Here is a 57,671-nt window from a genome sequence, read left to right as displayed (position 1 = left end):
CGTAGAGAGTGAAGCGTATAGCGGAAAGTACTGGAAAACCAAAGGAGGACTTATGGCTGACGAAATAAATCTGTTAGTACCTCCCCCTCAGGCTAAGGTCTTTGCCTGTTACGGTCATGCCTGGAGACGTTTATGGAAAACATTTCTCATGCTCCTTTTGGTGAATTTCATCCTCTTCCTCCTGACTACCCCAAACTTCATGCCTTTTTGCCTGGGTTATATCTATGGCATTATGGTCGGCTGGCCGTTATCATACGGCACGATGCTGGTCAATCTCAAAGCCGCCCGGGGCGAGCAAATACAGGTGGAAGACCTTTTTGCCGGATTTAAGAACTACGGCAATGTGCTCTTGGCCTCTCTGTTGACCACAATTATAATCACGACCGGATTTATCATGTTGATTGTGCCCGGCATCATCTTCGCCTGCAAGCTGGCCTTTGTGCCCTATCTGGTGATGGAAGGCAAGGCAGACGCGGGTGACGCCATTGCGCAGAGCTGGATTATGACCCGCGGCTATACCTTAAAGATATTCCTGATCGGGCTATTGTCAATCCCGATTATTATCGGCGGAATTATTTGCCTGTGTGTTGGTGTTATCCCGACCTTTTTCTGGATCAGCTTAGCCTCGGCATCGATGTATTATGCGGTTTCCGCCGCTAAACCCGGTTAGAGGAGCTCGCGCCACTTGAGGTGGTTGCAGATAGGAGGATTTATGACTGAAGAAACCAGACCGCTGAGACACTCCGGATTCGGGATTGCCTCATTTATCATATCCCTGGTAATGGGCGTGGCAGACTTTCTTCTTCTGGCGGCTGCCGGTATCATGGAAGTCAGCACGCCGGGAGGCATAGACGACAAATCCGCCAGCGCCGTCATCCTGGGATTAATCATGATTGGCGGATTTGTCCTTAATCTGGCCGGCCTGGCCTTTGGCATAGTCGGCCTTCTGGCCCGGGATAGAAAGAAGGTCTTGGCTATCCTCGGCCTCATCTTCAATCTGATAATCCTTATCGGTATGGTCGGGATAATGGCCCTCGGACTGCTGATGGGTGGGTAATACGAATATGATATCGCAACGGACACACATCAGGATTGTAAACTGGACAGGTGTCTTCTTCTGTCTGGTTACCGTATTGTGCGTGATAGTCGTGATTATCGGCAAGTGGCAGATGAGCGGCTGGGGCAACGGTAATTTCCCGCCATTGATAGGCCATTTATTTGTCATCGGACTGGGTGGCTTGATGCTGGCTGGAATCGCATCCTCGGCTGTTGCAACCCTGTTGGCGCTCTTTAATGTCATGCTCACATTATCTACAAGACACTCCGGCCGGATACTATTCCCCGGCGTTCTGTCCCTGCTCAACATCGCCTCATTTATTTATCTGGTCATTATTATCAACCATAGTTAAATATGAGTAATCCAAAGGTAAAAGGCATTCTTATCTGCGCCGCGGTATTTATTGCCGTGCTCCTGCCGGCATTATACCTCGGTATCACCTTTGTCCTGGGCCACGGCAGGATTATCCCCTATGTCTCGGTCTGGCTGGACCGGCTACTCTTCCTGGCAGTGGTGCTTGGACTGCCCTCCGGGGCGGCCTGGATTACATACCGACTGGCCGCGAAAAGACATGATAATAATGACCTATAATATCTCAGATTGACTCTCAACCACCTACACCCAGATACCTATCTATCACACGCCGTACCCTACCGTACCCTACCCCCTCCCCCACCCCCCCTACCCACATACCTGACCGTAAGGAATGACGGTTTATACTGTAGGGTATATCAGTTCTTACCATAACCTACGTCATATTATACGGTTAGGTAGCTTATACCTTGCGGTAGAATACGCACTTATGTATGCTATGGCATATCAGTCCATACGGTATGGATACCAATACCATATCATACACTACCTAATAGGATAAGGTAAGCAAAGCCGGCCCAGAAGATATGCGATGGGCTATTGGGTGGTCAGGTAGCGCATGCCAGACCATATGATACCGCCATCAGCAATGTAGGGAACCATATCCCTAACCTTAGCATACACCGTCCCTGATGGTGCGGCAGGGCGTGCGATATAATAAGGCCGGCCAGGCCATATCATCCGAACCGCCATATACGGGATAGGTATCTACCAGCCCTACTCTAGTTTAATAATCGGGATGCAAAATATTTACGGATATTTTTCAGATTCCACTTGTTTTCCGGTAAGAGATGGGTATATTATCTGTGGGAACGAATGATGGTTACATAAGGTTACAAGAAGTTACGATAAGTTACAAGAGGTTACTGCAACCGCTTGTAACATCCTGTAACCCCGTGTAACCCCTTCCACGAAGGGGGGTGAGAAATATGGAGTTCATAAAAGAGTTAGAGATGTTTCTCTATGTGCCGGAGCGCTGGACGGTGCCTGAGGATATGTCCAAGCGCTACCAGGAGAACACCAAGAACGCGGCCATCTACGCCTATCAGCGCCTGATTAAGAAGGTCGGGTTTGACGAGCGGTTCATATCTATGATGGCCATTCCGGCCAACCGGGCATATAAGGAGATGATTAACCCGGCCTTTATCTCCAAGCACGGCAAGACGGCCCAGGAAATCATCAATGCCCAGGGCCAGAATATGGTCACCAAATACAAAAAATGGCTCAAGAACCTGAACAAGCAGTACGCGGACAACGCCAAACTCTACAAGGAGAAGATTGATTCCTCGGTCGAGGACTGGATAAAGGAGGCGTCTAATACGGTCTATCGGCTGACCGGAAGCAAGAAGGCCCGTTCGGTGGTGCCGGTGGCGGTGCATTTCCTGGCCGGGGAAAAGAGCGCGGTGGGCTGGATAGCCCCGTCCTGGACAGTGGACGGCGCGCCCTATTGCATCGTGACTACCCGGGAGCGCTCGGCATTAAAGGCCGCGCTCCAGCAACGGCTGGTCCAGGGCGGCATGGCGGTGATTAAGTCCGAATACGGCCAAGGCATTATGGACGCGGAGAATGCCATCAATGCTATGTTGCTCAACCATATGCGCGACCCGGCCCTGTGCGCGGAATTCGCGCCCACCCTGACGGACGGCAAGAGCTTCTGCGGCTGGGAGATGGACATGAACATGTTCCTGCTGCATGTGGTAATCGGACGGAATGCGTAGGGACAGACCCGGTGAGTAGATACCCCGCTCCGAAAGCATTCGGGGCGGGGTGGGCTACAGATTTTACTTGACTCCTTACATCATTATAGATATAATATCATATAGATAGTAGGAGATTCAATTATGAAATTGTATGTCAAGATTGAACAGGACGAAAAAGGATATTTTGTGGCTGAGGTGCCGGCGTTACCTGGCTGTCTGTCCCAAGGCAAAACCAAACAGGATGCCATAAAGAATATCAGGGAAGCCGTCGCGGGCTGGCTGGAGGTAATGGAGGAAAAGGCCCGGTTTAACCATAAAAAGGCCATTGCGGTTAATCTATAAATGTCCGAGAAGATAAAAACCTGTTCCGGAGCCGAGGCCGTCAAGAAGTTCCAACGCATCGGCTGGACAATCGCCCGGCAAAAAGGTTCACATCTGATGCTGACCAGAGCCGGTTATTTTTACACCCTATCCATCCCGCAACACCATGAATTGGGACCGGGTATTTTGAGGAAGCTAATCAAACAAGCCGGCATAACCGCTGAGGAATTCAATGCGCTCTAACAAATAATTAGGCCAGGCGTCCCCGGAATAATCGACTCCTATTTCCCGCCCCGGGCATTATAATCCCTGAGTAAATTGACCAGCAATTTCACCAATGCCAGGTCGGTATTCTGTAGCCCCTGTCCGGTTAGATGCCCCATCAGATGCACTACCCGGCCGTATTTCTCCGGACTGGAGTAATATTTAAATGTTACGGCCACAATGCCATCAGCATCATTATCATCACCCGACACATCCGGACTCATCAACAAAACCGTAACAGTATCCTTGTCCAATATTTTTATATCAGTACTATAATTATGGATTTTTATGGTAATGTCAGACTCTTCAGTCTGACTCCCGTCAAATATACCATCTAACAGTACGTAAGACGAATTGGTTATAACCGGAAGTACCTTAACCGTTTCCTCCTCCCATTTCAGGCTATTGTCGATATACACCCCTGTATAAGTCAGCAAATTCTTAAATGTCCTACTGATTATTTCATCAAATTGTCGATCCTCAGTAAAAAGGCAGCCACCGTTTCCTACAAATTGGCGTATCTTTTCAATGCTTTTATCGCTAAGTTTAGTATTGTGCCTCAGACAATCTCCAGCACCCTGGCATTTAAGCGCCGTTCCGTCTTCTTTAGAGATGATAGTATGATTAGGATTACAGCAATGATTCCCATGGCGGTTACAATTGAAGATAACCATTATCTTGTCATCCAGCAGATAAGAATCCTTGTCAAACTCTGACTTGCCCACCACGGTATGGGGAAAACGCCATCGCTTCAGAACGTCTTCTATCCGGTCATAATTACCATCGAACCTTTTACTCCCATCGCATATGTCGTTCCGAACCACGATAATCCTTTGGGATATATCTTTAGTCGTGATTGATACCTCGTTGGAATAGTCACTATAACCACCGACATTATCGGCCCGGATACGGTAATAATAAGTGGTGGAAACGGCGAGGTTTGGCTTCAGGTAGGTAGTTACATTGGCGGCAACTAAACCAAACGGCCTAAAGCTGGATTGTTCAGTGCGCTGTTCGATTATAAAGCCCGCCTCATTGTCTGAATTATCATTCCAGGTCAGATAAACCCGGTCTAAACCAAAATACTCGGCCCTAAGATTAGACGGCGCATTAGGCGGCGATATTCTAATAGAGACCTTGCCGGGTTCCCGGGTCTCCCTGACCGGCTCTTCTCCGGCATCACGGCAGTAAAATATCTCGCGGCAGACCTTGGGGAAGAAGTCATAATCAATCCAGGCATAGCCATTCTCACCCCAGTCCGTGCCCCAGGAATTCAGGAACCGGTAGGCGGATTTTTCATCGTTGTAACCGACCAGTATAGCGGCGTGCCAATCCCACTTTTCTTCCCCCAAGCTCCGATAGATATAATTTGCCTTAATCAGGTTTTCCTGACCCAGGTTACTGCCGGTCATTATGCCAATAATCAGGGGATATCCGCTTACCAGGAACTGCTTAATGGTATCCTGATTCTTATTAATCCGCGCCCAAGAGGCAATCTTATAACTCCTGGCTTCATCCTTAGCCCGGTCAGATGGCTTAGTTGACGAGTCGTAGGAATTATAAGGCATAGCCGCTAAAGTAGCGCATCCTTGTGCGGACAATAAATTCAGGGCCCCTTTTATGGATATTCCCCTATCACGGCCACGGTTCAGCTGGTTATAAACATAAGCCGGGCTGAACAGGTGTCCGGGGTGGTCCAGCCCCCAGTTCCGTTCCACCTCCTCCTGATAACTCTTTAAGGCATAGGCCACGGCCCAGGCAGTGCAGGAACCCTGGTGCCCCTGCGCTCCGGCTGGAGGCATCTTATGGGCCAATGACCAAACAGCAGGTAGCAACCTCGGCGCATCAGATGGAACCACGGCCTCAGGTATGGCCTGGTATTCATCGTCGGATAACGGCTCCAGCCCAAAGGAATACACTATTTGGGCAGCCGGGCTATTGCTTATAGGAACATCAGGAACTGATGTGCCTGTTAGTGCCGGCGTATCTTTAGGCGATTGAAAATGCCAGCTTCCGAGGATATAGAAGACAAGCAGCAGGCATAATGCTATTCCGATTAGCCCAAGACATATCCACTTGATGGCGTTAGCTGACATAGGTTAGAATTCTATCACACTACTTTGGACTATCCGGTTCTCTGGATTTATCGGGCGTATCTTCCTTAGGCTTTTCTTTCTTGTGCTCCGGCAGAACCATAAACGCGCCCTGGGCAATGCGGGTTAATATATCGGTGCTGAAGAGTTCCACCAGATATTCCCCGGCTGGCCAGCCGTCCTTCTTCTCACGCCAGATGAAGTTATCGGAAACACCGGGATTTAGGGCCTTGGTATCTAATCCGATAACCTCATTAGTTGTTTTATTCATCCATCGGGTAATCACTTTAGCCAGCCCCTCAAGCACGCCCTGATTCTTAAAGCAGGCATAGATGCGCCGGTCGCCTGACTTGAAGATGGCGGTGGGCGAAATAGGACTGTTATCAGGGCTAACCCGAAGTGCAAACGATATATCCTCAATAGTTTGACCTGGATTAGGTTTAAGTTCCGAGCCCTTTGTCAAATCTAACATCTTCGTAAAGTACTCATCCACATAAGGCATATCCGCTTCGGGAAGGCCAATCATCTTGACCAGCAGTTTTCTCATCTCTATTCGCAATTCCCTAATGTTTTCGCCTCTCTTCTCTATTTCGATGCTCTGCGCCTTGATTGAATTTACTAAGAAGGCCTCATTCCTGGACGCCTCGGCCAGTTGCTCATTCAGGGTCTTTATTTCCCTGTTCTTGGCATCCATTTCCGACTGTTTTATGCCGGTGCAACCGAGGCCGGCGAACATCAAACCAGCCAGCACCAGAAGAACAATAGCGGTGGTTTTCGCTGGACGCGGTCTCTCTGAGTTCATATCTACTCCTATCTTAATCAGTTTAAACCGTTTAATCCTGTTGTGCAAATTATTACATCCTCAGCGTTAATTGACACATTGCCTCTTCACCCGCCCTCAGAAAGCATCACGTGGTACCCGATAATTGCCCCTGGTATGATGCCCATAATCAGGCCCTTAAGCAACGTGATTCCAATCCACAGGCCGAATACATTCAAGGTAAGATTGCCGCTCAAAACTGACGGCGCCGATACGACCAGCAATAACAGGGCAAAGAATCCCCAGGAAATAAGAACACCCCTGCCAATGCCGCCGCCCCAGCGGCTTATCAGATAGCCGACCGGGAAACCGAAGATGGCGCTTAAGACCGCATTCAGTACTAAATTCCATGGGAGCAAACTGCCAGGCAACCCGGCCAGCGTATTTAATATAAAAAATGTGATGATGCCGGTAATCCCGTGGTCTCTCATCTTATAGCGACGGCGTTCTTTTGCCTGGCGCGCCTGTTCCTCGGTTCTGGCCTCGTACTCCCGTCTCAGTTGGGCCAGTTTGTCGTCCTGTCCGCCGGGCTCAGGCCCCTGCTGAACGTCTGGGCTTGGCGTTTCCTTTAATATCTTGCCGCAGAGATTGCATGACTTCGACATATCACCATTGTCAGAACCGCAGGAAGGGCATTTCATATGGAATTCTCCTGTTTTAATCTATAACATCCTCAGTGTAAATTGATACATGGCTTTATTCATTCTCCAAATAAGCGAAAGAAATCTTAACGGATAAAGTATTGTCAGTAACACACCCCTGCCCCTCTTATTAGAGGGGATTTCGTCATTCAGGTCATAGCTCTGCTTTACAAAACGTAAAGACGGGAAGAAGGAGTTCAGGAATACCTCCCAGCGGGCAGCCGGACGGGTGAGGAAGCGGAGGATTCGAGAAAGGTCGTCGCTTAACACACCCTTATCTTCTAATCCCCCTCGCTCCCCCTTTGCAAAAGGGGGATGGGGGGATTTAGACATGCCCAGTAATATTGTATAAAGATAATATTCCAAGGAACGCTTACGGGGATGGAGAGAATGCATCACTTCATCAGGGATAGGAACGCCCTCTTTCCGACAGCGGTCAAAGAGGATGTGTAAAGGCGTTTCCAGGCGGTAGGATTTGAGGAGTTGGATGACCAGATGCCAGTCAAGCCCACTCACCCCTACCCGCACAACCCCCTGTCCCCCTTTACTAAGGGGGAGTTCAGAAGAAATAGAGTAATGTTTTATAATCAGTTCAATATCCTTAAGGACGGTCGGGGTGATGCGTCCGTGATAGACGGCAGAATCCACGGCGGTGTAGATGAGGGTGTCCTCCGGAGATAATACAAAGGAATTACACACCCCTAAATCCCCTCTTAATAGAGGGGACTTTACGGCGCGGGCCCAAACGCCGGCCAATGCCTTATCGTCCAGATAGTGCCTAAGGTCAGTATGACAGTCAATGTGCAGGGTGAATTCTCCAATGGTCTTGGAATAATGCGCCTCATCAGAACGGGCCGTGTCCAATACATACCCTAAATCACCCAATAACTCCCCTATCCTCTGCGTATCCCGATGCCGGATTAACAGGTCAATATCGCCCATCTGGCGCTGGCCGATATTGTCATAGACCGTGGCGCCCAGGGCCGCGCCGGCCAGGAGGATGGTTTTAATGCCGGCAGAATGAAAGGCGGGGAGGATTCTACTTAATTCATCGTAGATAATAATATTACGCGCCAAGGCATAATTCATTACACACCCCTAAATCCCCTCTTGATAGAGGGGATTTTATTCTTTGTGACCTTTGTGGTGAAGTATAATACTCCTGCTAACAAGATGAAAAACCCTAATACTGTAAAATGATATTTCATGGCATACACCACCGGTGTCAGGGCCAGACGTACAACACCCGCCTTAACAGGGGATTGTTTCAGATACTCCGCGATCGGCGGACTGACCTTATAATATAAACTAACAAAGCGCCGGCCCGGGGCATTAGTAATCAGATGCCTGTCCCGGAAGTTGCGCAGGACCATGACATTGGGATGGTTATAACTGCCATAGACGGCCGTGGCAATGAAACAGCCATTGTTCATTCCCTTGTATGCAGCGCTACTTCCGGCACTCTGGGAAATCGTGGCATAAGGCGTATTGCCGAATGCGCCCATATTAATCCGGCCGCCATTGGGTGACGGCTCCAATGCATACGTGTCGGACGGACTTCCCGTATCCACTGTTTTGGAACCAACCACCTCGCGGTAATCATTAGCTGCCTCGTTCCTGAATGCCACATTCTCCGAGATGTTTCCATTCCCGATCGTGCAATCAAGATAGTCCGTGGCATTGCCATAGACGTCGTTGTAGGTAATGGATAACTTGGGCAGGTCGGCCTCAATGCCGGACCACCAGATGCCGATGGCATTGCGGACGATGATATTGTTGCGAATCGCGGTCTGGCCGGCCACATTTATGGCCGCGTCGGTATGAGAAATAAAGGTATTGTTGACGATAATGAGGTCGGATGTATCGTTGCCGAAGATTCCGGTGCCCATCTGCCGGAGGATGACGTTCCTGACCTCCAGGCCGTAGGATGAGGCGTCAATACCGATGCCGGCGCCGGTCAGGGTAAGATTAGAAATCACGCCCTTGGTAACGACCGTGGGACCAGTCAACTCAAACAGGGTGGCCATACTCGGGCCTTGCAGTATGGTCAGGTGCGGGGCATAACCAGAGATGCTGACGCCCGGCTTGAGATATAAAGTTCCCGGAACAACAAAGGTTATCGGACTCAAGGTAATCGTGTCGCCAGACTGGGCAATGCTGACGGCATCTGATAGCGTCTCATACGGCGCGCCGTTCAGGAAGATATGATAGTCCGGCGCGGCGGTTGCCTCAACCGGACTGCTCTGCAGGCCGACCATATCCTCAGCCACGACACTGAAGACATATGTGATTCCGTTGGTCAGGCCGGTGACCTGATAATTGGTCACATTACCGATAGCCAGATAGGAGCCGAATGTGCCGGATATTTCCCCGTAGGCCACCAGATATCCGGCCGTATCCGTGCTGGGCGAGGCAGTCCAAAACAGATTGACATAACCGTTGCTGGGCGTGGCCATCAGGTTGCCCGGCGCATCAGGCGCAGTGGTATCAAGGAATACAGAATAGGTCTGCCGGTCAGACCAGGCAGAATATGCGTTGGACGGGTCTATGGTCCGGATGGAATAGGTCAGTTGGAGTGTGCTGGTTATCGGAATCGGCGCAAAGGTGATAGAGGTAATCCCGGCTGAGGTGGTGGTTATGGAGTCGTAACTTTCTATGACCTCACCATCATCATCAATTCTGACCTGATATTGCAGTGTCACGGACGCGTCATTGGTGTCAGTGGCCGAAGACCAGGTAAGCGTGGGCGTAAAGGTAGCGGTGCCGACGGTGATGGTGGTTCCGGTAGCCGGTGAGAAGCCGCTTGATACCGGCTGCGGGCTGCTGTTTGTTGACTGGAAAGCGTAGAGCGAGCCGTTCTTAGTGGCGACAAGCAGCCGGCCGTTGGCGGCAACGGGCGATGACTGGGTGGCTGAATCCAGGGTATAATTCCAGAGTATGGCGCCGTTGCTTGCGCCGAGGACCCGCAACTCGGATGAGAGCGATGAGGCAACTGCCAGCACGGTCTGTCCGGACTGGTTCTGCATAGCCAGCGGGGTCGGACACAGGCCATAAGGCGGGATGTTGTTCTGGTTGGCGGTAATGAGGGTGCCTAACGCCACCTGCCATTTAACTGAGGCAGTCGGCGTAACCGGGTCAATGGCAAAGGCGTATTCGTTGAGCACATACTGGTCGGCAATGGTGTCGGAATCAGTATCCACCGAGTAATCAAACCGAACCGTGAATCCGACATAGTCCCCTGCCTTTATGGGCGATGAGGTGGCCAGTTTGGTAGCGATAATATCACCGACAATCGTTCCTGATGCCGGGTCAGCCAGGGCAATCTGGTAATTTGATACAGGCCAATTAGCGTCGTCAATGTCTATTGAGTAGAAATTAAGGTCATTGCCGCCGGGCAGGAGATAGACACTGGTGTTGCTGATGAGCGGCGATGAGAGCAGGACTGCCCCGCCGGTCGGATATGACCAGGTTTCCGAGCCGGTATTCGTGTTCAGGGCGTAATACCGGCCGCTGTCACAGCCGATGATTAATGTTGCGCCTGATATAGCCGGAGACGAATAGACAATCTGTTCGGTCGGCGCCTGCCAGGCCGGCGTGGCCGTCGCTGTAATATCAATGGCAATGACCTTCTGGTTGGGGAAACCTAAACCCAGATAAATCCGGTTATTCAGGACCAGCGGTGAGGAAATGTCGGTGCTGGTGGTCTGATAGTTCCAGAGCGGAACGCCATCAAGAAGCCGCAGACAATGCACCTTGTTGTCCGACGGAATATAGATCCGGCCCTGATAAATGGCCGGCGAGGCGATGATATCGCCGCTGATAGCCGAGGTCCAGAGCAGGGAGCCGTCGGTTTCCTTCAGCGCCCGGACTGCGCCATCACGGCAGGCAAAGACCACGCATCCGTCTGCGACTGCCGGAGACGAAGTTATGCTGTCAGTAACCGTATGTTGCCAGTCCGGAATAAAGGTGTCGGAGAGTTTTTCCTCGGTGCTTCTGGCGCGAGTGGCGTCGTTGCCCAGCGAGGTCCAATCATCGGCGTGAATAAGATTCACCGCCGAGACGCAAAGAACAAGAATAATCGTTATTAGTCTCATATTATTGTAAATAGTAAATCCGGCCGGTGCTGGTCGGTATCAGATACCGGCTGTTCTCTCCGTCGTAGCTGATATCGCCGATTTTTACGCCAGCACCGAATGAATAGGTTTTTATTACGGCCTTTGCGGACTCGTTAACAATAAACACCTTGCCGTTATTATTACCCAGGTAAATCAGGCCGGTATTATCCGGCAGCGGGGATGATTCTATAGCCACGCCCCCGCCCAGCTGAATCGGATAGGCACCACTGCCCGGATTATAGGCAACCGCCGTGCCGGTAATTCCGAGAATATGCAAATTACCGCCCATATCCGCATAGAGCAGTTTGGTTTCGCCATTCCCGGAAAAATATTCAACGGACGCCATGGTGGTAATAGAAAAGGCTCCGGAATCAAAAGAGAACCCGGACAAATTAGTAAATTCAGTCGACCAGGCGTTTACTCCGTGCATCCGGCCCGAATAATCACCCACATAGATCCCCTGTGTCCAGGGCCAGTAAGCAGTCGGGGCGCGGACACTGCCAAACGGGCTCATATTCTGTTTATCAATGGCATGGGCGGTAACATTCACCCGGTATAATACCGGGGTGGGATTATCAGAACCGGCGAAGAGGTAAGTCAATCCTTCCGTATTCTTGTCCCAAGACGGCGTGGCCCTAATGGGCGAGGTTACCGTGGCGCTTAACGGAACCGCACGGGTGGTTATTTCAACCCCGTAAATTTTAGGCGTACCGCCGGTTATTCCGCCGAAATAGATATTAGTACCGTCCGGAACTACGGCTGAGGTTATCTCATCGCAGACCCTAACCGGCCAGCCGGTGCTCAGATTTAAGGCAGCGCCCGTGTCAAGTAGGCGGAAGAGGTAGCCGCCACTCGTACCAAAATAGACCGTGTGCGCCGTTCCTTCGGTATAATACCACGGGAATAAGATAATGTCGCCGTAGGACTGGCTGACGTCGTAGGCATATTGTTGGAAGCCGTTGCCGTTAAGCACGGCCAGGCGGTCGGTGGTGCCGGCAATGTCCCGGGAAACCACATAGGTGCCGTAGTAGGCATAGGTATTCAGGTCATAGGCCACAACCGGGAATCCCTGGGTGCCGCCGGTTGAGGCGGTCTCAAAAACCGACCTTTCCGACCAGTTAACCAAGGCGCCGCCGCTGTCCGGCACGCCGTCATCATCCGCATCGTCGTCATAATCCCTGATGTCGCCGGCGCCCGGACCGGCATTATAATTCTCAAACCTGAGCACGGATGCCGAGCCGCTGGCCGAGACATTGTAGCCGGTGATAATGGTATCAAAGTAACAGCCCGGGAAATCAGTATCCAGATCATTCAGGGGAATAGTGATAAAGCGGCCTGAAGCTACGCCAGGATGATTATAGAAAGCGATGTTCTTCAGATTCTGGATAGCAGCGCCCGGCTGGATGTCCAGCCCGTTGGTCATCATACTGCGTATGGTCACACCATCAAGGTCAATATTACCAGAGGCAAGAAAATAGAACCGGTCTGTGCCTGGCGCCGGCGTAGCCAGATTAGAGGAATTAGATGCCTTAAAAGTGCTGTTGGCGTTGACATTAAGAGTCGAGCCATTAGCCATATTGAACGTAGCATTATTCAGAATCAGGGTGGCCTGTGGTTTTACAGTCAGGGTGCCGTTGGAGGCAATAGCTGAGGTTTTGCCAGCCGGCACGGTAATGGTGATGGCCGAAGTGCCATCCCCAATTTCCAGCGTCTTGACGGTCCGGGCATAGAAGACGTTATTACTGCCGGTCAGGATGATTTTACCTGCGGTTTGGTTGATGCCGCCGGTCGAGGTGTTGTCCAGCAGATCTGATTTGGCTCGTAAGACCGCGCCGGCATTGGTAATATTTATCCGGCCGCCGATGGCACCGCTGTTTATGGTGATATTGCCGTTGACGGTTAGTTGGTAGGCGCCGCCCATATTGAGCACACCGTTGTCCTGGATGACCAAAGATGCCACGGTTACCGCTTCATTGAAACCGGGATCATAGGCCCGGTCCTGGATGACCACGTTGCTGCCTTCGCCCGGCTTGCTGCCCGTTGACCAGTTGGCGCCACTATTCCAGTTAGTTTCCGCGCCTGATGCGCCGCCCAGCCAGAGGACATCGCCAATCCAGATAATGTTGGTATTGGTGCCCTGCCACTCGTAGGAATCACCGGCTCCGGCGCCGGACCAGTTGGTGAAATTGATTGTTGTAGAATCGGAGGTATTGACGGCCACGATATTGTTGCCGGTGGTTGCGCCGAACGAGGTGTCAAACGTGCAGTTATCAAAGTTGAGCGCCACGGTTCCTGACGCGAATCCAATGTATATATGCCGGGCGCCATTGCCCTGGCCGGTGCCGGCCGGGTCTTCCTCAACATACTGGAAAGCAACATCGTCAATATCCATGTTGGTTGCAGAAGCCGTGGGCTGGACGGTCAGGCCGCCCTTCTTGGCGTATTCAAATATAAGACCGTTCAGGTCAATCCCGCCGCCGGACTGCACGATAAAATCATATCTGGCGCCGGTAGCCGCGCGGGTAACCTTGGGCTTGTAGGTGAAACTGCCGGACGGATTGGACTGGAAGAATCCCTGGATGTAGACCGTGGTGTTATTGGCCATCCTCAATTCACCGACCTGGGCCGCGGCATTGGAGCCGCTGACTTGGAGCGTGGAATTCGGATAAACCGTCAGATTACCGTTAAGCGTGAGTTTAGAATTGTTAATATTAAAAGCGCCGGCCGTAGAGGCATCGCCGACCTCAAAGATAGAGGCGATATCATTGACAAATCCGGCGCCCAAGTCCAACGAACCGTTGGTATTTATCTTCAACGCGCCGTCAATGTCCAGTCCGTTAGCCGAACTGCTGTCAATCGAGGCGCTACCGACAACGGTCAGGTTATAGAAATCACCGGTTGAGCGGTTTGCCTTGATGGTCCTGCCTGCGCCCATAATCTTTATCGTAGAATTGCCTAAGGTAAAGCTGCCGGTATCAGACCAGTTGCCGTCGCATTCTATCATCCCGGCGCCTGAGACACCGAAATTAAGCGTGCCGGTATTGATCAAACCATTTGACCTAAGGCCTTGGACAATTGAGTTGGACGAACTCAGGTCTATCACGCCGCTGTTGGTGATCGGACCGCTGATGGTAATCTTACCGGTGGAGGTATTCAAGGTGGCGGTAACGCTAAGTGATGCGCCGACTGTATGAACAGTATTTGAGTTCAGGGTCAGTTGCCCGCTGCGGATAACCAGATTATTTGAAACCTCAAGGTCTTTGCCTGCTACAACAGAAACCGATGGAGTGGCAATACCGTCGCCGATAGTCAGGTTGTAGAACCGGTTATTGCCTGTACCGACATCAGTATTGATTGACTGGGTGGTGCCAACCAGAATAACCGTCGAGGTACCGCCGGTAAAGACGCCCGAAGAGTCGTTCCAGTTACCTGCAACGCGATGGGTGAAGCTACCGGCATTAAAACCAATCCCCGTATTGATATTTATGTTGCCGGCTATGTCCAGTCCATTATAGGCCGTGTAACTACCATTAATATTAAGGTGATAGAAATCGGTGGACGAACCGGTGGTGATGGTATTGGAATTACCTGTCAGATTCACTGTAGAATTCCCCGGATTGACCGTGCCGGAGTCAGTCCAGTTGCCCGAGACGGTTATCTGGCTGGCCGTATTCGCACCGCAATCCAGGACGCCGGTGGCAGTATTCGTAAAAGCATTGCAGCTTAAGATTGACACCTGGTCCATATCCACCGCGCCGCTGTTGTTAATCCCGCCGGTTATGACCAATGTGCCTGTACCCAGGTCCAATCTGCCGGTATTCTCTATACTTACACTTCCCCCTATTGTATGCCCGGTATTGCTATTTAAAGCCAGCGTCCCGCCGCTCTTTACTGTAAGGTTATTATCTGATTTCAGATTATATCCCGATGATATCTGCGCTGAACCGGTTACGACCAATCTATAGAAATTATTATTCGGCGTGATTACCTGCGATACTCCGGTTAAGGTTATCGTACCCTGCCCGGCCTTGAATTCGCCATTCGCCATCCCAAATTCGCAATTACCGGCTATACTATGGCTCCATCCGCTACTCGCCGGGTCTGCCTTGAATATCCCTGTCGTCACTTTAAATCTGCCCAGGATATTTATCCCGCTATTCGCTGCATTGGCGGTATAACTCGTTACGCCAGAGTATTTGTCTATCTCCAGATTATTATAAGTTATTGCCGGTATGTTCTGGTCCGCTGACTTATTGTCAAATATGGCGGTTGACGATGACGCAGCGAACGTCGTCGGCGCAAAGGTTGTGCCGGCAAACCTGATGGTCCCGGTTCCGCCGTCTAATATGCCTCCGGTTACGTTCCCGTTCAGGTCCAATATTCCTCCTGATACCTGGATAGTCCCGTTGTTGGTCGTAGCCCCATTTATGGTCACGGTCTTGTTACCACTGCTTAATGTGCCGGTCAGGAACAGATTATTGTCTATGGTCAAATTCCTTAAGACCGTGACTGTCCCAGAGGTCTTGTTTATCTCCAGATTATAGAGTTTATTGCCTATTGCCGTTCCCAAATCAATGGTCTGGCTGCCGGCCCCGTTTAGGATCACCTTGCCGTTTAATGCGGTGAATGCCCCGGTTCCTTCTATTGAAATATCGCCCTTGACCTCTAAATTATAGGTGTTGCTTAAGGTGATGCTCGCCCCGTTCTCTATCTTCAACCCAATACAACTGCCGGTCGTATCCAGGGTCGGGAAATTGCCCCCTAATGGCGCTGTTGGTATCAATACATCCTTTGTCCCATCAGGTATCCCGTTCGTCCAGTTTATCCCTAAATCCCAATTCGAGGTATTGCCCACCCAGGTATTTAATTGTATCCAATTCACCACCACATTACCACTGTCCCAATCCCAATCCTCCTTACCCGGTAACACATCTTCTGCGTTGGACATGGTGATTACCACATTGACACTATTATTAGCTACTACCACATTGCCTATTGTAGCAGATGGCCCTGGTGCTGTACCTTTGTATGTCCCATCAAAACTCATATCCGAAAAAGTAAATGACTGCGGCGTGGCATACCCGACTGTTACCTGCAGGTTTAGGGCCGCGCCACCGGTCGGAGCTACCTGTGTTACAAACGCCACGTCGTCTATATCCACTATGCTTGCCCCGCTGTTTATCCTTAAGCCATCTGCGTCTATGCTTTCTACAGTCAATCCGCTGATGTCTACGCTGCTGCCCGAATTGCCATTGAATGAATAGGCATTTGTCCCAATTACCCCGGCTGTGGTTATCTTTGGTTTGGTTTGCCCGGTTGTCCAATAGGTTTCAAAGTTGCCATTTACGGCTATGGCCTTGGCGTCTGCCATCCTTAAAACACCGCTGTTTCTCATTATTAACTTGCCTGATGCGTTTATGGTCAGATTGTCCCGGCAGGTAAGCGTGCTTCCATTGATGTCTATGGTCCCGCTGGCTGCGGACGTGCCGGTTATGGTGTAATTAAGTCCGTTCCCTAGGTCCAACTTGCCGCCGGCAACATCAAGTGTCCCATTGCAGGAAAATCCACTCTCGGGTTGTAATACCGTATTCGCTCCTATGTTGACCTTGAGATTATTGAATATAATAGCATCTCCGTTTGTCCCCTGGCTTATGGATACACCTCCTGAAGGTGCATTGAATTCCACCGTCCCGCTTCCGGCAGTAAATGAGCCATTGAATACGGCATTGCCTGTAATAGTAATACCATAGTTATTGGTGTTTAGCGTTGATTTGGTCGCATCGTCTATCTCGTCTATGGTCATGTCTCCTTTGACTATAATAACCCCGCCCAAGGTATAGGTCGTGTTGATACTACCGGTCTTGAGATGATAATAGGTTTCGGCCGGTATGGTCTGGGATGTTCCCTTAAATACTATTGTCCCTTGGTCTTCATTTAAGGTAGCCGGCGCAAATGCCCCGCCTATCCGCAACGTCCCGGTGCTGTTATTGAAGTCCAGCGTTCCGTTGCTTAGGTTACCAGTGATATCAAGTAATCCGTTGCTTATGTTAACTGTTCCTGAAGTGTTATTCAGATTGCCTGCAATTCGCAATTCGCTATTCGCAATTCCCAATTGGATTGTCCCGGTATTAGTGGTTGCTCCAGTTACAGTTATGGTTGAAGCCAGATCTAATTTGACCGTCCCGCTGTTAGAGATAGAACTAATGTTATGCTGTCTTACAGATGTATCATCTCCATCAAACGTACCATTCGCAATTCGCAATTCGCCATTCGCAATTATGTTACCTGTGGCTGTGCCTATCTGGCCGGCCTTGGATATGGTCAGGTTGTTGTAAGTGTATGACGGTATATTCTGCCCGGCCGCGGTATTATCAAATACTATTGTCCCGCCTCCGGCATTAAGCGTGGCTGGGCTAAAGCTCCCGGCTATCTGCATCTGACAACTTCCACTCCCAAATCCCAATATCCCGCCGGCAATATTGCCCTCTAAATCCAATAACCCGGAGTTGTTGACCGTCAACGTGCCGTTGTTAGCGATGTTCCCGCTGACGGCAATTGTCTTGCTGGATGTATAGAATTGCCCGGTAATAACCAAGTTATTGGTGATGCCGCAATTGGTTGAGGCCGTGATAACGCTGCCGCTGTTTATGTGCAGAGCATAGAAATCACTGGCGCCGGTTGTGGTGATATAATTGTTGCTCCCGATTAGCGTCACCTTTGACTGGCCCAGGTTAAAGGCGCCGGCCTTTGTCCAGTTGCCGCCGGCTGAAACTGATGCCGATGAGCCGGTCATGTCCAGCGTGCCGGTCGTGGTAATATTTACACCGCCCGTGACTGCCAAATCCGAGTCGTCCGTGGAATTCCCGGTCATATCTACAATCCCGCTGCTTGTCCCGTCTCCGACTCTTAATAATCCGGTTATAGACATAGACGAGGTGTTGAGTTTCAACTTACCGTTATTTACATAACAATAACCGCCTACCGTATGTTTGCTTACGCCGGTAAAATTGATGCCCAAGTCCAGTGTGCCGCTGCTAATCACCAGATTGCCGGTCACCCCGATCTTGCCAAGGGCTGATACATTCACCGCTACCCCGGTATTGGATATGGCCAGGTTATTAAAGGTCTCGCCGGCTATATTCTGCCCGACTGCGCCGTTAAACCGCACCTCGCCGGCTCCTTCCGTGAAATTATCCTCGCTGCCGTTATCCACCCAGTGCCGGCCGACAGAAAGCGCAAATCCTCCGCTGTTGAGTATACCGTTCTCATTAAAGGTGATATCATTCTTGACGGTGGTATCAGCAGGCAGGGTGTAGGTGGTATCAACGCTCGGAGCTCCAACTGATAGGTTATACCAGGTTTCATTGGGGATAGTCGAACTCGTGCCATAGAAATAGGCCGTGCCGGTGTCTTCGCTCAGATTGTCTCCGGCATCCGCATCGTTCCAGAGTCCGGTTATGGTTAACTGATATCCTGATAACTTGATAATACCGTGCGGCGAGGCCAGACCAGAGTTGATATTGGTAACTCTGACATTCCCCTGAAGTGAAAGTATAGTTGTCGTGCCTGAAACACTGACATTATTTAATATGAATGGCGGCTGGGCCGTTCCGGCTATAGTCTGTGTGGTGTCGCCATTAAATATGATACCGCTGCCGGATGGCTTAAAGACATTATCGCTGGTCGTGGTACCATCAATGGTCAAATTACCGCCTATTTTGATTGCAGCATTCTGGGCATCCGCATAATTCGGCGCAACCATTCGTATCGTAAGATTCTTGGTGATATTATAAGTAGCGTTAACAAAGGTTGTTGCAAAGGCGGCGGAGCCGTCTCCGACCTGGAGATGATAGTAGTTCTCTACCGGCACGGATGCGGTACCCAACCAAATAAAGGTACCGGTATTAGCGTTAAAAGTTCCTGTCTTGGTCCAGTTAGACGTATAAAATGTGGCGTTATTCAATGAGAAACTCCCGCCCTGGATGGTAAATCCAGTTGATACCTTTACTGACGCACCGGTTGCCAGAAAGGCCGTGCCAGTTACGCTCACGGAACGGAAATTCTGCTCTGAAGAAATAACTGAATTGGAGCCGTTAAATACAATCAACCCGGCGGTCTGGTTTAAGGCTCCGCCCGTGTTAGTCCAATTGCCGGCAACACGCACCTCGCTATTCGCAGTCGTCATCTGAAACGAGCCGGTTACCGCCAAGGTAAAGTTACCAGTGATGGTCAACACCTTTCCATTTATTTCCAAACTCCCGTTATTCCTGACTTCCAGGGATGCGCAGGAACCGTTCTGGTCCATTACTGGCAAACGTCCGGACGCCGGATAAAGGATAACGGCGGAATTCTCAGTGCCTGGCGCGCCGTTTGACCAGTTCCCGTTATCGCTCCAGGCCGTCGAATTATTGCCCTCCCAAGTGGTCGCACCCAACCAGCCGATAGAAACGTTGGCATTACCTTCCCATTCATAGACCGGCCCAGAGCCGCTGCCTCCGTAATTAGAGAAGGATGACTGAGTAGAGCCGCCGGTTGATGCGCCCACTACATTGTTGCCGGTGGTTGTCCCAAACGAAGTATCAAAGGTGCAGCCATCAAAGGTCTGGGCAAAACTGCCGGAAGTAAATCCGATATAAAGATGCCTGGCCCCATTACCCTGCCGTGTACCGGCCGGATTTTCCTGGACGTAACGGAATACGCAGTCATCAATATCAATGTTAGCCGAATTGGCAGTAGATGCGACAGACAAACCGTTGCTGTTTGCATACTCAAGAATGAGCCCGTTGACATCCAATCCACCGCCGTTCTCCACCAAGAATGAATATCTTGCGCCACTCACGGAACGTGTAATGATAGGCTTATAGGTGAAACTGCCGGACGGATTGGACTGGAATAATCCCTGGATACTAACCGTCTTGGTATTTGCCACCTTGAGTTGGCCTTCCTGCCCACTGGTATTAGAACCTGATATCTGCAAAACACCTCCGCCATTTACCGTCAGATTCCCGTTTGATACCAGTAGGGAATTATTGCCATTGAGCGTTCCGGAAACAGATATATTTCCTGTAACGGTCGTGCTTAATGATGTGCCGAGATTAAAGCTGCAGACCGCATTAACCGACAGGTTATTATCAATCAGCAATGATGAAGCGGCGCTGATTGTCCCGCTAATGGTTAGGTTGTAGAAAGCTCCTCTTGCCAGAGGCAAATTGATATTGCTGGTGGCGCCACTAACCTCTACGGTTGAAACGCCTTTAGCAAAGGTTCCCGCACTGCTGATGAATGACCCATTGCAAGTAATCTTACCGCCTCCACTCGTGCCAAAGGTGATGGAATTATTATTCGTAACTAAACCGGCAATAAGTTTACCATTTGACGCCGTGGTTTCGGATAAGTCAATCGTGCCGTTATTAGTAATAGCACCAGTGGTTAGTTGCCCTGTCTTAATAAATAAACCTGATGCGCTATCTATAGTAACAGAACCGGTAATGTTATGACCGGTATTGCTGTTTAAGGTCAGGAAACTACCAGTATTAATAGCCAAGACTCCAGCAACCCGCAAGTCGCCCCCTGTGGAAATCACTACTGAAGGCGCACTCGCATCATCGCCAATATTCAAATTGTAGAATTTATTATCACCGGTTGCCACTTTAGTCGTGATGGTTCTTGCTCCGACCCCGTCAAAGGTTACTGTTCCACCCGTAGCGGCAAAGACCCCGGTAGAATCATCCCAATTTCCCGCTATCTTATGCGAATAAACATCCGGATTAAACGTACCGGTGATTTTCACGTCACCCTCTATATCCAATCCGTTCACACTAGTATAATTACCGCTAACGTTAAGGTTATAAATATCGGTGGAAGCAGCCGTGGCGATTGTACTGCCTGCCCCACCGGTCAGCGTTATGGTGGAATTCCCTGGATTGACCGTGCCAGAGTCGTTCCAATTGCCGGACACCGTTATCTGGCTGGTTGTATTTGTCCCGCAATCCAATATGCCGCTGGCTGTGTTGGTAAAGGCATTGCAACTCAGGTTAGATACCTGGTCCATATCTATGGTGCCAGAGTTGTTAAGCCCTCCGGTTATTGCCAATGCCCCGGTGTTCAGGTCTAATCTGCCGGTGTTTTCTACTGTTACACTCCCGCCTATTGTATGTCCGGTATTGCCGTTTAGAATAAGCGTTGCTCCACTCTTAATTACCAGGTTGTTATCTGCCTTGAGATTATATCCAGATGTTACCTGCGCTGAACCGGTTATTGCTAATCTATAGAAATTATTATTGGGCGTGATTACCTGCGATACTCCGGTTAAGGTTATCGTGCCCTGCCCGGCCTTGAATTCGCCATTCGCCATCCCAAATTCGCAATTACCGGCTATGCTGTGGCTCCATCCGCTACTCGCCGGGTCTGCCTTGAATATCCCGGACGTCACCTTAAACCGACCCTGGATATTGATACCAGTATTTGCGGCATTGGCCGTATAACTTACGCTGCCTAAGTATTTATCTATCTCTAAATTATTATATGTCATAGTCGGGATATTCTGGTCTGCGGCCTTGTTGTCAAAGATAATGGTTGATACTGACGCGGTGAATGTGGCCGGCGCAAAGGTCGTACCGGCAAACCTGATTGTCCCAGTCCCGCCGTCTACTACGCCTCCGGTCAGGTTCCCGTTTAGGTCCAATATCCCTCCTGATACCTGGATAGTCCCGTTGTTAGTCGCGGCTCCGTTTATGGTTACGGTCTTATTGCCGCTGTTTAACGTCCCGGTCAGGACCAGGTTATTGTCTATGGTTAAGTCCCTTAATACCGTGACTGTCCCTGAGGCCTTATTTATATCCAGATTATAGAATCTGTTGGCTACGGCCGTGCCCAAGTCAATGGTCTGGCTGCCGGTCCCGTTCAGTATCACCTTGCCGTTTAATGCCGTAAATGCCCCGGTGCCTTCTATTGAGATATCACCCTTTATCTCAAAGTTATATGTCGCGCTTAAGGTTATGCTTGCCCCGTTTTCCACCTTCAATCCAATGCAATTACCGGTCGTATCCAGTGTCGGATAATTACTTAGACCCGTTGGTATCAGAATATCCTTGCTGCCGTCCGGTATGCCGTTGGTCCAGTTCCCGGCTAAATTCCAGCTCGTGGTATTGCCCAGCCAGGTGTTTAACTGTATCCAATCCACCGTTACATTGCCGCTGTCCCAATCCCATTCCTCCTTGCCGGGCGGCGGCGCCACATTGTCTATGGCATTGGACATCGTGATAACCACGCTGACAGCGTTATTGGCCACCACCACATTGCCAACCGTGGCTGTGGCGGTTATTGCACTGCCCTTGTAACTGCCGTCAAAACTCATATCCGAGAAGGTAAACGACTGCGAAGTGGCATACCCGGCGGTTGCCTGCAGGTTTAATGCCGCCCCGCCGGTCGGCGCTACCTGGGTGGCAAACGCCACGTCGTCTATGTCCACTATGGTCGCCCCGCTGTTTATCCTTATACCACTGGCATCTATGCTCTCTACGGTCAATCCGCTGATGTCTACGTCGCTGCCTGCATTGCCATTGAATGAATAGGCATTCGTCCCGACTGTCCCTGAGGTGGTTATTTTTGGCTTTGTTTGCCCTGTGGTCCAATAGGTCTCAAATCCGCCATTAATGGCTATGGCCTTGCTGTCTGCCATTTTCAATATGCCGCTGTTCCTCATTATCAACTTGCCTGATGCCTGAATGGTTAGATTATCCTTGCAGGTAAGTGTGCTTCCGTTTATGTCTATAATGCCGTTATTAGCCGTGCTTGTGCCGGTAATGATGTAACCTAAAGCAGTGCCTAAATCCAATTTACCGCTGGAAACCAATAGATTTCCGCTGCAATCGAAACCGATTGATGGTTGTAATACTGCGTTTGTCCCGACATTGACCTTGAAATTACTGAATATTATCGCATCACCGTTTGTCCCCTTGCTTATGGAGACGCTGCCTGTCGCGGCATTGAATTCCACTGTTCCGCTTCCGGCAGTAAACGAACCATTGAATATGGCATTGCCGGTGATGCTTATCCCGTAACTGCCGGTGCTTAATGTTGATTTGGTCCCATCATCCGTCTCATCTATAGTCATGTCTCCTTTAACAGATATGTCCCCGCCTAAGGTATATGTCGCATTGATGCTCCCGGTCTTTAGGTGATAATAGGTCTCGGCCGGTATGGTCTGCCCTGACCCCTTAAATACTATTGTCCCCTGGTCTTCGTTTAATGTGCTCGGTGCAAATACCCCGCCAATCCGTAGTGTACCACTGCTGTTATTGAAATCCAGCGTCCCGTTGCTTAGGTTACCATTGATATCAAGTAATCCGTTGCTTATATTAACTATTCCTGAAGTGTTATTCAAATTGCCTGCAATTCGCAATTCGCTATTCGCAATTCCCAATTGGATTGTCCCGGTATTAGTGGTTGCTCCAGTTACAGTTATAGTCGAAGCCAGGTCCATCCTGACTGTCCCGCTGTTGGAAAAACTCCCTATGTTATGCACCTTGACAGATGTGTCATCAACATCAAACGTGCCATTCGCTATTCGCAATTCGCCATTCACAATTATATTGCCTGTAGCTGTGCCTATCTGGCCGGCCTTGGACATGGTCAGGTTGTTGTAAGTGTATGACGGTATATTCTGCCCGGCCGCGGTATTATCAAAGACAATCGTCCCGCCTCCGGCATTAAGCGTGGCTGGGCTAAAGCTCCCGGCTATCTGCATCTGACAACTTCCACTCCCAAATCCCAATATCCCACCGGCAATATTGCCCTCTAAATCCAATAGCCCGGAGTTATTGACCGTCAACGTGCCGCTGTTAGCGATGTTCCCGCTGACGGCAATCGTCTTGCTGGATGTATAGAATTGCCCGGTAATAACCAAGTTATTGGTGATGCCGCAATTGGTCGAGGCCGTAATGGTACTGCCGCTATTTATGTACAAGGCATAGAAATCACTGCTCCCGCTGGCGGTAATATAATTGCCGGCCCCGCTTAAGGTCACCTTGGATTGGCCGATATTGAAACTGCCAGCTTTTGTCCAGTTGCCGCCGGCTGAAATTGATGCGGATGAACCGGTCATATCCAGTATCCCACTGGCGGTTATATCCACCCCGCCGGTTGAGGTCAAATCCGGGTCATCCGCGGAATTTCCGGTCATATCCACAATACCGCTGCTTGTCCCGTCTCCGATTCTTAATAATCCTGTTATAGACATGGACGAGGTGTTAAGTTTCAACTTACCGTTATTTATATAACAATAACCGCCTACCGTATGCTTGTTTACTCCGGTAAAGCCGCTGCCTAAATCCAATGTGCCGCTGCTAATGACCAGATTTCCGTTCACCCCTATCTTGCCAAGGGCTATTACGTTTACCGCCACCCCGGTATTGGATATTGTCAGGTTATTAAAGGTGTCGCTACTGATGTTTTGGCCGACAGAGCCGTTGAATACCACGGCCCCGGCCCCTTCCACAAAGTTATCTTCTGTCCCGTTGTCCACCCAGTGCCGGCCAACATAGAGTATAAAACCACCGCTGTTAAGTATCCCATTCTCATTAAAGGTGATATCATTCTTTACCGTACTATTAGTTGGTAGGATGTATGTCGTATCAGCGCTGGCTGCGCCGACGGCCAGATTATACCAGGTCTCATTGGGTATCGTAGCACTCGTGCCATAGAAATATACCGTTCCGGTGTCTTCCGAGAGATTATCGCCACTATCCGCATCATTCCAGAAACCGGTTATCGTTAGTTGATATGCATTGAGCTTGATAATGCCATGCGGCGAGGCCAGACCGGAATTGATATTGGTAACCGCAATCGGCATATTGAGTTCTGCCGTAGTTGTAGTAGTCACCTGAATGTTATTAAGCGTCAGGGACGGCGGGGTTATTGTGCTCCTTATCTTCTGGACCACACCGCCGCCAAATATCAGTGTAGATGCGCCCATATTAATAGTCCCATCCACAATCAAATCACCTTCCAGCCGAACCGTGGCATTATTAAGATTAAGTATTCCGCCCTGCTTAACCCAGATATTACCTTTAACGGTGAGCGTTCCGCCGGTTTGGTTAAGCGTCAGGGTTGAGCCCAAATCCACTATAAGATGACGGTTGATTGTCTGGTTCACCCCATAAGTATATGTGGTCGCAATATTATAGCTGTCTATGTTACTCCCAATCTGCAGGTCGTAATATGTTTCTAATGGGACATCAGACGTGCTCATCCAGGTAAACTTGGAATTTCCGGCTCCAAACCTGCCCAGATTAGTTGTCCAGACCGATGCCTTAAGAGTTGCCTGGTTGGTGTTATTCCCGCCAGAAAGCCAGGCCGCGGTATTGATAAAGTATGAAGCAGACGTCCCGCTGATAGCAACCACAGCGCCGTCGGTCAAGGTATAACTGGCGGTCGCAGTATCTAAAGACAAATTCCTGAATCCGTTCTCGGTGGATATAGTATTATTTGTCCCTCTCAGATAAATGATACCGCCGGTTGATTGTTGGTCTAATACCCCGCCCTGATTATCCCAATTACCGGAGACATATAACAATGCGCCGGTGGTATCCTTCATCGTAATACCGCCACCTGCTTCTATAACCACATCGCCGGCCACAGTCAGGTCATAGCCTGTGGTATCATCTATGAAGACCGTATTGCTGTTCTTAATAACGAGATTCCTGATGCTATAACTCGCGGTTCTTACCCTGGGATTATAACCGCTGGGTAAAACCCGGTTGATAATGGCGTTTTCTCCTGTAGTATTTGCAATGTTGGTGTTATCCCAATTAGAACCCATGCTCCAGTTGGCTGACAGGCCGCCGTTCCAGACGCAATTGGTGGTCCAGTTTATTGTCCCGACTACCGGCTCGTCATAATTACCGCCGCCCCGGGCGCCGCCCCAATTGGTAAAGTTAAGCGCCGGCGCTCCGTTGTCCATCCGGACATTGACCGTGCAGGAGGCGTCAAAGGTGCAGCCGTCAAAGTTATAGGTGCCGCTGGCAATCCGGAAATGAAGCCCGCGCGGCCCGCTCCCGCCCTGGACATTCTGATAAGCTACATTGTCCAGGTCTGAACAGATAGCACCGGCCTCTAACAGGAGCGCCGAATAAAATGCCCCGACACTATCATAGGTGTAGGCCGAATCAATAACCAATCCGGCTACATCAATCGCCCCGCCGGACTGAACCACAAAGCCATAGAACGGCCCGGGCGCAATCGGGTTATACGCCTGAATTATCGGCTTGGTACCGCTTGACCAGAGGCATTGCATTAAACCGCCTGATTGAACCGTAATGTCCGACCGGCTTATGGCATTCGTGTAGTTAACCGTTGCCGAATCGCCTTGCATCTTCAGGGTCGGTGCGGCCGTAGCCGCGCCGGACATTACAAACGTTCCGCTTATGGATAAATCGCCAAAGACCGAACTACTGCCTATGGCCAATTGACTAATGCCCATATCCAGCACCGCGCCAGCCGAGATAGTCACATCGTCTAACACCGTATGCGCCAGGGCCGCTCCGATATCAAGTTTGAACTGCCCATCGCTGACATTAAGATTATTATAAATAGTCAGGTTGCCTTCGGCGCTTACATAACCTGAACCGGTATTGGTAATGACAAGCGTATTAAACGATGAGTTGGTCTTAATGGATTGGGCCGCCGAGGCGTTGAAGTTCACGGTTGAACCGGAATAGGTGAAGGTTCCGTTCACGGTCCAGTTCCCGCCGCAGTTAATTATGTCATTCGTGGCATCCAATGTTGTGCCGCTGCCGATATTGATATTACCCAGGTTGGTGTTGCCGGCATTGTCCCTGGTAGTAACCATAATACTATCACCTGTTGGACCGCCGGACTGCTGGACTAATCTCAGAATAGTTCCAGTATTCAACAGTTTAAGATTGTTTAAGACGACCGCTCCACCTGTAGGCCGTACCAATTCCTGCGTTGTTGCGCCGTTGAATATTACAGTTGAAAGCCCGGCTGAAAACGTCCCGCTGAGGATGAAATGACCGCCTAGCTTGATATCAATAGCTGATTCGTTGGTCGCGGAGACCGTTGCCCCGACTGTAATCGTGATACCGCCCAGCGCCTCAATATTACCGTTCAACACCTTTGGCTCCAGTCCGCTGAATTCCAGATACTTGAATTGTCCGCCGGTGATGTTCTGTTCCTGCCCGCCGCTGTTGCCGTTAAACTTAAGCAGGCAGTTGCCCGGAGAGAAAGTCCCATAATTATTCCAGTTACCGCCTACCCGGACGTCCGTGGTCGTGGCGATAAAGTTGACCCCTTCCAGAATCGTCACATCATTATAAACCACTATCGGCTCAAAGACCATCTGCAGCCCGGAGGTATTGGAAAGTTTGAGGTTATAATAAGTGGTGGCCACCACGCCCTGGCCTGATGAACCGGCATAGTCGACCGTGGACGTCCCGGGGTCAAAGTTGGCATTGGTATTTACGGTCCAGGAGCCGTAGATGGTCAGGGTCCAGGAGCCGGAAACGGCCAGCATAGTCGTGGCGCTACCGCTAAATGGCGACTCCATCGTGATATTCTTGATTGCGGCATTGCCGGATATTACCGGCCAGCGGTCCGGGCTGCTGTCCGGATTGGCCGGAATGGTCAGCGAGTCAGAACCCTGGGGCGGGTCGGCCGGAGAACCGTCCGGATACTTCCAGTTTCCAACGCCGCTCCAGGCCGAACTGGCCAGTCCGGTCCAGATTTTCTCCACCGGCCACTGGATAGAACCCGGGTCAGGGTCATCACCCGGATTTACCGAATCGTCCCGCATATCATATGGCTCGCCGTTGCCGCCGCCCTTATTGCCTAAAGAGATGGTCTGCAAAATCGTGGAGCCGGTGGAACCTCGGTTGAGATAGACATTGACATCGGCATTACTATCCACTGTCCCTTCATCATAGGTATGATTATTAAAATCCATCTCCAACTGCGGTGAGGAGGCATTCCTGAAAATCCTTAGGTAGGTATCGCGCGTGCCGGAATTCTGGATATCGTCAAAGATAGCCCGATCAAAATATGTATCACCGGCCGCATAAACACTGGCCGTAGTCAGGATGGTGAATCCGTGATTAGCGGCCGGGTCGCTAAACAGACCGGCCGAGCCCAATGACTTCACCTGCAACCCGTTAATCTTGGTCTTGCCTGCAACCCGAACATAATAGAAGTTAATACCCGGATTGGTTGAGGTAATCAGAGGCACAGAGCCGCTCTGGGCACTCTCTATGATTCCATCCGGCGTCTTGACCTCCAGTATCGTTCCGTTCCCCATCTGCAATGTCACGCCGCCCAGGAGTTTCAGGGTCGCATCATCTGTGCCTGAACCATTGCCTACCGTAAGATTACCGGTTGAAACAAAGGTGTCCAAGGTTGAGCCGAAGTCCAGGATACCGGCCAGGATATCGGTAGTCCCGTTGGCGGTCAGGTCTGTTCCGGCTAATCCAAAGGCCATTTCCACGGTTTTAGCCGCAGTATCACCGCTGGTCTTATTTATCTCCAGGTTATTCAGAATGAGCGCCGCCGAACCTTTCAGGGTCTGCTTGGTCGTGCCGTTCAGGAGTAGTTTGGAATTCCCGGCTGTAAATGTGCCGTTATTCTCAAAATCCTTCTTGACCTCAATGGTGTAACCGCCTGTAGAGGCATTAAGAGAACCGGTAGCGGAAACCTTCAGGTTTCCACTAACCGTAAATATCTTATCAGAATTAGTCCCATCAAGAGCGCCTGCGCCGTTTATGGTCAGAGAATAAAAATCCTCGTGCGCCGTACCGCCTGACTGTTCAGGTATAGTCGTCCCATTCCAGATAAACTCTGAAGTGCCGGACTGGAATACCCCGCTATTGGTCCAACTGCCGGTGGTAAAGACCGTGGCAGTGCCGGCATTAAACGTCCCGGCGGTGATATTGAATGTGCCGGTTACGGTTACCGACTTGCCATACTCAATCTTAGTCAAATTGGTGGAAGAAACCGTCAGGTTATTAAAGGTGATAGTCCCTGCCACGGAAGGCGATTTGAGTATTTCGCAATCACTGCCTGTGAACCGCACCGTAGACGTCCCGGCCGAGAAGGAGCCGTCCTGGCTCCAATCACCGCCGATGCTATGCGTCAACCCGCTTCCGCCGCTGAAGGTCCCGGACTTGATATAAAGATTGTTGTCGATATTAAGGGAATTGTTAGACGAGGCCGTGCCCGGAGATTCAATGGTCAGGTTATAATAACCGTTGTTAAAGGCAATGAGTTGTTGTTCTGCATCCTGTTTGCGCCAGATAAAGGTGCCTTGTTGGGGATTCCAGCCGACCACAGAGCCGGACAACGTGCAACCAGCCGGCACAATCAATGTGGCATCCGGACCGCCCACCGGACTGCCATTAAGTGTATGCCCGGCCTGCAGGTCTATCGTATTTATTCCTGATACCTGGCTCCCGCCTTGCAGAGTAGTCGTACCCGTGCCGCCAAAACGTACGATATTAAACTGGGTCGTGCCGGTAATCGCATGCGCGCCGGTCCCAATAAACTGCACCTCGCCGGTCCCGGCATTAAACGCCCCGTTATTCACCCAGTTGCCATAAATATTTAACTGGTTGGCGCCGGTGGACAAATCACCTGCTGATGTAATCTCCAAGTGGTTATAAATATTCCTCGGCGTTGAAGCCAGGGAAAACGTCCCGTCTATAGTAAGATTATGAAAATCCTTGGGCGGAATATTCCCGCTGCCCCGTAAAACAACGGTCGAAGACACTCCCCTGTTAAATGTGCCAGTCGTATCGCCCCAGGAGTTATAAGTAATAAGCGCTGCATTATTCCCCATGTTTAGCGTGCCGGTCAGATAAAACATCCCTGCGCCACTGGCTTCAACGTTTACGTTATCGGCGATGTTTAGCTGCGCTCCAGTTGGGATACGCAACGACTTTATGGTCTTACCTGTGCCGATGCAGTCCGTTTCTATCCTGCAGGCGCTGGTTGTGCCATAGAAAGTCAAATCGCCCTCGGTAATCGTAAGCGTGCCGTAATTAGTCCAACTGCCCGCGACCCTTAATTGGCTGGTGGCGGTCAGAATCTTAATCTCGCCGCCGTTCTTAATCAGGACATTACCGGTCGTGCCGTTGACGCTCAGGGTTCTTGTCCCGGAAAACTGGATGGTCAGCGAGGCGCCGTTGCGCACGGTTAAACTTCCGCAGACGCGGTTGGTCGTGCCGCCAATCGCCGGATATAATCCGCTTCCCACTATGGGAATATCCACATCCTGTAAGTTTGTCGGAATTCCGTTTGTCCAGTTACCGGCCGTTGCCCAGTTGGTCGTGCCCGAGCCGGATGTCCAGTAATTGGTATTCCCGCTGTCCCACCTGATTGAACCGGGTATAACTATCCCGCTGCCGCCGTCGTTCTCGTAATCGTCCCCGGCGCCCGCGCCGGTCGCATTGGGCAGGGTAATAATCCCACCGGCCGTCACGAATGCCGAGACGGTTTCTATGTTATATCCCGGCGGGTTCGGTCCGGCCCCGAAGATGGAGTCATCAAAGGTCAAATTACTAAAATTATAGGTTACGGCTGAGGTCTCCAGTACCCTCAAACACGTGCCGTCCGCAGTCATAGACACGAAATCCAGATCATTCATATCGCTGGTGGTATCAGCCGCATCAGAGATAGTCAAGCCGTTACCATCAACCTTGCCCACAATTAACCCGTTGAGCGTCACCTTGCCATTGACCGTAAAACTATAGTAAGCGCCGGAGGCGGTAGCGGTAATAACCGGCTTCAGATTGGGTGAGGACCAGGTGGTATTTAGAGTTCCGTCTATCAGCAGAGCCCTGCCGTTGGCCATCTTCAGTTGTGGTTGCTGGCTTAGTGATGTGCCGTTCATATTCAATATGCCGCCGGCGGCAACCGTCAGGTCGCCATTGGATTGCAACTCGCTCAGGCCCAAATTCAACGTTCCTGAGACAGTAGTATTCAGCGCCACACTATACGCCAGACCATTACCAAGATTTAATGATGCAGATGCGTTAATCGTCAGACCCTGGGTTATTGCCAGGCCAACTGCTGACGAATTGCTCACGTTTGCGCTGCCGCTGACGACCAGATTATAAAAGGTATTATTGGCGCTGGTAGCGGTGATGACGCTGCTCCCGTTAAAATAGACCGTGGAGTTAGCCGGTGTGAAATTGGCAATACCCCAGTCGCCCGAGACATAGACCTTATTGGAACCGGTAGAGGCCAGGGTGCCGGCGCCGGTGATAGTGCCCGAAATGGTGAACTCGGCTGATGATTCAATGGTAATCACGGCCGAAGGACTATCAATAATTACATCCGCAGCCCGGGCGCTGAGCGGCATTAGCACCGCAAAGACGCAAAGGATGCAAAGATAATATATAAAACTGATAAATCTCATATAAATACGGCTTATATCCTTATCGCTACGCCTTATAGCGTTAACGCTACGAGTTATAGGAACATCCCCCCACCGATTTATCTCGTGCTTTTGTAACGAGCGCCAGTGTTTACTTAATAAATGCTTATCGTTTCCGAGCCCGCAGTTACACCAGTGACGCGACAGGTTACGACCCTAGAACCAGTGGTACTGCTAATGGTATTGGTGTTGACAATAGTGCCGCCAGCTCCAGCGACCAAGGTTACGGCAAAAGTGCCAGTATTGAAGACCACAAAAGTAAACGTATCTCCAACGGCCGGGGTTCCAGGCAGGGCTTGCACCAATCCGGTAGCTCCCTGAGCAGTAGGAAATGTTAAGGTGCGAGCTGCAGAAGCCGCAAAGCCAATTACACCAGCGTCAAGAATTTGAGCTACTGTCGCAGTTGTATTCGCGTTTAATCCGATAGTTGGTGCTACCGACTTATTCACGGTGAACTTGCCAATGCCTATGCGCACGCCATTTCCGGCGGCGACTGTTCCTCCACCAATAGTTATGTCGTTGTTACCTGCACCAGTGGCAATCCTTACTATTGAAGCGCCGGCGCCGGTTCCAAGATTCAACGTTTGCGTTCCAGAAGATGAACCAAGGGTAATAGCGCCGGTTTGAGCGGTTCCCCCTATAGTCATCGTTCCTGTAGTGGTTGAAGCGCCAATGGTATAATTTGAAGCGGTAGTACCATTAAGAGTATAGTTGCCTGTGCCGACTTGTTCGGAAATACCAGTCGCTGACGCGTTCCCTATGGAAACCGCGCCGGTAGAGGTCCCGGTATTGATATTAGTGGCAAAATTGGAACTTGCGTTTAAATTAATGATTGCACCGGAAACACTAGTTCCCCAGGAGGTATTAGTCGCATCTGTGGTAAGGAATTTACCTGCGTTACCAGTTTGTGTCGGCGCTAAAGCATTAAAAGCCGCATTGGCCGTTGCCTGTCCGGTGCCGCCATTGGCGACCGCGATATTAGTCCCCTGCCAGGCGCCTAAGGTGACATTGCCGTCCGAGTTTACCCGGAAGACGGATGCGCCGGTGGAATCCTGGACCGCGAATTCGGACACGCCGGCGCTGTCGGTCAGTTTCATCTTGACATCATCCGCCGCATAAAGCAATAAAGAAATACCGAGAATCGGTATCACCCTCCAGGTTAACCACCATTGCCACTTTTTATTATGCATAGTAAAACTCCTTTTCTTCTGGTTCCGAATGCTTTCGGGACCATTAGCTCCCGCTTTAGTAGGCATGATTGATTTATATTTATTATATAGTAATATACCCCATATACCAGGGTTTGTCAAGTGGAATTAGGTATTTTCTTACTGCCCCTTTGAGCGAAGCGAATTAGGGGCAGTTAGACCCCGCGAATCGCGGGGTATTCCTTTTAATCATTTTATCCTTGAGTTATTTCACGCCATCTGATACAATAAAACTATGCCTTATCCGCATCAATTTATCAGATTAACCGACCAGGAACGTAAGATAGTCAGCGACGAGTTGCGAAATCTGAATATTGCAGGTAAATATAAAAAACGCCGGCGTCTCCAGATTCTTTACCTCTCTGACCAGAAAATAGAGTTTGAGCGGATTGCCCAACGGCTTAAATGCTCTTATAATACGGTCAGATGGAATATCTACCGATACAAAAAACATGGTCTAAAGCCGTTTATCCAGAAATAGCCATTGGCACCTTCAGTCCATTATTTTGCCTGCTTTATGCTTGAAATCTGCCTTACCCCCCTCCTATACCCCTCCCCCCCACATCCCTGCTCCCTACCCCTGGCATCCATACTTTAGTGCTACTGCCTCCCGTAGGGATACCCCTGCCGTTATGCCATAACTCTACTCGCCGATATATTCTATACCGCTGTTGGGCCGTTATAATTCCCTACACCTATCGTGCCTTTCCCTACCGTATAAATACTCCTTATCTCCGGCAAATTGACTCTATGCAAATGCCGCAGATAATGTGTATATCCGTCCGTCAGGTATTATATCGATGCCGGAAATAAAATATATCTCCGGCAGTAGTTAATAAGGCCGCGCTCCGATAGACCAGATATCTCCAACCACGATGCTTTATATCTCTGCCGGAACTCTATAAATCCCATAACCCCCATTATCTGCATCTCCGGCCGGGATACTCTTTATCTCTGGGCGGGATATATTGCATCTCTCATGCCCGGCTATTATACAAATACCAGTAGTTAATAAAATAGTCCCCCACTATATTTCACACACCTACCGGAGATGCATTATACGGATAACAAAGATAGAGAGTATCTTACACCGGTATAAATGTGCGCAGGTCAGAGAGGGATATTCTGCCCATGAGTGATTATGTATTTTCTTGACTCGGTCAGAGAGCCATAATATAATCTAATCCATGCTCAAGGGTTATTTATCTATTGTCCTGCACGCCCATCTGCCCTATGTCCGGCATCCGAATTTTACCGACTTTATGGAAGAGGACTGGCTGTATGAGGCCATCACCGAGACCTATCTGCCGCTCCTGGCCGCATTTGAGGAACTGTACCGCGATAACGTGCCTTTCCGGATGACCATCTCGCTGTCGCCGCCATTGTGCGAGATGCTCACGGATGAACTCTTACAGAACCGCTATTCACAGCATCTGTCCCGTCTGGTGGAGTTAGCCGAAAAGGAAATAGTCAATACCGCAGGTGATGGCTTATTCCGTGATACCGCCCGGATGTATCACGAGCGATTCAGGAAATTACAGGATTTATACCATAACAATTATAACCGCAACCTGGTCCAGGCATTTGGCAGGTTTCAACAATTGGGTTATCTGGAAATCATCACCTGCGCCGGCACGCACGGATTCCTGCCCTTGATGAAACATCCGGAATCGGTCCGGGCACAGGTAATGACCTCGGTCCGAAATTATCAGAAACATTTTGCCCGGAAGCCCGCCGGCATCTGGCTGCCGGAATGCGGCTATTATCCAGGATTGGAAGCCATCCTGGCACAGGCCGGCATCAAGTATTTTATCATTGATACCCACGGCATTACCAACGGCTCACCGACACCGATAATGAACACCTATCTGCCGGTATACGCGGACCGGCAGTATAAGGTAGCGGCCTTTGGCCGGGATGCCGAGACCTCGCGCCAGGTCTGGAGCGCCAAGGAGGGCTATCCGGGCGATGCCAACTACCGCGAATTCTACCGCGACCTGGGCTATGACGCTGATTACCAGTATATCAAACCATATCTTCATTCGGACGGCGTCCGGCGTAATGTCGGCATCAAATACTACCGGATTACCGGCGATGTGCCTCTGCACCTAAAGCAACCATATAACCGCCGCAATGCCCTGGCCAAGATACAGAACCACGTGGATAACTTTATCTTCAACCGCCAGCAGCAGATTAATTATATTTCTGGTAAATTCGCTATTCGCAATTCGCAATTCCCAATTATTATCGCCCCTTATGACGCGGAATTATTCGGGCACTGGTGGTTTGAGGGACCGGATTTTATTGAGGCGCTGGTCCGAAAGCTAAACACACAGGAAGAATTAAAACTAATCACACCCAATGAATACCTTAAGCAACAACCCAAATTACAGGTCTCCCAACCGTCATTCTCCACCTGGGGCGACGGCGGCTATTGCAAGGTCTGGCTCAACGGCAAGAACGACTGGTTCTACCGGCATCTGCATAAGGCCGAAGAGCGGATGCTGGAACTCACCAGAGACCGCGCCAGCGAACCGGTAAATCAGTATCCGTCCGTAAACGGGTTGCATCAAAAGGCGCTGAACCAGATGGCCCGGGAACTGCTCCTGGCCCAGAGCAGCGACTGGACATTCCTGATTACCACCCAGCATTCCGAATGCTATGCCCAGAATAGATTCAAGACCCACCTCAGCCGCTTTAACCGGCTTTATGATGATATAAAGAACGACACGATTGACGAAGCCTATATTGACGAAATACAGGCCGAGGATAATCTCTTTGAGGAAATGGATTATCGGGTTTATGCCTGATTACCCACAGAGGAATAAAAGAGAACACGAATCAGACGAATACGGCGAATAAGACGAATAATAATTACTTATAGTGAGTAAAACGAATCTATTCGTGTGATTCGTTTAATTCGTGCGATTCGTGTTCCTCTTAGTGTCCTTTGTGGTGATATAATTTATCCCAGCCCGAAGAGTCCTTTTACCTTTGACCAGACCAGCTTCATCTTCATCTGCGATATGGCGCCGGCCGGGTCAAGGTTCTTGGGGCAGACCACTTGGCAATTGAATATGGAATGGCAACGGAAGAGTCCGTGATTATTTCCGATAATGGAGAGACGCTCTTTACTGGCCGCATCCCGGCTGTCGTTATAAAACCTGGCTGCCTTGAGAATCGCATGCGGCCCAAGGTATTCCGGATTGGTCCCGGCCACCGGGCAGGAGCCGTAACAAGCACCGCAGAGTATGCAATCTATGGCGCCGTCTATCTTTTTACGGTCCTTGGGCGACTGGATAAATTCCCTTGTGGTGAGCGCCGCCGAACCATTCTCAGGCACTGACTTATCCGGTATCAGATACGGCCTAATGGCCTCATAGTTCCTGAAGAAATTATCCATATTCACCACCAAGTCCTTATAGACCGGCAGGTGGGCCAGCGGCTGGATGGTAATCGTGCCATTGCCCTCTTTGAGTAATGTCTCAATCAGGGTATTGCAGGCCAGCCGGTATTTGCCGTTGATGTGCATGGCGCAGGAACCGCAGACCGCGGCCCGGCAGGAATACCTGAAGGACGGCGAATCCTGGAAATAGTCGGAAATATAAAGCAAGCCCTCCAGCACCGTCATGCCTTTTTCCCAGGGCACGGTGTAGGTATCAAACCGGGCCGGTTTGTTGTCCGCCGGGTCAAATCTAAATACTCTGAACTCAGTCATAAACTTTCTTAGTACTTCCGCTCCTCCGGCTGATATTTAGTCATCGCCACCGGCCTATACTGGACATCCACCTCACCCTTGGCCCTGTAATACACCAAAGTATGCTTAAGAAAATCCTTGTCGTTCCGGGCCGGGAAATCCTTTCGGGAATGAGAGCCTCGGCTTTCCTCGCGCTTCAAGGCGCCCACAATCACCGCCTCGGCCACATCGATATTGGCCTCCAACTCCAGATGGGTCAGGATATCATAATTGAACTTCAAGCCATCCTGGGGCGGACCCAAATGATTGAACCGCTCTTTCAGCGTCTTTACTTTGGCCAAAGCCGCCTGTAAATCCTGGGCCGTCCGGAAGATACCCACCAGCTTATCCATTGTCTCATTAAGCTCGTTCTTAAGAACCCGGTGTTTCTCCTCGCCCTTGGAATTAGTAATTCGCTTGAAATTAGACTCGTAGAATCGTGATATATTGGCGATTAAATTCTGCGGTATATATGACTTCTGCTTGACATCGGCAATGTAGCGCGCGGCGGCCAGACCGCTGAGTTTTCCGAATACCAGCGTTTCCAGGAGCGAATTACCGCCCAGCCGGTTGGCGCCGTGCACTGAAACGCAGGCACACTCGCCGGCCGCATAAAGACCCCTGACCGAGGTAGCGCCATTGACATCGGTATCAATCCCGCCCATGGTATAATGCTGGACCGGCTGAATCGGCGCCGGCTCCTTGACAATATCCAGCCCCAGGAATTCCAGGCAGATATCCCGGACTCCGGGCAGGCGTTCCATTATCTTTTCCGCACCCAAATGCCTCATATCCAAATGGACATAGCCCGAACCGTCCCGGGCCGTAAATCCCCGGCCCTGCTCAATCTCCGTGGCAATCGAGCGGGAAACGATATCGCGCTGGGCCAGTTCCATCTTGCTGGGCGCGTATTTCTGCATAAAACGCTCATTCTTACTATTGACCAGGTATCCACCCTCGCCCCGGCAACCCTCGGTCATCAGAATATGTTTATAGATAATGCCGGTCGGATGGAACTGGATAAACTCCATATCCTTGAGCGGCGCGCCTACCCAGTAGGCCAGCGCCATACCCAAGCCGGTTGAGGTCAGGGCGTTACTGCTCTTGCCGTAGACCCGTCCGGCCCCGCCGGTGGCAACAATCACTGAATGGCCTACGATGGTCTCAATCCGTCCTTTAACCATATCAATACCCGCAACACCATAGCAGGTATCGCCTTCCACAATCAATGCCGTAACAAAGAAATCGGAGATTATCGTGATATTCCGCTTGATGACCTGCTCGTAAAGCGTATGGAGCATATAAAGCCCGGTCTTATCAGCGCCGTAGCAGGTGCGCGGGTAACCGGCGCCGCCGAACGGCCGCTGGGCAATCCGGCCGTCATCTGTCCGGGAAAACGGACAGCCCCAGTGTTCCAACTCATATATAATTTCAGGCGCCGTAGCCGTCATCAGCTGAACCGCGTCCTGGTCCGCTAAAAAGTCGCTGCCCTTGACCGTATCATAGGCGTGTTTTTCAGGCGTATCATCCTTGGCCTCGGGATTATTGGCCAGCGGCGCATTGACTCCGCCCTGGGCCGCGCCGGAATGGGAACGCAACGGATGGAGTTTAGACACAATCAACACCGAAGCGCCCTTGGCCTGGGCCTCAATAGCCGCCCGCAGTCCGGCCAGTCCCCCGCCGATTACAATAACATCATATTTGTTAGCTAACATCATTAAATTATCTTAGGCAAGAAAAGCACTCCCGTAATTATTACTGCCGAGACACACAGCCCCAGCACCACCCAGAACAACGCCCGCTGGGTTCTGGTAATATTCAGGAAATCAACTATGATTATCCGCAGGCCGTTTATGCTATGGAAGGCAATCACGCTGATCAGGCAAATCTCCAGCAACTTCACCAGCGGCGTCTCGAATGTACTCATCAGGGTATTGAAGGCGGTGCCGCCGAAGATGAAATTGCTGCCCACCACCACCAGATGCAGGAAGATATAGCCGACCAGGCACAGCCCGGTCAGGCGGTGCAGGATAAAGGCCATTGTGCCTTCATTACGGTTCAGCACCAATTCACAAAAAACGGAAAATATCTTTTTTATCATATCACCAGATTGCTCCAGGCCATCAATACGTATATACCCCATACCAAAGCAAGCAGACCAATCCCCCAAAGCGCCAAGCCTAATAGCGCCCGCAGGCGTTGGCTGGGTTTGTAATCATCAATGACTTCGTAAAAACCATTCAAGCCGTGAAAAAGAGTGGCGGCCAGGAATACGATGTAAAATACCAGCCAAAAAGTGTCTTTGAGCCGGTCATGAACCACATTAACATCTATCGGCGAATGTCCGGAGAAATGAATAACAATCGTATGCGTGCCCAGTCCCAATACCAACAGGAGTCCTGTAATTCGCTGCAACAACCAACGGATGAAACTCATCTTACAAGAACCTTCTAAATTCCCTCAAGGCGATTTATATCCGACTGAAAACGCTGCGTCAAGAAATACCAAAATTATTCTATAGTCACGCTCTTGGCCAGATTGCGCGGCTGGTCAATCTCCCGGCCCTTTTTGACTGCCGTATAGTATGCCAGCAGCTGCATCGGAATGGCCGTCACAATGGGCGACAATATCTCATTGACCGCCGGAATCTCAATCACCCGGTTCGCAATCTCCCGGACATCCTTATCGCCCCGGGTAACCACCGCCACCACAATGCCGTTGCGCGCCTTGATTACCCGGATATTGGAAATCATCTTTTCATAAACGCTGTCCTTAAGCGCCACGGCAATGGTCGGGAAAGTTCCGTCCACCAGGGCCAACGGCCCGTGCTTCATCTCCCCGGCCCCGTAGCCTTCGGCGTGGGTGTAGGAAATCTCCTTCATCTTCAGCGCGCCCTCATAAGCCGTGGCCAGATTATTCTTCCGGCCGATATACATATAGTTAAAAACCTTCTTATACGACTCGGCGCAGTTCTCGATGGTCTTCTTATCGGCCAGGACCTTCCTAATTTTATCAGGCAGTTTCTTTATCTCGCCCAGCAGCCTCTTCTCGGTTGCCGGGCCGATCGACTTCCTGCCCCGGGCCAGATACACCGCCAAGACAGTCAGCAAAGCCAGCTGGCAGGTATAGGCCTTGGTGGATGCCACGCTGATTTCCGGGCCGGCAAAGGTGTAAAGCGTGGTCTGGGCCTCCCGGGTCAGCGATGAACCGACCACATTGCAGATGGCCAAGCACAAGGCATTATGCTCCTTAGCCGCCCGCACCGCCGCCAGGGTATCGGCCGTCTCGCCGGACTGCGACACCGCCACCACCAGCGTATTCTTATCCAACGGCGGCAAGGCATACCGGAACTCGCTGCCCAAGAACGCCTCAGTCGGCAACCTGGCCAGTTCCTCTATGGCGTATTTAGCGGCTAATGACGCGTGCCAGGCCGTGCCGCAGGCCACCAGCACCACCCGGTTGATTCGGGCCAGCCGTTTCTTTATCGGCTCCAGCGCCGAATAATGCGGATAATTCACGGTCCGCCTGACTGCCTCGGGTTGCTCCTCAATCTCCTTGAGCATAAAATGGGCATAGCCCTCTTTCTCGGCCGACTGGATATTCCATTTCACCTGTGCGATATGATAACTCTGCACCTTACCGCCGAAATCAATTATCTTCAATGCCGGCTTGGCGCCTGATTTCTTTATCTCGACAATCTGCCGATCCTGGAGATAAACCACCTTCCGGGTGTGTTTCAGGAATGCCGGCACATCGGATGCCAGGAAGGTCTCGTGTTTTCCCAGTCCGACCACCAGCGGGCTGTAGAGCCGCGCCCCGATAACCAGATTCGGGAAACGGGTAAACATAAACACCAGGGCAAAACTGCCCCTTAATCGCTGGCAGACCAGGCGCACCGCCTCCAATGGCTGATGCTTCTCCAAATACTCCTCCACCAGATGGACCACCACTTCGCTGTCGGTCTCTGATTGGAAAGAATGCTTCCGCTTTATCAATTCCCGACGCAGCTCCTGGTAATTCTCAATCACGCCGTTGTGAACCACCGCCACCGAATTATCACAGGAAAAGAAAGGATGGGCGTTGCAGGTGGCCGGCGCGCCGTGCGTAGCCCAACGGGTATGCCCGATGCCGATGTGGCCGGAAAAACCCTGTCCCTTAAGGAGGATGTCCAGCGCCCGCACCTTGCCCACGGTCTTCTGGCTGCGAAAACCCCCGCTTTCCAGGACCACAATGCCGGCCGAATCATAGCCGCGATACTCCAGCCGCTTTAATCCGTCCATTAAAATCGGCGCCACCGGTCGGTTACTGACACATCCGATAATTCCGCACATGAGAAGCATTCTATACCTCGCGCCTTAATAGTCAAGAAATAATTTGACAGATTTTGACGGCAATTATAAATATATACACCATGTACGAACTAGTAATCAAGAGCGAGTTCTCGGCCGCCCATCATTTGCGCGGATACAAAGGCAAATGCGAAAAACTCCACGGCCATAATTACGGCGTGGAACTTTATATCCGGCAGAATAATCTCGATAAACTCGGCCTGGCCATTGATTTTACCGTCCTCAAGAAGGCGCTCGACCTAGTGCTGGCCGAGTACGATCATAAGTACCTGAACGAGCTCAAGGACTTTACCAAACTCAACCCCACGGCCGAAAATATTGCCTTGATGATTCACCGGAGGATTCAGAAGAAACTTCCTAAATCAAACCGGATAAAGGTTTGTATCTGGGAATCAGCCAAGGCAGGAGCGTGTTATTCCGATGCTATGTGAAAAGTGCCAGAAAAAACCAGCCTCGGTGCATCTGTCGCACCTGATAAATAACAATGTGGTCCAGGAAGTCCATCTGTGCAAGGACTGCGCCCAGCACATTACACCGGTTAATGCCAAGCAGTCGCTGCTCCTGCCCGAACTCCTGGCCGGGCTGATGGAGCCGATTATCGGCAAGATGGTCAAGGAGATGGGCACCCTGGTCTGCCCGCATTGCGGAATGACCTATCTGGAATTCAAGAAACTCGGCCGGTTCGGCTGCGCCGAGGACTACGACGTTTTCAAGAACGGCATCGAACAGCTGATAGAAAAGATACACGGCACCGCCCAGCACCGCGGTAAAATCCCGACCCACGTCTCCAAGACCGTGCATAAAGAGGCTGAGCTGAAAAAACTACAGCAGGAACTGGAACAGCTGGTCAAGGAGGAAAAATTCGAGGAGGCGGCCAAAATCCGCGACAGCATCAAGGAATTCAAAAAGAATAAGACGAATAATAAATAAATGAAGACAGACATTTTCATCGCCCAGGTCGGCGAGTGGCTCAAGGCCAACGGGCCGGACAATGACATCGTCATCAGCAGCCGGATCCGCCTGGCCCGCAATCTCCGGGGACACCCTTTTACCAGCATCGGCAAGGAGGCTCAGCTGTCCGAGGTGGAAACGCTTATCCGGTCCAAACTGGAGACTGGCAACATCATCCCGGACATGACCTATCTCAAACTCAAGGAACTGACCCAGCTGGAACGGACCCTGCTGGTTGAGCGCCATCTCATCAGCAAGGACCACGCCGAGAAAAACGGCGCCCGGGCCCTGGCCCTGGACAAGGACGAATCCCTGAGCATCATGATTAACGAGGAAGACCACCTCCGGCTGCAGATATTAAAATCCGGGCTCCAGCTGACCGAGAGCTGGAAGGAAATAGACGAACTGGACAATAAACTGGAAAAAGAGCTGCCTTACGCCTTCTCGCCCCAGTTCGGATATCTGACCGCCTGCCCGACCAATGTCGGCACCGGCATGCGCATCTCGGTCATGCTCCACCTGCCGGCCCTGACCGTGACCAAGCAGATTGAAAAGGTCTTCCAGTCGCTCATCCGGATTAAATTCATCGTCCGGGGCTTATACGGCGAAGGCACCTATGCCACCGGCGACTTCTACCAGATTGCCAACCAGATCGCCCTGGGCTATTCCGAGAAAAACATCATCAACGAAATATACAACATCATCCCGGAAATAATCAAATACGAGCGGACCTGGCGCGAGAAACTGCTGGCCGACCCGACCAAGCACCTGGAAGACCGCATCTGGCGCGCCTACGGTACCCTGCGCTACGCCTCGTCCATCACCTCGCAGGAAATCTCCGAATTGCTCTCGGTTATCCGGGTCGGCATCACCGTCGGGCTGATTAAGGACATGGACATAAAAACCCTCAACGAAATATTCATCTTCTCCCAACCGGCCCACCTGCAGAAGATGGAAAAAAAGACGCTTACTGCCGCCGAACGCGATATCGCCCGGGCCCAGTATCTCAGAAAAAAACTGGTTGAAAATGCTTGACCCCGTTGGAAATTATTATTAGTGTAATCAATGCAAGTGGTCCAGAATGCTTTCGGGACCCTCGAACGGGCTGTAATAATGCCCCGATGTAACATCGGGTAAGTGGCGCCATAAGGCGCCATGGCGCTGCGGCGCCAAAAAGGAGTTCTCTATGAGAAACAAACTGCTCACAGGCGGGGCCATCGCCCTGATCCTGTGCCTGGGCGGCCTGCTGCTGATGGCCAACCCCAACGCCAAGCCGCCGGCTACCAAGCCGCCGGCCGGCAAACCGGCCCCGGAAACCAAACCAGCGCCGGAAGCCAAGAAACCAGACGCCCCACCCTCAAAGGACGGCGATGTCAAGGCCAAGAAGGCGTTCACCGACGCCCTGGAAAAAAGGAATAAAGCCAAGGGATACCATTTCAACGGAAAACGGGAGACCCTCTACGTGGAAATGGGCATGCCCATCCCGGCCTCATTTGAAGGCGTAAAAAATAACACCGAAAACCTGCTCTACATGGTCTATGAGACCAAGGTCATGAGCGGGCCGCAAAGATACGAACTCTACCAAAAAGGCGACAAAAAATACACCCGCAACGTCGCCTCCGAGGAACGGGCCGAAGGCAAGGCGCCATCGCCCATACTCCAGGGCGACCGGCTGGCCACCGCGCTGGAAGGATACAAATTCGGCAAGGATGAAAAAATTGAAGAAGTCGACTACGCGGTCATCGAGGCGACTATCAAGGAAGAAGGCGCCAGCAAGCTGATTTCCGAACTGCCCATGCCCCTGCCGGCCGAGGCCAAACTGACCTGCGATAAATCCGGATTCAGAATCTGGGTCGACAAGAAAACCTCCCTTATTTCCAAGATGGTATTCTTCGTCGAGGTTTCAGCCCGGATGCCCGGCTCGGAAACGCCCGAGGAAGGCCAGGAAGCCCCGGCCCCCAGCGGCCGCAAGGTCTCGGTGGATATCAATATCACCGATTATGACAAGGATATCGACATCACCGTTCCGGACGAGATTAAAGAAGTCCTAGATGCCAAAGATGAACCGGAAGAAAAATAAACATTAGAAGAGGAGTGAAGATGAAAGCAACAGTAGATAAAGAAACCTGCTCCGGCTGCGGCCTGTGCGCCGAAACCTGCCCTGACGTATTTGAGATGGGCGATGACGACATTGCCAAAGTCAAGGCCTCGCCTGTTCCGGCCGGCGCCGAAGGCACGGCCAAGGAAGCCGCCGAAGGCTGTCCGTCCGAGTCCATTAAACTCGAGTAAATATGGAGAAAAACATGGGGCCCGACAATATTGTTCATTCCCCATCCCGCTTGAGCGGGAAGGTCGCGGCCCTGCTGAACAAGGCCCTGGTCATGGAATACGGCGATATCTTCCTCTACCAGCGCCATGTCGACTACTTCGCCAAATATCCCGGCATCGGCGACCTGTTCAGAAATTTCTCCCAGATGGAGACCCGGCATGCCGACCTGCTCTCACTGGAGCTGAAGAAACTGGGCTTTGCCCCGACTACTGACTTCAACCTGATTGACGCCAAAAAGAGCATCAGGGAAATAGTCAACCAGCACCTGAAGAACGAACAAGGCGCCGTGGCCCTCTACAACCAGTGCCTCAAGGTCATCACCGACCATCGCCTGGCCGACGTTATCGACGCCATCCGCATTGAGGAAACTATCCACCAGGCCGCGCTGGCCAAGCTAATAAAATGGCTTTAGTTTTAACCTTATTTAAGAACCAATGGTGCGCCTCCTGTAAACAGGTATCGCCCATTATCCAGCAGGTCGCCCAGCAATATCCTGATAAAATAAAATTAGCAGAGGTCGACATCGTCGCGCAGCCGGACCTGGCCAGCCAAAACGAGATACTCAGCGTGCCTACCCTGATTATATCCAAAGATAACCATGAAGTAGACCGCATCACCGGCTTTATCTCCCGGGATAACCTGATTAAAAAACTGAACCTATAAGCTTTATGGATGCCGAATATCATCCCAGCCGCTTTTCGCTGCCGGATAATTTCATGCGTCCTTGACTTAAGTCAAAGACGTTTTTAGCTATATTTGTATAATCAGCGCATGCATAAAATATCGCGACGCGAGTTGTTAAAGATTGGGACAGCCAGCAGCGGACTGTTCATCCTTAACTCCCTGCCGCTCCGGTTGCTTTCTCTTGATAAAGATAATACTGTTTTCTCAACCCCGGGACAATGGATTCGTTCCACCTGTTCGCCGAACGATACCGGCGCCTGCGGGATGATGGCTTATGTCAAGGACGGCCGCATCCAGACCCTGATTCAAGCCGCGGATTATCCCGAGGCGGCTTACAATCCCAGGGGATGCCTCAAGGGACTGAGCACGATGAACCTGGTTTATGGGCCGGACCGCCTGAAATATCCGCTTATCAGGACCGGACAACGCGGCGAGGGCAAGTTCCGCAAAGCCACCTGGGAGGAGGCGCTGGATTACATCGCCGGACGCCTTAAATCCATCAAGTCAAAATACGGCCCTGAGTCAATTATGACCACCATCCAGGTAGGCGGCACCGGCTATGTGGCCAAAGGCGCATTTATCCGCCTGGCCGCGCTGGATAACTGGAGCGCCTGCCACGCCTATGACCAGAACGGCGACCTGCCCATGTTCTGGCCCATGACCTTTGGAGTCCAGAGCGAGGAGTTGGAGACACTGGAGTGGCTCAACTCGCGCCTAACCGTTATCTTCGGCTCAAACCCGATGTACACCCGCCTGCCTGATGCGCATTTCCTGACCGAGAACCGCCTGCAGGGCGGCCGGATGGTCATTGTCGACCCGAATTATTCGTCAACTGCATCAAAGGCGGATGAGTGGATACCCATCGCGCCCAATACGGATGCGGCCTTCGCCTTGGGGCTGGCCCGGGTTATGATTGAGCAGGAACTCTACGACAGTAATTTCGTAAAGACCTACAGCGATTTGCCAATCCTGATAAGGCAGGACAACGGCAAGCGGCTCAAGGCAGGCGATTTACCGGAGGATGCCTATTCCAAAATCACCGCACCAGATTATCGCGAGGTCTATCTGGTATTTGACGAGAATAGAAACGCGCCCGCGCCGCTTAATCCGGAGAATCTGGATTTGGGCAACGTTAATCCGGCGCTGAAAGGCGAATACTCAATAACGCTTAAAGGCGGCCAGGCCGTAAAATGCAAGCCGGCATTTCAGATGCTGCGCGAGATGCTTGACGGCTACGACCTGAAAACGGTCAGCCGGGTAACGGGCGCACCGGTTGAGACGATTGAACGACTGGCACAGGAGATAGCCCGGCAAAAGCCCTTGCACATTATATACGGAGCCAGCAATTATCAATGGTATCACGGCGACCTGAAAGGCCGCGCCCTGGCGCTTCTTACGGTCCTGACCGGAAACGTCGGCAAATCAGGGGCCGGTATCTCCACCTATGCGGGCCAGTATAAAATCAGGTTCCCGATTGGCGTCTGGTGGGTGCCGGACGGCAAAAAGCCGAACTGGTTCCCCTTCAACTACCTCCTGCACGGACCGACCAAAACAATGTCCGCCAAATATCCCAAGAACGGGGTTAAGGCGTATATCCAGGCCTGGGGCAATCCGTTTGACCAGCACAACCTTAATAACCGGCTCAAGGAAATCGCCGCCAAGGACGAACTGGAACTAATTGTCACTATAGATTTCCAGATGACCACGTCCGCGCTCTGGTCTGATGTGGTTCTCCCGGGCGTAACCTGGTACGAAAAGACCGACCTGGTGGCAACGCCGGCGCATCCCTATCTGCAACTGGTCCAGCCGGCAATCAAACCGCTCTTTGAGAGCAAACCGGAATTATGGATAGTCCAGGAACTGGCCCACCGGCTGAATCCGGACTATGACAAATATTTCTTCAAAGATATGGAGATTGACCAAGCGGCTGAAAAGGCGATAAACCTGATGCTGGAAAAAGGCGGGCCTCTGGTGGCCGGAATTACCTTGTCCGATTTGAAGAAAGGACCGGTCCGGCTCAAACTGCCTACGCCTGACCAACGCCAGATTCCGTTCTACGAACAGATTCATTCAAAGAAACCGTTCCCGCCGGTGACCTATCCGTATCCGCTGGCTGGGACCGCCCAATTCGTCAAGAGCGGCCGGATAGAATTCTATAAGGATGAGGACGTCTTCATCAAGAGCGGCGAGGCATTGCCGGTCCATAAACCGACGTTTGAGGAGACGGAATACCTACTCAATCCCGGCTCAAGGGATAAATACAAGTTCGTTTACCTGACCCGTAATTCGCTTTACCGGACGCATTCAACCCACTCCAACAATCCGGTGATGAACGAGTTGCAGGATTTCAAGGCGCGGGTCTGGATTAATCCCGAAGACGCCAAGCCAAAGGGTATTAATAATAACGACAAAGTAGAGGTGTATAACGACCGCGGCAAGGTCTACGGCTTCGCGACCTTGGACCACGGCATCCAGCGCGGCATCATCACATTTGAACAGGGCTGGTGGAGCCGGTATCTGCAGGGAACGTCCTACAACAGTTTGTTATACCCCTGGATAAAACCGACCCACGAGATATATTTCGCCGCTGGTGTCTGGAGCCCGAATACGGCCTGGAACGAATGCCTTTGCGACGTAAGGAAAACATGAGACACACTTTAGTTATAGATTTATTCAAGTGCATCGGTTGCCAGACCTGCGCGGTGGTCTGCCACCAGCATAATTCCCAGCCGCCGGGCACCTGGTGGAACCGGGTGCTGACGCCGGGCTCGGAGCATCATCAGGTCGCCACCGGCAAGTATCCGTTCCTGTCAATGCAGTACCTGCCTTTAACCTGTATGCACTGCGACAATGCGCCCTGCGTCAAGGTCTGCCCGGTTAAGGCCACCTACCAGCGCAAGGACGGCGTGGTTCTGGTTGATTACGAGCGCTGCATCGGCTGCCGTTATTGCATGACCGCCTGCCCTTACGGCGTGCGGCAATTCAACTGGCAGAACCCGGACAAGGAATTTGCCAAGACCCAATACGCAGTCAGCGATTATGTATATGGACTGCCTGAAGAACACCGCTCCGAAGGCCGGCTGGTCTATATGCACAAGCGGCCCAAGGGCGTGGTGGAAAAGTGTACGCTTTGCGTCCAGTATATTGACCAGGGCATCAAACCGGCTTGTGTGCGCGGCTGCCCGGGCAATGCCCGGTTCTTCGGCGACCTGGACGACCCGAACAGCCAGGTCAGCAAACTCGTCCGGGAACGCGGCGGATTCAAACTGATGGAAGAATACGGCACAAAGCCGAAGGTCTTCTACCTTCCGCCCAAGAGATAATGTAATATGAAACGAACAATCTGGATAATCGTTCTGTGCGCCCTTATTATTGCCGGATTTATCAGCTGGCTGTCCCAGTTACAGGCGGGCTTAATATTAACCAACCTGCGCAATCCGTTTAGTTGGGGATTGTATATCTCCACCTTTGCGTTTCTGGTGGGCGTTGCCGCGGGCGGGCTGATAGTTTCATCGTCCATATATGTATTCAAGATTGAGGCCCTCAAGCCGCTGGCCGCGACCGGGGCGCTGAGCGCATTCGCCTGCGTGTCCGGCGCCGGGCTGATGGTCATCCCGGATATCGGACGGCCGGACCGGCTTTACAACCTGATGCTCCATCCGAATTTCCTCTCACCCCTGGTCTGGGACATCATTGTGATTTCCGGCTATGCGACCATCTCGCTGGTTTACGCCTATGTCCTGCTGTTGCCGCACCTGGCGCAGGGCAGGAGCATATTCTCGTTGCCGTTTAATAAAATGCAGGCAGAAAAGCTAAACGCCGTTTCGCATAGCGCATCCAAAATACTGGCGCCGGTGGCGCTGCCCTTTGCAGTGCTGATTCACACGGTCACGGCCTGGATATTTGCCACCCAGCCGGCCCGGCCCTGGTGGTATTCGGCAATCCTGGCACCGGACTTCATTGCCGTGGCCGTGGCCTCGGGCTCGGCCCTGGTGCTTCTGGTCTCAATCATATCCTACGGATTCAGGGAACGCCTCCTGCCGGCTTACCGGATACTGGCCAAACTCTCGGCTATTGCCCTGATTGTCCACCTCTTCTTTATGTATAACGACTTCGTGATACGGAGTTGGGCCCAGAAGCCCGGCGAATTTGACGCCCTGGAACTGCTGTTCAGCCGGATGCTCGGCCCGCACCTAATTGAAGTCGCCCTACCAATCCTGGCGATGATAATATTCCTGAGCAACGGCCTGCGGAGCAAGCCGGCCGTCCTGGTGACCGGTATTGTCTTTATGCTGGTTGGCGCATTCAGCCACCGCTTTCTCCTGATGCCCTCGGCCTATAATTTCATTCCCCTGACCCTGCATATGCCGGGCATCGAGAGCGCCTGGGCGTATCCGATTGCGGTCGGCGAGGTGATTCCGGGCCAGCCGGTCTTCAGCGCCTACTGGCATTACGTCCCTTCGCTGACAGAAATAAGTATTACGCTCGGCGTTCTATCTTTGGTCGCGATGATAATCACGATAGCGTCGGCAATATTCCCGTTTAAATCCTATACAGAAAACAAATGACCTCACCGGCTATTGGCGCAAGACTGACTCCGCAGGCGCAGATGTATTCAATCCTCTCATTATTCTTCCTCTATCCCGACAAGGCCCGGATGACGGAAATAGAAACAACCCTTGACCGGGGCGCCGTTATAATCAACGCCCTGCAAGGCCGGGGCTATCCCTTGGCGAACGAATGGCGCAACCTGGCCGCGGCGTCGCGCGAGAATATGCCGGAAAAATACACGGCACTTTTTATCAGCGGCTACCCGGCCACGCCCTGCCTGCCTTACGGCTCGGTCTATCTGGACAAATCACTCTATGGCGGTTCCGCCGAGCCGGTCCGGAAACTGATGAAGGAATACAACCTTGCGCCCGGCCAGGGAAACGAGCCGCTGGACCATATCTCAATAATCCTGGAGTTGTCCGGGCTGCTGGCCGCCAATAACCATCCGCTCAATGCCCTATTGGAATATCTGCAACACTGGGTCTATGAATTCCTGGAGCGCCTGAAGAGCGGCGCGCCGGAAAACCACTTCTATTGCCGTCTGGCCCATCTGGCCGCCGGTTTTCTCAGGCAGGAGATGCGCCATAACAAAATCGCCGGTTTTAGTTAATATAACCCTCTATATTACCGATAATATTTCATATGGAAAAATTAGTCACGCTCCTGAACCAATACCTGGAATCGGGGTCGCTGATTGCCTTTGGCGTGGTCTTCCTGGCCGGCATCATCACCTCGCTCACCCCGTGCATCTATCCCTTAATCCCCATCGTAGCGTCATACACCGGCTCCCGGGCCGAAAAGACCGCGGTTTACAGCTTCTTCGTCTCGGTGTTTTACGTGCTCGGCATCGCCGTAACATTCGCCTTCCTGGGCGTGCTGGCATCGCTGGGCGGCCGGGTCTTCGGCAATGTCCAGACCAATCCCTGGGTCAATCTGGTGGTCGGCAACCTGTTCATCCTGTTCGGGCTGTCGCTGTTAGACGTCTTCCACTTCCCGTTCCTGGGCTCGTTAAGCGGCAGCGGTTCCGGCAAAGGCAAGAGCATCTTCGGCGCGTTCATATTGGGCATCACCTCGGGCTTTATCGCCGCGCCCTGCACCACGGCCGTCCTGGGCGCCCTATTAACCTACGTCTCCATCCAACAGAGCATCGTCTTCGGCGGCGCCCTGCTCTTCACCTACGCCTTTGGCATGGGCATCCTGCTGATTCTCATCGGCACCTTCAGCGGATTCATTACCTCATTGCCCAAGGCCGGCAACTGGATGGTCGGGGTCCAGAAATTCTTCGGCGTGGCCGTCATACTGGTCGGTGAATATTTTTTGATTAAGGCCGGCGAAATGGGCCTGTTCCAAATGTTCTACTAGAGTCTGTAGAAACGAAGTGACGTACAGACTCTTGTCCCGGCAGTTTTTGCCGGGATTAGAGCCGCAGAGAGAAATTATATGAGAACCAAAACCTATCAACTTATCGCGCTCATCATCTTATCAACCATAATCCTGGCCGGCTGTGACAAGCCAACTCCGCCGCAAACCGCCCAAAATACCCATGCTCCGGACTTTACCCCCACACCAAAATCTTTGGTGTGGGGGTTTACCCTCCAAGACATGAACAACCAGGAGGTCAAGCTGAAGGACCTGATTAGCGACAAACCATTAGTCCTGGACTTCTGGGCATCCTGGTGCCCGACCTGCCGGGCTGAGATACCCAATGTCGTTGAACTCTACAACCAATACAAAGACAAAATCACCATCGTCGGCATCAATCTGGACAAGACATTCGCCGATGCCCAGGAATACACCAGGGAGCACAATATCCCCTATCCCAACCTCTACGATGCGCAAGGCATGGTCGCCAATTTTTACCATGTCCACGGCATCCCGACCATAATCATTATCAACGCCCAGGGCGAAATCGTCAAACGCGACGCCACGCTCAATGACGTCCAAGCGCTGGTAAAGTAAACCACAGATTTCACTGATTAATTCCCTCTAATAAACGGAGTCGCAACGCAGTCCCCCGCCTCTGGCGAGCCCCAACAGGGGCACTGTGTGCCTCGCCTTTCGGGGCGGGAAGGGCGGCATCCTCTACGCTTAACCATTTCTCTTGACATTACTTCATATCAAAAATATAGTTCCATTACTATGACTCAAGACCAGTTAAGAATCCACGACTTCAAATCATACGATGAATTCCTCATCTGGTGGACCAGCCCGGAAGTCGCCGGATTCCGACAAAAATATCCTGATAAAATAGCCCCGATTAAAGCGCATCGCTGGGTCCAGCCCTGGCTAAACCGCCTGGAAGAATCTGAGCAGGTTGACCGGGAACAACCATCCGGCAAGACCTTCGGCAAATATCTCATAGAGAAGAAATTAGGCCAGGGCGGCATGGGCGCGGTTTATCTGGCGCACGACCCGGCCCTTAACCGCAAGGTCGCCCTGAAAATCATGCTTTTAAAGGGCCCGGACGCCACCGAGCGTTTTATGCGCGAGGCGCGCGCCTCGGCTAAATTAAAACACCCAAATATCATCCAGGTGCATGAAATCGGCATTGAGGGCAAATATCATTACTTTACCATGGAATATATCGCCGGCGTTTCGCTGGACAAACTCATCAGCCAAAAAGACAATCATCTGACGCCCCAGCGCATCGCCGAGATTATCTCTACGATTGCTTCAGCCCTTCATTATGCCCACACCCAGGGCATAATCCACCGTGACATCAAACCGGCCAATATCCTGATAGACAAACTAGGCCGGCCCTACCTGACCGATTTCGGGCTGGCCAAAGAAATCGGCGGCACCGAAAAATCATTAACCCTGACCGGAACCATTATGGGCACGGCCGACTACATGTCGCCGGAACAGGCCCAGGGCGAAAAGGAAAAAATAAACGCCCTCAGCGACATCTTCTCACTGGGCGCCACGTTATACCATACGCTCACCGGGCACACCCCGTTCCGGGGCCGGGAATTATACCAGATACTGGAAAGCGTGGTCCGCAAAGACCCGATTCCACCCAGCCGGCTGACCCGCCATCTGACCCGGGATATGGAAACCATCTGCCTGAAATGCCTGGAAAAGGAACAACCCCGCCGTTATCAATCGGCCCAGGAACTGGCCGATGACTTGACGCGTTATCTCAAAGGCGAACCCATCTCAGCCCGGCATATCGGATTTATCACCTGGGGTTTCCGCAAGGCGCGCCAGAATAAAATCATCAGTTTTTCCCTGGCCGGATTTTTGCTGGCCCTCATCGCCATATCTACGGCCTGGCGCATAAATAACGCTTCCACCAAGAAAGAAATGACAACTCAGCGGGCAAAGCAACAAACAATGGAAACGCGGGCAAAAGCCATGAAGATGCTGGAAGGCGCTGATGCCCACGCCGTAGCGATTTTACCGGAGAAAAAAATAGCGTCCGCCGAAGCGGCGCTCAAAATAGACCCGACTCTGGGATACGCCTATCAGGTCCTCGGATTAGCCTATATGGCACAAGAGAAACCAGACGAAGCGGTCAAGTCGCTTAACCGGGCCGTGGAATTAGACCCCGGCCTGCACGAATCCTATTACTGGCGGGCTATGATTAAATCGGCCACCCCGAACGCGGATGATAAAGACCTACTCTCCGACTATGACAAAGCCATAGGACTTTTCCCTGAAAACGCCAACTACTTTGCCGACCGCGCTAAAATCCATTACAAATTAAAGGAATCCGACCAGGCGATTGATGACCTGACCCGGGCTATAGAACTGGACATAAAATACACTGAACTGGTTAAGGCCGACCCAAATGACTTGTCTAAAAGTTTGTCCATAATGAAATTCCGGACCAAACCATTTATGATGATTTATTACGGCCGGGCGCTGGCCTTTGCCCAAAAAGGCGATTGGGAGCGCGCCATCAAGGACGGGGAAAAAGAGTTAGAGCCGTATAAAACGATGCCGCAGAACCCGAAAGCGATAATAATCAGCCGGTCGGTTGAAGAATGGAAACAACAACTTAATAAGTAAACTATGTCAAAGACCCTGTTAATTATTGTCGGAATCGCCTGTGCCTTTAGAGTCTGTAGGACCCCGAATTTGTTTCGGGGGACGTACAGCCTCTTAATCCCGGCAGTTTTTGCCGGGAGTGCATTCTGTATTAAGCAAAACCTAAATATGAATGTAACGAAATAAACTAAGCGGAGCGCCCGCGTAGCGTGAAATGAAGCACCCACTGGAGCGCATCGGGTACATCTGTGCTATCTGTGGTTGCCCCTTTGCCGTAGGCAATGGTCAGGACTACCCACTGGAACGCACTGGGAACTCGCTACTGCGAGACCGGGAGCACCGATAGGAGCGGACCGAACATACTCAGTCGCGCGCACCACACAGAACACGAAGTAATTACATTGACACTCCCCTTTTGATTTGGTAGAAAGACGATTTCGTAAACAGATTCAGCAGACAAGACGGATTGAACGGAAAAATCTGTTTAATCAGCGCTATCCGCTTAATCCGCTTACGCAATTGGATTGTATATGAATCGCACCATCATTATTAGCCTGGGCATCGCCTGCGCCCTCGTTTCCGCCGCCGGGATTATGTGGTATAACAATCCTAAAGAACTAGATATTGATAATATACTTAATTCCTGCAAATCCACCTCTGATGTACGAGAACTACTCAACCATAAAGACCCTCGTGTTATTCACCGCGCTATTGTCATTCTTAGCAAATCACTGAAAGATAAGGAATCTATCCATAAAATACGAGAACTCCTTAATGACCGAGAAGTAAATGCTGAAGCCATTAATGCTCTCGTAAACTTAAATGACAATGAATCTATCCCTAAAATAAGAGAGTTTCTTAACAATAAAGACGCATATCTGCTTATTCAGGCAATATATGCGCTTGGTGAATTAAAAGACACGGCATCTATCCCAGAAATAATCAAGCTGCTTAAACAAAAACCCCATGGCCTAATTGAATTAGAGGATATTATAGTCGTAAACTATGCCGAAGTGCGCGAAACCGCCGAAGAGGCATTAAAGAAACTCGGCGTGCCGGAAGCGGAGATTGAACGAGCTAAGAGCAAGTAGCATAGAGCATATAGTATTTCCACTATACGCTATACGCTCTTCGCTCGGAGTTTACACTGAGCGCAGCGAACGTGCTAAACGACGTATCCTAAGATGTATATCACCAACTCCGTGGAATTATTCCCGGCCACGTAGGCTTGCCAAAGCAGCGTCCTATCAGCCGCCACCGGCATCAGGACCGAGCCGCCATTACTAATCCCCGGAGAATTAACCGGCGGAGCCATGACCTGCAATGCATACTCCGCTCCGACCTGCCGATAAATGTAAGCCATCATCCCGCCGTTGGCATAACTCTGGTTGATGACTGCGATTGACACAATCACCCCTTTGGTGTTGAGCGGAATAATCGCCGATAAATCCACCTGAGCCGGTTGGGTCGTGGCAATAATCCCGCCTTGGTCCAGCGCGGTCTGTGGCGTTGGGAACATGGTCAACGTATCTCCGCCGCCCACGCCGGGCGCTAATTTCTCGGCTGTCACTGCCCCATTTACTATCTTCTCTGTCGTTACACTGTCTACTGCCAACCTACTACTGTCTACTGCGCCAGCCGCAATCTCGTCCGTTCCGACCGCGCCGGACTGGATTTCAGACGGCCCGACCGCGCCGGATGCAATCTTCCCGGCTGTAATCGCATTGGCCGCTATCTTAGCCCCAGTTACTGCGCTATCCGCTATTTTATCCGATTCCACACTCCCCATTCCGAGTTCCGCACTCGTCAATGGCGGCGCCATCGGCCTGGTCGGCACTGAGAACGAGAGTTTGACCGGCGTCACCTGTGCGTTCCCGATTTCTTCGGTGACAATCGGCGGCGTGATGGGTCTGGCAATAGACGGCGGGGTAAAGGACAACTTCGCCGGCGTGACCGCGCCGTTGGCTATTTTCTCCGTGGTCACGGCGCTATTGGCAATCTTTTCCGTAGTTATCGCCTTGTCTTGTAACCTTGAGCCGGTAACCTGTAACTCCCCTATCTTTGAGGTGGTAATTGCCCCGGCCGCAATCTTCTCACTACGCACCGTGCCATCCCGAATCTTGGAACCGGTGACCGCATTATCAGCTATTTTGGAACCGTTCACTGCTCCGGTGGCTATCTTTTCCGTTGTCACAGCAGAATTTTTTATTTTCTCAGTATTTACACTGTCTACTGCCAACTTACTGCTGACTACTGCGCCAGCCGAGATGTTCTCGGTCTTGACTTCACCTGGTTGTAATGACATAAAGCACCTTTCTGTTACAAGAAGTTACACGATGTTACATCGAGGTTACAAGAGGTTGCAACTAAGCGGAGCGTGAATCCGAGTACCCCGACCCGTACGGGCGGGGAACGCAGGTCAACTTCCTGTAACCCCCTGTAACCTTCTGTAACTTTTATTGTAACCTCTTTAAGACAACACCACCTTCAATCCCTGGGTCCATTCGCCGCTATTATCCGGCGTGGTCAGATTCACCCAGCGGAAGAATCCCCAAAAGCTCTCTCCGGCGTTCTGGTCGCCGCATTTGATTTTGAAGATGGACTTCCGGGACACGATGGTCTCCTTGGCATCGGTATGCCCGCCCGGCGCCATCTCGCCCTTAGGCACCAGGATATAGCGGCACTCCACCCCATCAGCCAGCGGATGCATGCTCGGACGGGTGGCGTCCTTTTCCACCTGGGCCCGGACCTCGATAGTGCCGCCGCCCAGGGCCTTGAGATTCATATACGGGAACCCGGTTATCTTTCCGCGCGGGGTGTGCGAAGGGTCGTAATCCTTGCCCACCAGGATGACCATATCCTGCTTGGAGATAGCCGTGTTAAATGCCACCCATTCCTTGTGGAACAGCCGCCAGGCCTTGGCAAAGCGCGTGTGGCAGCCATAGAAGTCAGCCACCTGGGCCGCGGTCCGGTTTTCCCGGTCCTTGACGATATTGTAGAGCCCGACAAACTCGGCCTGCAGGACCAACAGCGGCGCAATCGCCGCATCCGGTATGCCCCAGGCCACCTTGTTTGCCACCACCTTGGGGAAGTATATCGACTGCTTATTATTAAAAGCAGCCGCCTTGCTCGGTAACCAGTCCATATATATCTCCTCTCGGCCATCAGGGCACAGAAACGTAAGGTTGGGCGTTTCTTTATACCCCATTGGCATTATCAGTTTAAAGGTATCCCTTATAACTCTCCAGATGTCCCTTGAAACTCTCCAGATGTCTCTGGAAACTCTCCAGATGTCCCTGGAAACTCTTAAGATGTCCCTGGAAACTCTTAAGATGTCCCTTGAAACTCTTAAGATGTCCCTTGAAACTCTTAAGATGTCCTTGGAAACTCTTAAGATGTCCCTTGAAACTCTTAAGGAACCCCTCATAATCCCCCGGCATAATAGCCCCCCGTGGCAACCACTTTTCCGACCTTGGGGAAAAAGTGTTTTCCGGGATTTGCCACAAAACATTAGGGAACAGAGGATTAAAGAAAATGAAGAAAATTAGTGGGTGGCTGTTTTTGGCTACCTGTTTTCCGGGTGGTTAAAAATTGGCCCCTGTCCCGATAAGAATCGGGACTGGTCGGGAGCATTTAGCCAGTGGCTAAAGCGCACCGGGCACACCACTTTTCCAGACGCGATATTTCAGCCACCCCCGGTCCCTTCCCCTCACAGACCGGGTTCGTGGAGTCCTCTCCCCATAGGGGAGAGGGAAGGGTGAGGGGGGAGATGACAGGGCTGAAGGGGTATACGGATGTTTGAAAATTAATAAGAACTACTATAGATTGGGAGACGCTGAAATGGTGTTTTTCCGATAGGTCTTGGCCAGCCGGGCGATTAACTTACGGAGGCTCTCACGGCTGGATAGCCCGACTGTATCAGCCGTGGACTGACGGTCCTGTTCTTTGTCATCCCAGATAAGCAGGATATAAAGAATATCGCCATTGGGCCGACCCATATTCCGCCAGAACCGGACAAAGCCGCTGAGATTATCCTCAAAGGACCGG

At 51.4% G+C, this 57,671-nt stretch carries 40 protein-coding genes; 24 read left to right on the top strand and 16 right to left on the bottom strand.

The annotated features are described in order from the left end of the window. The first annotated feature begins 52 nt into the window (after nt 1–52). The 7 genes from HZA49_00200 to HZA49_00170 all read left to right on the top strand — a co-directional run bounded on the left by HZA49_00200 (nt 53) and on the right by HZA49_00170 (nt 3,693). Nucleotides 53–670, top strand: a complete 618-nt coding sequence (locus HZA49_00200) for a hypothetical protein (protein MBI5777862.1) — start codon at nt 53–55, stop codon at nt 668–670. Between the two features lie 42 nt (nt 671–712). Then, on the top strand, nt 713–1,057 hold the full coding sequence (locus HZA49_00195) for a hypothetical protein (protein ID MBI5777861.1): 345 nt from the start codon (nt 713–715) through the stop codon (nt 1,055–1,057). Nucleotides 1,058–1,064: 7 nt separating this feature from the next. Beyond that, nucleotides 1,065–1,409: a hypothetical protein gene (locus tag HZA49_00190; GenBank protein ID MBI5777860.1), complete on the top strand. Its 345-nt coding sequence runs from the start codon at nt 1,065–1,067 to the stop codon at nt 1,407–1,409. Between the two features lie 2 nt (nt 1,410–1,411). Beyond that, nucleotides 1,412–1,648 (top strand): hypothetical protein, encoded by a 237-nt coding sequence (locus HZA49_00185; protein ID MBI5777859.1) that lies wholly within the window; start codon nt 1,412–1,414, stop codon nt 1,646–1,648. 710 nt (nt 1,649–2,358) lie between these two features. Beyond that, nucleotides 2,359–3,147: a hypothetical protein gene (locus HZA49_00180; protein MBI5777858.1), complete on the top strand. Its 789-nt coding sequence runs from the start codon at nt 2,359–2,361 to the stop codon at nt 3,145–3,147. A 123-nt stretch (nt 3,148–3,270) separates the two neighbouring features. Further along, nucleotides 3,271–3,471: a type II toxin-antitoxin system HicB family antitoxin gene (locus HZA49_00175; GenBank protein MBI5777857.1), complete on the top strand. Its 201-nt coding sequence runs from the start codon at nt 3,271–3,273 to the stop codon at nt 3,469–3,471. Then, nucleotides 3,472–3,693, top strand: a complete 222-nt coding sequence (locus HZA49_00170; protein ID MBI5777856.1) for a type II toxin-antitoxin system HicA family toxin — start codon at nt 3,472–3,474, stop codon at nt 3,691–3,693. 38 nt (nt 3,694–3,731) lie between these two features. On the opposite strand, the gene HZA49_00165 is transcribed toward HZA49_00170, so the two are convergent. The 7 genes from HZA49_00165 to HZA49_00135 all read right to left on the bottom strand — a co-directional run bounded on the left by HZA49_00165 (nt 3,732) and on the right by HZA49_00135 (nt 33,016). Next, nucleotides 3,732–5,810, bottom strand: coding sequence for a hypothetical protein (locus tag HZA49_00165; protein ID MBI5777855.1), 2,079 nt, complete (start codon nt 5,808–5,810; stop codon nt 3,732–3,734). A 19-nt stretch (nt 5,811–5,829) separates the two neighbouring features. Further along, on the bottom strand, nt 5,830–6,609 hold the full coding sequence (locus HZA49_00160) for a hypothetical protein (protein MBI5777854.1): 780 nt from the start codon (nt 6,607–6,609) through the stop codon (nt 5,830–5,832). A gap of 86 nt (nt 6,610–6,695) precedes the next feature. Continuing rightward, complete coding sequence (locus HZA49_00155) at nt 6,696–7,232, bottom strand: hypothetical protein (GenBank protein ID MBI5777853.1); 537 nt, start codon at nt 7,230–7,232, stop codon at nt 6,696–6,698. A 57-nt stretch (nt 7,233–7,289) separates the two neighbouring features. Then, nucleotides 7,290–8,357: a nucleotidyltransferase family protein gene (locus tag HZA49_00150; GenBank protein MBI5777852.1), complete on the bottom strand. Its 1,068-nt coding sequence runs from the start codon at nt 8,355–8,357 to the stop codon at nt 7,290–7,292. Beyond that, nucleotides 8,357–11,362, bottom strand: coding sequence for a PQQ-binding-like beta-propeller repeat protein (locus HZA49_00145; protein MBI5777851.1), 3,006 nt, complete (start codon nt 11,360–11,362; stop codon nt 8,357–8,359). Before HZA49_00145 ends, HZA49_00150 begins: the two co-directional genes overlap by 1 nt. A gap of 1 nt (nt 11,363) precedes the next feature. Beyond that, complete coding sequence (locus tag HZA49_00140; protein ID MBI5777850.1) at nt 11,364–31,808, bottom strand: hypothetical protein; 20,445 nt, start codon at nt 31,806–31,808, stop codon at nt 11,364–11,366. 113 nt (nt 31,809–31,921) lie between these two features. Beyond that, the gene (locus tag HZA49_00135; GenBank protein MBI5777849.1) at nt 31,922–33,016 is read right to left on the bottom strand and encodes a hypothetical protein; all 1,095 of its coding nucleotides are present in this window, start codon (nt 33,014–33,016) and stop codon (nt 31,922–31,924) included. A gap of 253 nt (nt 33,017–33,269) precedes the next feature. Between HZA49_00135 and HZA49_00130 the strand changes: the two genes are divergently transcribed. Further along, nucleotides 33,270–33,515 (top strand): helix-turn-helix domain-containing protein, encoded by a 246-nt coding sequence (locus HZA49_00130; protein ID MBI5777848.1) that lies wholly within the window; start codon nt 33,270–33,272, stop codon nt 33,513–33,515. Nucleotides 33,516–34,221: 706 nt separating this feature from the next. After that, nucleotides 34,222–35,844 (top strand): DUF1957 domain-containing protein, encoded by a 1,623-nt coding sequence (locus HZA49_00125; protein ID MBI5777847.1) that lies wholly within the window; start codon nt 34,222–34,224, stop codon nt 35,842–35,844. A 155-nt stretch (nt 35,845–35,999) separates the two neighbouring features. Here the strand turns inward: HZA49_00125 and HZA49_00120 are convergent, their stop codons facing one another. The 5 genes from HZA49_00120 to glmS all read right to left on the bottom strand — a co-directional run bounded on the left by HZA49_00120 (nt 36,000) and on the right by glmS (nt 41,101). Next, entirely contained in the window at nt 36,000–36,752 is a 753-nt protein-coding gene (locus HZA49_00120) for a succinate dehydrogenase iron-sulfur subunit (GenBank protein MBI5777846.1), read from the bottom strand. A gap of 8 nt (nt 36,753–36,760) precedes the next feature. Beyond that, nucleotides 36,761–38,485 carry an FAD-binding protein gene (locus HZA49_00115; protein MBI5777845.1) on the bottom strand — a complete coding sequence of 575 codons (1,725 nt, stop codon included), beginning with the start codon at nt 38,483–38,485 and terminating at the stop codon, nt 36,761–36,763. A gap of 2 nt (nt 38,486–38,487) precedes the next feature. Then, nucleotides 38,488–38,871: a succinate dehydrogenase, cytochrome b556 subunit gene (gene sdhC, locus HZA49_00110; protein ID MBI5777844.1), complete on the bottom strand. Its 384-nt coding sequence runs from the start codon at nt 38,869–38,871 to the stop codon at nt 38,488–38,490. Continuing rightward, nucleotides 38,868–39,206, bottom strand: a complete 339-nt coding sequence (locus tag HZA49_00105) for a hypothetical protein (GenBank protein MBI5777843.1) — start codon at nt 39,204–39,206, stop codon at nt 38,868–38,870. Before HZA49_00105 ends, sdhC begins: the two co-directional genes overlap by 4 nt. A 74-nt stretch (nt 39,207–39,280) precedes the next feature. Further along, nucleotides 39,281–41,101, bottom strand: coding sequence for a glutamine--fructose-6-phosphate transaminase (isomerizing) (gene glmS, locus HZA49_00100; protein ID MBI5777842.1), 1,821 nt, complete (start codon nt 41,099–41,101; stop codon nt 39,281–39,283). 80 nt (nt 41,102–41,181) lie between these two features. Here glmS and queD point away from each other — a divergent pair, with 80 nt between their 5' ends. The 15 genes from queD (at nt 41,182) to HZA49_00025 (ending at nt 54,715) form a co-directional block, all read left to right on the top strand. Continuing rightward, a complete protein-coding gene (gene queD / locus HZA49_00095) occupies nt 41,182–41,550 on the top strand; it encodes a 6-carboxytetrahydropterin synthase QueD (protein MBI5777841.1) in 369 nt (122 codons plus the stop codon). Continuing rightward, nucleotides 41,540–42,049 carry a UvrB/UvrC motif-containing protein gene (locus HZA49_00090; protein MBI5777840.1) on the top strand — a complete coding sequence of 170 codons (510 nt, stop codon included), beginning with the start codon at nt 41,540–41,542 and terminating at the stop codon, nt 42,047–42,049. The genes queD and HZA49_00090 overlap by 11 nt, the downstream gene beginning before the upstream one ends. After that, entirely contained in the window at nt 42,050–43,105 is a 1,056-nt protein-coding gene (locus HZA49_00085; GenBank protein MBI5777839.1) for a protein arginine kinase, read from the top strand. Between the two features lie 151 nt (nt 43,106–43,256). Continuing rightward, nucleotides 43,257–44,150, top strand: a complete 894-nt coding sequence (locus HZA49_00080; protein ID MBI5777838.1) for a hypothetical protein — start codon at nt 43,257–43,259, stop codon at nt 44,148–44,150. Between the two features lie 20 nt (nt 44,151–44,170). Next, entirely contained in the window at nt 44,171–44,359 is a 189-nt protein-coding gene (locus HZA49_00075) for a ferredoxin (GenBank protein MBI5777837.1), read from the top strand. A gap of 2 nt (nt 44,360–44,361) precedes the next feature. Beyond that, complete coding sequence (locus tag HZA49_00070) at nt 44,362–44,811, top strand: ferritin-like domain-containing protein (protein MBI5777836.1); 450 nt, start codon at nt 44,362–44,364, stop codon at nt 44,809–44,811. Beyond that, nucleotides 44,802–45,062 carry a thioredoxin family protein gene (locus HZA49_00065; protein ID MBI5777835.1) on the top strand — a complete coding sequence of 87 codons (261 nt, stop codon included), beginning with the start codon at nt 44,802–44,804 and terminating at the stop codon, nt 45,060–45,062. Before HZA49_00070 ends, HZA49_00065 begins: the two co-directional genes overlap by 10 nt. A 108-nt stretch (nt 45,063–45,170) precedes the next feature. Next, on the top strand, nt 45,171–47,732 hold the full coding sequence (locus tag HZA49_00060) for a molybdopterin-dependent oxidoreductase (GenBank protein MBI5777834.1): 2,562 nt from the start codon (nt 45,171–45,173) through the stop codon (nt 47,730–47,732). Then, entirely contained in the window at nt 47,729–48,406 is a 678-nt protein-coding gene (locus HZA49_00055) for a 4Fe-4S dicluster domain-containing protein (protein ID MBI5777833.1), read from the top strand. Before HZA49_00060 ends, HZA49_00055 begins: the two co-directional genes overlap by 4 nt. Nucleotides 48,407–48,412: 6 nt before the next feature. Continuing rightward, nucleotides 48,413–49,651, top strand: a complete 1,239-nt coding sequence (gene nrfD / locus HZA49_00050; GenBank protein MBI5777832.1) for a polysulfide reductase NrfD — start codon at nt 48,413–48,415, stop codon at nt 49,649–49,651. Further along, on the top strand, nt 49,648–50,244 hold the full coding sequence (locus tag HZA49_00045) for a molecular chaperone TorD family protein (protein MBI5777831.1): 597 nt from the start codon (nt 49,648–49,650) through the stop codon (nt 50,242–50,244). The genes nrfD and HZA49_00045 overlap by 4 nt, the downstream gene beginning before the upstream one ends. Before the next feature lie 32 nt (nt 50,245–50,276). After that, complete coding sequence (locus tag HZA49_00040) at nt 50,277–50,996, top strand: sulfite exporter TauE/SafE family protein (GenBank protein MBI5777830.1); 720 nt, start codon at nt 50,277–50,279, stop codon at nt 50,994–50,996. A gap of 78 nt (nt 50,997–51,074) precedes the next feature. Beyond that, nucleotides 51,075–51,593, top strand: coding sequence for a TlpA family protein disulfide reductase (locus HZA49_00035; GenBank protein ID MBI5777829.1), 519 nt, complete (start codon nt 51,075–51,077; stop codon nt 51,591–51,593). Nucleotides 51,594–51,773: 180 nt separating this feature from the next. Then, the gene (locus HZA49_00030; GenBank protein ID MBI5777828.1) at nt 51,774–53,645 is read left to right on the top strand and encodes a protein kinase; all 1,872 of its coding nucleotides are present in this window, start codon (nt 51,774–51,776) and stop codon (nt 53,643–53,645) included. A 509-nt stretch (nt 53,646–54,154) separates the two neighbouring features. After that, complete coding sequence (locus HZA49_00025; protein MBI5777827.1) at nt 54,155–54,715, top strand: HEAT repeat domain-containing protein; 561 nt, start codon at nt 54,155–54,157, stop codon at nt 54,713–54,715. Between the two features lie 74 nt (nt 54,716–54,789). Here HZA49_00025 and HZA49_00020 read toward each other — a convergent pair whose 3' ends face one another. From HZA49_00020 to HZA49_00005, 4 genes are all read right to left on the bottom strand, one after another. Further along, nucleotides 54,790–55,929, bottom strand: coding sequence for a hypothetical protein (locus HZA49_00020; GenBank protein MBI5777826.1), 1,140 nt, complete (start codon nt 55,927–55,929; stop codon nt 54,790–54,792). A gap of 165 nt (nt 55,930–56,094) precedes the next feature. Next, nucleotides 56,095–56,769: a hypothetical protein gene (locus HZA49_00015; GenBank protein MBI5777825.1), complete on the bottom strand. Its 675-nt coding sequence runs from the start codon at nt 56,767–56,769 to the stop codon at nt 56,095–56,097. A gap of 76 nt (nt 56,770–56,845) precedes the next feature. After that, entirely contained in the window at nt 56,846–57,064 is a 219-nt protein-coding gene (locus HZA49_00010) for a hypothetical protein (GenBank protein ID MBI5777824.1), read from the bottom strand. 378 nt (nt 57,065–57,442) lie between these two features. Further along, the coding region (locus HZA49_00005; GenBank protein MBI5777823.1) for a hypothetical protein at nt 57,443–57,671 on the bottom strand (229 nt) is incomplete at its 5' end.

Source organism: Planctomycetota bacterium, from assembly GCA_016235865.1.
In the GTDB taxonomy this organism is placed as follows: domain Bacteria; phylum Planctomycetota; class MHYJ01; order JACQXL01; family JACQXL01; genus JACRIK01.
The sequence above is the reverse complement of the archived record's forward strand: the minus strand, read 5'-3'. Positions and strand labels throughout refer to the sequence as shown.

Coding starts and splice junctions, on each gene's coding strand:
- HZA49_00190 (MBI5777860.1), top strand. CDS start 1,065: ATGATATCGCAACGGACACACATCAGGATTGTAAACTGGACAGGTGTC.
- HZA49_00040 (MBI5777830.1), top strand. CDS start 50,277: ATGGAAAAATTAGTCACGCTCCTGAACCAATACCTGGAATCGGGGTCG.
- HZA49_00015 (MBI5777825.1), bottom strand. CDS start 56,769: ATGGACTGGTTACCGAGCAAGGCGGCTGCTTTTAATAATAAGCAGTCG.
- HZA49_00135 (MBI5777849.1), bottom strand. CDS start 33,016: ATGCATAATAAAAAGTGGCAATGGTGGTTAACCTGGAGGGTGATACCG.
- HZA49_00075 (MBI5777837.1), top strand. CDS start 44,171: ATGAAAGCAACAGTAGATAAAGAAACCTGCTCCGGCTGCGGCCTGTGC.
- HZA49_00105 (MBI5777843.1), bottom strand. CDS start 39,206: ATGAGTTTCATCCGTTGGTTGTTGCAGCGAATTACAGGACTCCTGTTG.
- HZA49_00155 (MBI5777853.1), bottom strand. CDS start 7,232: ATGTCGAAGTCATGCAATCTCTGCGGCAAGATATTAAAGGAAACGCCA.
- HZA49_00025 (MBI5777827.1), top strand. CDS start 54,155: ATGAATCGCACCATCATTATTAGCCTGGGCATCGCCTGCGCCCTCGTT.
- HZA49_00060 (MBI5777834.1), top strand. CDS start 45,171: ATGCATAAAATATCGCGACGCGAGTTGTTAAAGATTGGGACAGCCAGC.
- HZA49_00120 (MBI5777846.1), bottom strand. CDS start 36,752: ATGACTGAGTTCAGAGTATTTAGATTTGACCCGGCGGACAACAAACCG.
- glmS (MBI5777842.1), bottom strand. CDS start 41,101: ATGTGCGGAATTATCGGATGTGTCAGTAACCGACCGGTGGCGCCGATT.
- HZA49_00010 (MBI5777824.1), bottom strand. CDS start 57,064: ATGCCGGGGGATTATGAGGGGTTCCTTAAGAGTTTCAAGGGACATCTT.
- HZA49_00130 (MBI5777848.1), top strand. CDS start 33,270: ATGCCTTATCCGCATCAATTTATCAGATTAACCGACCAGGAACGTAAG.
- HZA49_00055 (MBI5777833.1), top strand. CDS start 47,729: ATGAGACACACTTTAGTTATAGATTTATTCAAGTGCATCGGTTGCCAG.
- HZA49_00030 (MBI5777828.1), top strand. CDS start 51,774: ATGACTCAAGACCAGTTAAGAATCCACGACTTCAAATCATACGATGAA.
- HZA49_00165 (MBI5777855.1), bottom strand. CDS start 5,810: ATGTCAGCTAACGCCATCAAGTGGATATGTCTTGGGCTAATCGGAATA.
- HZA49_00045 (MBI5777831.1), top strand. CDS start 49,648: ATGACCTCACCGGCTATTGGCGCAAGACTGACTCCGCAGGCGCAGATG.
- HZA49_00035 (MBI5777829.1), top strand. CDS start 51,075: ATGAGAACCAAAACCTATCAACTTATCGCGCTCATCATCTTATCAACC.
- HZA49_00020 (MBI5777826.1), bottom strand. CDS start 55,929: ATGTCATTACAACCAGGTGAAGTCAAGACCGAGAACATCTCGGCTGGC.
- HZA49_00180 (MBI5777858.1), top strand. CDS start 2,359: ATGGAGTTCATAAAAGAGTTAGAGATGTTTCTCTATGTGCCGGAGCGC.
- HZA49_00125 (MBI5777847.1), top strand. CDS start 34,222: ATGCTCAAGGGTTATTTATCTATTGTCCTGCACGCCCATCTGCCCTAT.
- HZA49_00085 (MBI5777839.1), top strand. CDS start 42,050: ATGAAGACAGACATTTTCATCGCCCAGGTCGGCGAGTGGCTCAAGGCC.
- HZA49_00090 (MBI5777840.1), top strand. CDS start 41,540: ATGCTATGTGAAAAGTGCCAGAAAAAACCAGCCTCGGTGCATCTGTCG.
- queD (MBI5777841.1), top strand. CDS start 41,182: ATGTACGAACTAGTAATCAAGAGCGAGTTCTCGGCCGCCCATCATTTG.
- HZA49_00150 (MBI5777852.1), bottom strand. CDS start 8,357: ATGAATTATGCCTTGGCGCGTAATATTATTATCTACGATGAATTAAGT.
- nrfD (MBI5777832.1), top strand. CDS start 48,413: ATGAAACGAACAATCTGGATAATCGTTCTGTGCGCCCTTATTATTGCC.
- HZA49_00160 (MBI5777854.1), bottom strand. CDS start 6,609: ATGAACTCAGAGAGACCGCGTCCAGCGAAAACCACCGCTATTGTTCTT.
- HZA49_00080 (MBI5777838.1), top strand. CDS start 43,257: ATGAGAAACAAACTGCTCACAGGCGGGGCCATCGCCCTGATCCTGTGC.
- HZA49_00170 (MBI5777856.1), top strand. CDS start 3,472: ATGTCCGAGAAGATAAAAACCTGTTCCGGAGCCGAGGCCGTCAAGAAG.
- sdhC (MBI5777844.1), bottom strand. CDS start 38,871: ATGATAAAAAAGATATTTTCCGTTTTTTGTGAATTGGTGCTGAACCGT.
- HZA49_00065 (MBI5777835.1), top strand. CDS start 44,802: ATGGCTTTAGTTTTAACCTTATTTAAGAACCAATGGTGCGCCTCCTGT.
- HZA49_00195 (MBI5777861.1), top strand. CDS start 713: ATGACTGAAGAAACCAGACCGCTGAGACACTCCGGATTCGGGATTGCC.
- HZA49_00185 (MBI5777859.1), top strand. CDS start 1,412: ATGAGTAATCCAAAGGTAAAAGGCATTCTTATCTGCGCCGCGGTATTT.
- HZA49_00145 (MBI5777851.1), bottom strand. CDS start 11,362: ATGAGACTAATAACGATTATTCTTGTTCTTTGCGTCTCGGCGGTGAAT.
- HZA49_00140 (MBI5777850.1), bottom strand. CDS start 31,808: ATGAGATTTATCAGTTTTATATATTATCTTTGCATCCTTTGCGTCTTT.
- HZA49_00175 (MBI5777857.1), top strand. CDS start 3,271: ATGAAATTGTATGTCAAGATTGAACAGGACGAAAAAGGATATTTTGTG.
- HZA49_00070 (MBI5777836.1), top strand. CDS start 44,362: ATGGAGAAAAACATGGGGCCCGACAATATTGTTCATTCCCCATCCCGC.
- HZA49_00200 (MBI5777862.1), top strand. CDS start 53: ATGGCTGACGAAATAAATCTGTTAGTACCTCCCCCTCAGGCTAAGGTC.
- HZA49_00115 (MBI5777845.1), bottom strand. CDS start 38,485: ATGTTAGCTAACAAATATGATGTTATTGTAATCGGCGGGGGACTGGCC.